This is a genomic window from Stenotrophomonas sp. TWI1409, assembly GCF_039673015.1.
GTDB classification, from domain to species: Bacteria; Pseudomonadota; Gammaproteobacteria; order Xanthomonadales; family Xanthomonadaceae; genus Stenotrophomonas; species Stenotrophomonas maltophilia_A.
This window is the reverse complement of record NZ_JBDJKU010000017.1, coordinates 1-57,671: the sequence shown is the minus strand read 5'-3', so window position 1 is coordinate 57,671 and position 57,671 is coordinate 1. Positions and strand designations below refer to the sequence as shown.

Below are 57,671 nucleotides of genomic sequence, written 5' to 3'. Positions count from 1 at the left end.
CAGTGCACGCAGCCAGCTGGCGCAGCGCATTGACCAACTGCTGGACGCCCCGTCGTACGCCCCTCGGCGCCGCAGTCTGTTGATGCTGTGCCTGCTGCTTCTGCTGGCCTGCGTCGGCACCGCGGTGGCTGTCTCACCACGACTGGCCTCACCAGCGGCCAGCACCTCCGATACGCGCGTCAACACTCTGCTCCAGGCCGCCAGCACGCATGACGTCGCGCAGGTCCACGCGTTGGCGGTGGCGGGCGTCGATCTCGATGCGCGCGTGCTCGGCGATGGCACGGCGCTGATCCAGGCCATCCGCGCACGCGATCCGGTGATGGTCGACGCCCTGCTGCAGCTGGGAGCCGACCCTGATCGCGCTGCGCTGGGCGAAGGCAATCCGTTGATCGTCGCCTCCGCGCTGGGCCTGCAACCCATCGTCGAGCAGCTGGTGCAGGCCGGTGCAGACGTCAACCGGGTCGTGACCTATGACGAGACGCCGCTGATCAATGCCTCGCGCGAAGGGCACCTGGTCACCGTGCAGTACCTGCTCGCGCACGGCGCCGATATCAACCTGGGGGTGGAAGCCGACGGCTGGCTGGGCCGCTGGCGGACACCGTTGAACCAGGCCGGCACCGCGGCCGTACGCGATTACCTGCTGACGCAGGGCGCCCGCCGCGAACGACGCTGACTCCGCCGCCGCATCGCCTTCTGCGCTGCGGCGGCAACCTGTTCCACCCGCAACGATCGGACGCGGCAGGCGTGCGTGGCAACGCCTGCGCCGATCCCAACCCTCTTCCACTCCCGCAAGGATGTCGATGATGAACCGCCTGTTGCTGTGTTCGCTGCTGGTCTGCCTGACCCCGTTCCACGTGATGGCCACTGACGCCAGCGCTGAAGACGCTGCGCGCTTTGCCCAGGCAATGGCCCATGGCCTGCGCCCCAGCACCGCGCAGCTGGGCGCGGCGCTGCCGCAGTGGTCGATCGAGGAACGCCTTGCCCATTACAAGGTGCCGGGTGCCGCCGTTGCGGTGATCCGCGATGGCAAGGTGGTGTACGCCGCCGGATACGGCCTGCGCCAGGCGGGCACGCACGACGCGGTGGATGCCGATACCGTGTTCTCGGTGGGCTCGGTCAGCAAGATGGGCGCTGCGGCGACCACCCTGAAGCTGGTTGCTGCCGGCAAGGTCTCGCTGGAGGAGAACATCGATCCACGCCTGCGCCGCTGGCATGTGCCTGCCGATGCGCAGGGACTGCACCCGCCGATCAACCTGCGCATGCTGCTGTCGCACACCGCCGGCTTCAATGTGCATGGCTTCCAGGACTACCAGCCCGCCGAACGCTTGCCGACCTTGCTGCAGACACTGGATGGACTGGCGCCTGCAAAGAATGAACCGATACGCCTGATCCACGCGCCCGGCCAGCAGGTCGACTATTCCGGTGGCGGCTACACGGTGGTGCAGCTGGCGATCGAAGACCTGACGGGCAGAGCATTCGCCGACGTCGCACGTCGCGAGGTGTTCGCGCCACTGGGCATGTCCCGCAGCACGTACCAGAGCCCCTTGCCTGCCGGCTACGGCAACGTTGCCCATGCGCACGACAACAAAGGCCTGCCGGAGGCCCTGCCGCGCGGCTGGCAGAGCTTTCCGGAACAGGCGGCGTCCGGGCTGTGGACCAGCGCCAACGACATGGGCCTGTTCGTCGCGGCCCTGCTGCGCAGCATCCGCACCAAGGATGGATGGCTGCCGCAGTCATTGGCCCTGCAGATGGTCAGCGAAGTGGCGCCGGCCGGTCGTGGCCTGGGACCGGAGCTCGCCGGCAACGGCGCCAGTCGCCGCTTCTTCCACAATGGCAGCAATGACAGCTATCACGCCGGCATCGAAGGCTACCCGGAGAGCGGCGATGGATTCGTCATCCTGACCAATGGCGACAACGGCCCCGCACTGCGCGGGGAAATCCGCAATGCCCTTTCCGACGCATTCGGCCACAATGCCAAACCAGTCATCCGCACGCTTGACCCGGCGCTTCTGCGCGACAGCTACCCAGGTTTCAGCGGCCACTTCGTACTCGATGGCGCGCTGCCGATGGACGTCCGCGGCGGTCTCGCTGACTGGTTCGAAGCCACGACGTTGGACGTACAGGCAGGCCAAGCGGGACTGGAACTGCGCCTTCCAGGACGGGGCAAGGCCGTCATGCTCCAGGCACTGACCCCTGTTCGCTTCCTCGCCGGCAGCGTAGGTGCGGAGCTGCTGTTCCACCGTGGTGGCGACGGCACGGTCCAAGCCCTCAGCGTGATTGCCGAAGGCGCGCGTGCCTACTATCGGCGCGCGGATATCGCGCCAGCAGCGGGCCATTGATCCATCGCTGGCGGCGCCGGGCTACTGCCCGGCCCGCTCAGAGCGCCGAACGCGGCGGCAGCGACCAGTCGATCGGGGCCTGGCCGCGGCGCTGCAGGTACTCGTTGGCCATCGAGAAATGCTGGCAGCCCAGGAAGCCGCGGTGGGCCGACAGCGGCGACGGGTGCGGCGACTTCAGCACACGGTGGCGGCGGGTGTCGATGACCTTGCCCTTCTTCTGCGCGTACGCCCCCCAGAGCATGAACACCAGGCCGTCGCGTTCGCGGTTGAGCACATCCACCACGTGGTCGGTGAAACCTTCCCAGCCACGCCCCTGGTGGGCACCGGCCTGGCCCTCTTCCACCGTCAGCACGGCATTGAGCAGCAGCACACCGCGCTGCGCCCACGGGATCAGGCAGCCATGGTCCGGACGCGGGATACCGAGATCGCTCTCGATCTCCTTGTAGATGTTCAGCAGCGACGGCGGCACCGGCACTCCGGGCGCCACCGAGAAGCTCAGCCCATGCGCCTGACCGCGGCCGTGGTACGGGTCCTGGCCGAGGATCACCACCTTCACCTGCTCGAACGGCGTGGCATCGAACGCAGCGAAGATCTGCGGGCCGGGCGGGAACACCGCCGCACCGCTGGCCTTGCGCTGGCGCAGGAAGCTGGACAGCTCGCGCATCTGCGGCTGCATCAGGTAATCGCCGACATGCTGCTTCCAGCTCGGCTCGAGCTGGATCGTCGGGGTGCCGGCTACTTCATCAATCATCACGCCACTTCATCGAATCAGGGGTCCATCGTTCAACCGGGCCAGCCGCAGCTGGAACAGCACCTTGGTGACCAGCAGGCGCTCTTCGATCGGCTTGAGCACCAGGTCGTTGGCACCGGACTGCAGCAGCCCGGTCTGGTTGTGCGGGTTGCCATCGCCGGTCATCACCAGCACCGGCAGGCGACGCTTGCCGTAGCCGAAGTCCACGCGCACGCGCTGCACCACGTCGCGACCGCTCAGTTCGCCCTTCAGGGTGACGTCGGTCAGCACCAGGTCGATGCGGTGGCGACTGCGGCCCAGCGACTCGGCAGTGAGCAGGGTGAACGCCTCTTCGGCGCTGACCACGTGCAGCACGTTCAACTGCTGGCGTTCCAGCATGCGCTTGGTAGCCTCGGCGACCACGCGGCTGTCCTCGATATAGAGGATGGTGGCGCCGGGAATGGTCTGCGGCTGCACGTAGCCGCGGATGAAGGTCGCCAGTGCCTCGTGGCCCAGCGCCTTGTCGAAATAGTCGGTGACGTACTCGGTGAAGCGGCGCTGCTCCAGATGCTGCTGGGCATCGCCGGAGACCACGATCACCGGCACATAGGCCTGGCCTGCGGCTTCGCGGACCATCCGCGCCAGTGCCAGGCCGTCGCCATCACGCAGGGTCAGCGAGGTGGTCACCAGATCCACCGGGCCCTGCGCCAGCGCCAGCTGCGCATCCTCGATGCTGTCGCAGCCGATCACTTCCACGCCCGGCAGGTCGCGCTGCAGGACGTCGGCGATCAGTTTGCGGACCAGCTTTGACCCATCGACCACCATCACCCGCGTCGCGGGCCCTTCAAGGTGCTTCAGCGCTTGCGGTTGCATGCCGGTCTCAGGTGTCGGTCGGGCGGGTCTGGCGAAGGAAATGGCCGGTCACCAGCCACGCGCCCAGCCAGCCCAGCAGCAGTGTGCCGAGCAGGACCAGGCTGCCATGCAGCAGGTCCAGGCCGTGCAGCACGAACGGGCTGCCGTAGCTGCGCGAGAGTTCGGCCAGCGGCACGCGCAAGGCGGCGCCGGCCGCAGCAATCAGGGCCAGCGCCACCGCGCCGGCACCCAGGCCATACCACGCGCCCAGGTACAGGAACGGGCGGCGGATGAAGCCATCACTGGCGCCGAGCAGCTGCAGCACGCCGATCTCTTCGCGGCGGGCCTGGATGTCCAGGCGCACGGTGTTGCCGACCACCAGCGCGGCGCCCACGCCGAGCAGCACCGACAGCACCTGCACCAGCCGCGCACCGAACGCCAGCCAGGCATCCAGGCGCTGCCGCCACAGCGCATCGTGCTGCACCAGGTCGGCCTCGGGCAGGCTTTCCAGCGCGCGCGCCAGGCGTGCGTCGTCCTTGCCCTGGCCCGGGGTGATCACCAGCAGCGAGGGCAGCGGGTTGTCGTTGAGTGCATCGATCGCCTCGCCGAGGCCGGCATCGCGCAGTTCCTGCAGGCCCTGCTCCGGCGTGCGCACGTTCACTTCGGCCACGTCATCGCGATCGCGCAGCTGGCCGGCCAGGCGAAGCGCGCCGGGACCATCGACGTTGCCCTTCAGGAACACGTTGATGTCGCGCGACTGCTGCACGCTGCCGGCGAACTGCTTGAGGTTGTCCAGCGCGATCGACAGGCCCAGCGGCAGGGCCAGCGCCAGCGCCATGACCATCACCGTCAGCAGGGTCGCCCACGGCTTGCGGCAGGCGCGGCCGAGGCTGAACACCACGCTGTGCACGTGGTGCTGGAACCAGACGCCCACACGCGACGGGGCGGCGGCTTCGCTGTTTTCGTTCTTCGCCATCGATTACTCCGCCAGGTCCTGCGGCGAGATGTCATCCACCAGCCGGCCGTGGTCAAGGATCAGCACGCGCTTGCGCATGCGGCGCAGCAGCGGCAGGTCGTGACTGACCACCAGCACGCTGGTGCCGCGCGCGGGCAGCTCGGCGAACAGGGCCATGATCTCCGCCGCCAGGGTCGGGTCGAGGTTGCCGGTCGGCTCATCGGCCACCAGCAGCTTGGGCTCACCGACAATGGCGCGGGCGATGCCGACGCGCTGCTGCTCACCGGCCGACAGCTGCGAGGGCAGCGCCTTCTCGCGATGGCCCAGGCCCATCCGCTCGAGCACCGAGCGCACGCGCTTGTTGATGTCGCTACGGCGGGTGCCGCGCAGGATCAGCGGCAGCGCCACGTTCTCGGCAATAGAGCGGTCCATCAGCAGGCGGTGGTCCTGGTAGACCGCGCCGACCGCGCGTCGATGGCGGGGCACGTCGCCACCGCGCACCTTCAGCAGGTTGCGCTCGTCGAACACCACCGCGCCGCGGCTGGGCCGCTCGTCCAGGTGGATCAACTTGAGCAGGGTGCTCTTGCCCGCACCGGAATGGCCGGTGACGAACAGCATCTCGCCCGGCGCGACCTCGAAGCTGACATCGGTCAGCGCCTCGTGGCCACCGGCGTACTGTTTGCTGACATTGTCGAAGCGCAGGACACTCATGCCCCGATTATGCAGGACCGGCGCGACGTCGTGGAGACGGTCGCGCCATCGGTAGTGCCGGCCGCTGGCCGGCAGCTTCGTGGGTTGCCGGCCAGGGTGGGTGCCGACCGTTGGTCGGCACACCGGTCAAGGTCCCCCGACCCCCGGTCGGGTGCTATCCGCTGATCGGCAGCGCCGATCAGCTGCCCGACAGCATCCGGCGGATCTTGCGGCCGATGCGGGTCAGGAACGAATCGCCGGTATCAGCAGCCGTGCGCACCGGCTTGGCCACCACCTGCACCGGGGTGACCGGGCTGGCGCCATTGCCGGCGGCGTTCTGCACACCCTCGGCACCTTCGACCGGACGGCCGTGGCGACGACGACGGCGCTTGCGCGGCTTGTGCTCACCGTCCACCGCACCTTCCGGTGCGCCTTCAGCACGCGGCGGGCGCGGCGGACGCAGGGCCTGCGCGGCAGCGCCTTCGGCACCGGCGGCCGGGGCGGCAGCGCCCTGCTCGCCTTCCACGCGCGGCTTGCGCGGGCCACGCGAACGGCGCTCGCCGCTGCGCTCACCGTCGCGGCCACCGCGGCCACCACCACTGCCGGAACGGCCGCCACTGCGGCCACCGCCACGGCGCTCTTCCTCGGCAGCGCGGGCTTCGCGCGCTTCGCGGAAGATCTGGCCGACGCTTTCGTTGTCCTCGCCTTCCTCGCCCGCAGCCGGGGCCGGGCGTTCCGGGCGCGGCAGCGGGGTCAGCAGTTCCTTGGTGACCGGCTCGGACGGAATCTTCTGCTCGATGTAGGCCTCGATGTCCGGCAGGCCCATCGCGTAGCGTTCGCAGGCGAAGCTGATCGCATCGCCCTCTTCGCCCAGGCGCGCGGTACGGCCGATGCGGTGCACGTAGTCTTCGGCGTCGAACGGCAGGTCGTAGTTGTAGACGTACTTGATGCCATCGATGTGCAGGCCACGCGCGGCCACGTCGGTGGCCACCAGGATTTCCAGCTGGCCCTTCTGGAAGCGGTTGAGCAGGCTCTCACGCTTCTTCTGCGGGACGTCGCCGGACAGCACGCCGACGCGGTAGCCGGCCTTTTCCAGCGAACGGGCGACGCGTTCGACGAACACCTTGGTGTTGACGAAGACCATGGTGCGCGCGCCTTCGCTGCGCGACAGCAGGCCCAGCAGCAGCGGGATCTTCTCGTCGTCCGCCGGGAAGTAGATGCGCTGGCGCACGCGCGCGGCGGTGATGGTCTCGGCTTCAACCACCAGCTTCTGCGGTTCGTTCATGTGCTCGTAGGCCAGCTCCAGCACGCGGTGGCTGAGGGTGGCACTGAACAGCAGGGTCTGGCGGGTGGTGCGCTCGGGCATGCGGCGCAGCAGGAAGCGGATGTCCTTGATGAAGCCCAGGTCGAACATGCGGTCGGCTTCGTCCAGCACGCAGATCTCGCAGGCGTGCAGCGAGACCACCTTGTGCTGCTTCACGTAGTCGATCAGGCGGCCCGGGGTGGCGATGATCACGTCCACGCCCTGCTGCAGCAGTTCGCGCTGCTTGTCGTAATCCACGCCGCCGTAGACCAGGGCGAAACGCAGGCCCAGGTCGGAACCGAACTTCACTGCATCCTTGTGGATCTGGATGGCCAGTTCGCGGGTCGGGGCGAGGATCAGCGCGCGCGGATCCTCCGGCTTGCGGTCGGCCAGGGCCGGACGCGTCAGCAGGCGGTTCACGACAGCGACCAGGAAGGCCAGGGTCTTGCCGGTGCCGGTCTGGGCCTGGCCGGCAACATCACCACCGGGCAGCGCGACCGGCAGGGTCAGCGCCTGGATCGGGGTGCAGCGGGTGAATCCGGCTCCTTCAAGGCCGGCCTGCAGGGCCGGATGCAGCTCGAAGGAGGAGAAGGTCAAATCGGTCAGCGGTTTGTCGCTCATGAGTCCGTCTTGGTATGGCCGCCGGCCCGTGGGGCGGCTGGCACTTCATCGTCTAGGGGCACCGTCGCAAACTGCGGCCCCTGCGGCGGGTTGGCAGGCTGGGACCACCCGGTCCGCGCGCCGCACAATGCCCCAGTTTAACGCACTCGGGCCGGCAAACCGGAATGAGCTGTCTCATAAAGTCAAGAGACGGCACCCTTCACCCAGCCACACCGGACTTGAACGGCCCTGCCAGGGCCGCTGGTATCGCCCGCTGCCAGCCCCATGTACAGGAAGACAGTGAAATCCGACACATACCAGGCATCGAAGCGATCACGATACGCTGGGTTCCAGCCGGCGCCTGTCCCCGCCCTGCGATAGGGGTACACTGCCGGCCGTGAGCGTCCAGGCATCCCGCCGAACGCACCGCGGCAGTGCGCCGCGAGGCAACGACGAGGGTCGCGCCACCGGGCATGGCCCAGTTCACCCACCTCCGGCATGGCCGGGTGCAATCCAAGACGAGAAACCAAGATGAGCGACAAGGTTGTACATGTCGGCGACGCCGACTTTGATAGCGCAGTGCTGAATTCCAAGGAACCGGTGCTGGTCGATTTCTGGGCCGAGTGGTGTGGCCCGTGCAAGATGATCGCCCCGGCGCTGGACGAACTGGCCGATGCCTACCAGGGCCGCGCCAAGATCGCCAAGGTCAACGTCGACCACAACCGTGCGCTGGCCGCCAAGTACCACGTGCGTTCGATTCCGTACCTGGTCGTGTTCAAGGACGGCGAGAAGGTCGGCGAGCAGATCGGTGCGGTGGGCAAGGCCCAGCTGGCCGGCCTGCTGGACAAGGCCCTGGCCTGATCCTGCTGTTCTCCGGCAGCCGCCGACCGCGGCTGCCGGCGGGCGCCCCGCGCCCATGATGAATGCTGTTCCCGGCGACCCTTGCGTGGCGCCGCAGGCCGATGATAGTGTCGGCATATCCGGCCGCGTTCGCGTGCCGCACCCTCTGGACGCAGTTTCTTCCAGACCCATTCCCAACGTTCGCCGCCCCAGCCGGGCGCTCGCACCTTCAAGCGAGGAATAACGCTCTTGTCCGATAACACTTCCGAAACCGGCAGCGCCGATGCGCCCGCCGAAAAGCGCGTGCGCAAGCCCCGCGTGAGCAAGGCCGCCGCTCCGGCAGCCGCCGAAACCAGCGCCGCGCCGGCGCAGCCGACCCTGCCGCTGGCCGCCGCGCCCGAGGCACCGGCTGCTGCCCCTGCACCGAGCGCGCCCGCCGCCGAGGCCCCTGCCAGCGGTGGCGAAGGCGGTGAGGGTCGCGAATCCGGCCAGCCGCGCCAGCAGAACCACCAGGGGGGCGGCCAGAACCAGGGCCAGAACCCGTACAACCAGAACGGCCAGCAGGGCCAGGGGCAAGGTCAGGGCAACCGCCGTGACCGCTTCCGCAACCGCCGCGACCGTGACCGCAACAACCGCTTCCGCGACGATGGCCTGCCCAACGACGGCGGCGAGCAGCAGCCGTTCGTGCCGCGCCCGCACGCCAACGTACCCGAAGGCTTCCCGGTCTACTCGCTGAGCGACCTCAAGCGCATGCCGGCACAGAAGCTGCTGGAAATCGCCGAGCAGCTGCAGATCTCCGAAGGCGTGGCCCGTGCCCGCAAGCAGGACGTGATCTTCGCCCTGCTGAAGGTGCTGACCCGCCACGGTGACGGCGTTGCCGCCGATGGCGTGCTGGAAATCCTGCCGGACGGCTTCGGCTTCCTGCGCGCGGCTGAAGCCAGCTACCTGGCCGGCCCGGACGACACCTACATCTCGCCCAGCCAGATCCGCCGCTTCAACCTGCGCACCGGCGACCACATCTCCGGCCGCATCCGCTTCCCGAAGGACGGCGAGCGCTACTTCGCGCTGAACATCGTCGACACCATCAACGGCGAGCCGATCGAAGCGTCGAAGAACAAGGTGCTGTTCGAGAACCTGACCGCACTGTTCCCGCGCCGCCGCTTCACCCTGGAGCGCGGCAACGGTTCGTCGGAAGACATCACCGGCCGCATCCTCGACCTGATGGCCCCGCAGGGCAAGGGCCAGCGCTCGCTCATCGTGTCGCAGCCGAAGGCCGGCAAGACCATGATGATGCAGCAGGTCGCCACCGCCATCACCACCAACCATCCGGACGTGCACCTGATCGTGCTGCTGATCGACGAGCGCCCGGAAGAAGTGACCGAAATGCAGCGCACCGTGCGCGGCGAGGTCATCAGCTCGACCTTCGACGAGCCGGCCGCGCGCCACGTGCAGGTGGCCGAAATGGTCATCGAGCGCGCCAAGCGCCTGGTCGAGCACAAGAAGGACGTGGTGATCCTGCTCGACTCGATCACCCGCCTGGCCCGCGCCTACAACAACGTGGTGCCGAGCTCGGGCAAGGTGCTGACCGGTGGTGTCGACGCCAACGCCCTGCACCGCCCGAAGCGCTTCTTCGGTGCCGCGCGCAACGTGGAAGAAGGCGGCAGCCTGACCATCATCGCCACCGCGCTTGTCGACACCGGCTCGAAGATGGACGAGGTGATCTACGAAGAGTTCAAGGGCACCGGCAACAGCGAAGTGCACCTGAGCCGCCGTATCGCTGAAAAGCGCGTGTTCCCGGCCATCGACATCAACCGTTCCGGCACCCGCCGCGAAGACCTGCTGATCGAACCGGAGCTGCTGCAGAAGATCTGGATCCTGCGCAAGCTGCTGCATCCGATGGATGAAATGGCCGCGATGGAGTTCCTGCTGGACAAGATGAAGAACACCAAGTCCAACGACGAGTTCTTCGGTTCGATGAAGCGCTGATCCCTGGCGCTGCATCAGAAGAAACCTGCCGCTCGCTGCGGCAGGTTTTTTTTTGCCTGCAGGGCGACGCACTTCACTTCGCTGGCGCCCGCTTTTGGCGATAATCCGCGCGATACCCTGCCCGGCCCCGTGGGCCCGGCCACCGATTCCCGCTGTCGCCCCTTCCGGAGAACCGGTCGGGTCCAGCCTCCTGCCGGATCCGTCGACGCATGCGAACGCTGTCTCCCCGCCTCAACCTGGGCAAGCTGATCCTCGCCCTGGCCCTGCTCAGCGCCATCATCGCGCTGGCCAACACCCTGCTGGCCAGCTACCGGGTGCAGCGCGACCAGCTGGTCGGCAATACCCTGGAAGCCAACCGCGTCTACGCCACCAAGCTGGCCGAGACCACCCAGAACTTCCTGCTGGCCGCGCAGCAGCAGCTGGCCTATGCCGCGACCCGCCTGGGCGAGGACGACCTTGATCCGAAGCAGGCCCAGGATGAAGCCAGCCGCCTGCAGCTGCAGTCCAGCAGCTTCAACTCCTCGCTGGTGGTGGATGCCGACGGCCTGGTGATCGCCACCTCGCCGCAGACCCTGCAGCTGCAGGGTGAGGTGCTGCACAGTGTCGGCAACAACGCGGCACTGGCGGCGCGCCAGCCGATGATCAGCGATCCCTATCAATCGGCCACCGGCAAGCTGCTGGTGTCGCTGTCGCACCCGATCTTCGACCGCGAGGGCCGCTATCGCGGCTATGTCAGCGGCACCCTGTACCTGCGCCAGCGCAGTGCACTGCACACGCTGCTGGGCAAGCACTACTACCGCGACGGTTCCTACCTGTACGTGGTGGACCGCAATGGCCGCCTGCTGTACCACGCCGATAGCAAGCGGGTGGGTGACTACGTGGTCGGCAACCCGGCGGTGAAGGCCGTGGTGCGCGGAGAACGGGGCGCACAGCAGGTACGCAACAACCGCGGCGTGTCGATGCTGGCCGGCTATGCACCGGTGGCGGCCACCGGCTGGGGCATCATCGCGCAGCGCCCGACCGAGGCCACCCTGCAGCCGCTGTCGCGGTTGATGACCGCAGTGATCTGGAATGCAATTCCACTCGGCCTGCTGTCGCTGCTGGTCACCTGGTGGTTCGCGCGCCGCATTTCGATGCCGCTGTGGCAACTGGCGCGCAACGTGCAGGGCGGCGAGGACACCGGCAACGCGATCAACCACGTCAGCGGCATCCGCGCCTGGTACTTCGAGGTCGCCCAGCTCAAACAGGCGGTGCTGCACAGCTTCAATGCGCTGCAGGATCGTATCGGCACGCTCAACCGTGCCAGCCGCACCGACCCGCTGACCGGCCTGCTCAACCGCCGCGGGCTGCAACAGGCGCTGGATGCGCTGCAGGTGCAGGGCATTCCGTTCGCGATCCTGGCGCTGGACATCGATCGCTTCAAGTCGATCAACGACAGTTACGGGCATGACGTCGGCGACAACGCCATCGTCCACATCGCCGACCAGATGCGCCGCTACTCGCGCGACAGCGACATCCTCTGCCGCGCCGGCGGCGAGGAGTTCCTGCTGCTGCTGCCGGGCATCAGTACTGAATCGGCCCGCCAGGCCGGTGAACGCCTGCGCCAGCACATCGCCGACCATCCGTTCGAACCGGTCGGCACCATCACCGTATCGCTGGGCGTGGCCCACTTCCCCAGCTTCCACGTCGACGCCGAGCAGGCATTGCGGCTGGCCGACAAGGCCCTGTACATGGCCAAGGAACAGGGCCGCAACCGGGTGGTGGTCTACCCGTACGCGGACTGACGCGGAGCCGGGCTGCCCGGCTCCGCAGCGGGTCTCAGCCCTGCGCCAGCGGGGTCAGCAGGCGCAGGCCGCGCTTGGCGCCGTCCACCATGTAGACGCCGCCTTCCGGCAGCAGATCGCTGCCGACCTGCTCGACCGGGTCCGCCTCGCGCCACGGGACGGTCTGCCGCGGCCCCGGAATGAAGGCGCGCCAGCGGCCATAGCGTTCCGCCACTGCATTGGGATCATTGTTCAGGGCGAAGTTCACCGGGATGCGAACCGTCCAGCTGTCCCGGGTGCTGTCCTCGCCGGTGGTCGGCGGCTTGAAGGTCCACGTGCGGGCGGTGCTGACACTGGCTCTGGCCAGGATGTCGCGCATCTTCGCCAGGGTCCGCTCAGGTGCGACCACGGCCATGTTCACCTGCTCGGCGGCCACATCGGCCACCGTTCCGTCACGGGCCACCTTGACCAACAGCAGCACCTCACCCTGGCCACCGTTACGGTAGGCCGCTTCCGGGTAGCGCGGCGGCGTCATGTGCAGCTGGGTCACCGAATCGGTGGCCTTCGGATCGTACTCGCTGAAGTCGACACTGGTCATGCTGATTTCATAACCGCCATCGGCCGCAGCCTTGCCGCGCAGGCGAACGCGCAAAGGGGCCCGCGTGGCCACTGCCTGGCCATCGCGCAGCGTGGGCTCGAAGCGCCAGCCACCGATGGTGCCTTCCACGAAGGAGGCGATGCTCGGGGCCACCATGGCTTTCTGGTCCAGCACCAGCGAGCGGACCGCGCCCTCCGGCGTGACCTCGATATGACCGGACAGCACCATGCTCATTTCCGCAGTCGCACGTACAGCACGTGCGGTCTGCGCAGTGGCATCGCCTGCAAGCAGGGGGGCGCCGGCACCTACGGCCAACGCGAGGGCGAGAAACAGTGGGGAACGCATCATTGCCGGATCCTTGGTGATGAACGGCGAGCCTATCCCAGTCCCAGCCGCCATGACAGCCGGTTCACGCCAGCCGGTGTGCGCCCGCGTAGGGTGGCGTGTCCGGATAATCACCCCGGGCGAAGCGTTCCTGCAGGCCCTGCCACCAGCCCGGGTCGAACAGGTGCCGGTAGTGCTCGCGCACGGCTGCCAGCTCCGGAGCAGGCAGGCCCATGAACGGACCGAAGCGCTCGGGAAACACGTCGCGCGGGCCGACATGGAACCACGGCTCGTCGGCCATCGCTTCCTCTGGCGTGCGTGGCTGCGGCCAGGCGCGGAACACGCAGTCGCTGACCAGGCACAGCTCGTCATAGTCATAGAACACGGCCCGGCCGTGCCGTGACACACCGAAGTTCTTCGGCAGCATGTCGCCGGGGAAGATGTTGTTGCGCGCCATGTCGGTGATGGCCTGCGCGTAGTCGAGCACCGCCGCGCGCACCGCCTCGCCGGACTGCTCGCGCAGGTACAGGTTCAAAGGACGGAAACGACGTTGCACATAGCACAGTGCGACTTCGACCTCGTCGCCATCGACACGTACGCTCTGCGCGCACTGCTGCAGCAGCTCTTCCAGCAGGGCCGGCGCGAAGCGCTCGCGCGGGAAACGCAGGTGGCGATAAGGCTGCGCATCAAGCAGGCGGCCGACACGATCGAGATTGAACACCAGCGCGTACTTCTCTTCCACCTGCTGCCGCGACATTGCCTTGGGCCAGGCGAAACGGTCACGGATCAGCTTGAACACCAATGGATAACTGGGCAGGGTGAACACCGCCATGACCATGCCCGGCGTGCCTTCGGCATGCACCAGCCGTTCCTGCGGATGCTCGTTGAAGTGTCGGAAGAAGGTTCGGTAGCGCTCGGTCTTGCCCTGCTTGGCACGTCCCAGCACCGTGTAGATCTCGTCGATCGGCTTGCCCGGCAGCAGGCTGCGCAGGAACACCACCGCGTCGCCCACGGTGCCCAGGTCAGCCTGGAAGTAGCTGCGCGACACGCCAAACAGATGGGCGACATCACGGCGCCGGGTCAGCACCGCATCGGCACGCAGGCCGCGCGCATCGTTGACCAGGGCAATCACGCATGGCGAAAAGCGATGCTCGCCGAACACGCGGCCAACCAGGTAAGCGCGGCGCTCGCGGTAGAACACCGTGTCGAGCAGTTCGATGCTGCGTACCGGCGTGTCCCCCCAATGGGCGAGGTCGTCCTGCAGGCGCACGGCGATGGCCGCCGCACAGCGCAGCTGGTGCGCATAGGGGATGTCGAAACGGTAGTCGGCCAGTACGCGTTGCAGGGCCTCCACCGGCCGCGTCGGCGAGACCGCGTAGGTATGCCGCGCGACCGGATGGGTGATTGCATCGGAGGGCTCGACGTCGAAAGCAATGAATTCCAGCGCCGGGTCCACGCCGCGGGTAGCGAACAGGCGCCGCGACAGCGTGTTGTAGAAGGTCTTGTACAGCTCGGCGTCGATCAGGCCCTGCAGCAGCCCGCTGTACTGCGCGTGCACCTGCAGCCACAGCGCACGCTCGCCGATCGCGTCACCGGCGAGGCGGCGCAACGCATCCATCTGCTCGGCGATGCACAGGTCGTACAGGGCGATGCGCTCGACCGCATCCTGTCGCGCACCCGCCCAATCGCGCTGCTCGAAGCGCTGCCGCGCCCGCGCGGTGATCGCCGCGAAGCGGGCATGGTACTGCTCGAAACCATCGCGGATGGCACCGGCGATACGCGGCGCCAGCTCGGCAACGATGTCAGGCGTGGACATGCAGGGCTCATCCGGGAGGACCGGCTTCACCATACGCTGGCGTGGGGTGGCTTGTGTAGAGTCGAGCCATGCTCGACTGCTTTTGGCCGAAGTCGAGCACGGCTCGACTCTACAGAAGGCAGGGGCAGAAGCAGTCGAGCAAGCTCGACTCTACAACGCGCCGGTGGATCAGATCGCCAGTTCGGCCTCTACGTCCTGCACCTTGCGCCGCGCCAGCGCCAGGTTGGATTTGGTCCGGTCCAGCACGATGTAGAAAAACAGGCCCTTCTTCTTCGCCACCGGGCGCATGATGTGGTACGCCTTGCCCAGCGAGATCAGGATGTCCTCGATGCTGTCGTTGAGGTTCAGCGACGCGGCGGTCTTCATCTTGGCGCGGATCACTTCAGTGTTGCCGGCGGCGGCCACTTCCATGTCCATGCCGGCACCGGCTTCGCCCAGCAGCATGCCGCTTTCGTAGTCGACCAGCGCCACTGCCTGCGCGCCGTCGATGCCCATCAGTGCGTTCAACGATTCATTCAATCCAGCCACGTCGCACCCCTTGTCGATGTTGGTTCGAGCCCCTCGTTCCCCTGCGGCCGGGCTCACGATCCGCCGAGTTCGGCCAGGATCGCCTGGCCACATTCCCTGCTCTGCCACAGCACCTGGCCGATCACGCTGCGCTGGTCGCAGGCCGCCATCAGCAGCAGCGGTGCGCGCCCTTCGGCCTGGATCGCCAGCATCAGCACCTTGCCGCCCGCGGCTTCCAGCATCAGCGTCTGCAGATCGCCCAGCAGCAGTTCGCGGCCAACTGCCGCGGCCAGCGCCAGCATCGCGCTGGTCATCGCCGCCAGCCGTTCGCCGCGCCCTTCGGCCCCGGCACTGACCAGGGCGAAGCCATCGACACTGGCCAGCACCACCGTGCGCACGCCTTCCACGCGCTGCTGCAGGTCCTGCAGCAGCGGCTGCAGGCGCTCACGCTGACCGGCATCGGGCAGTACCGCCATCTGCCCGTCAGCCATGCGCCGCCACCAGTGCGTACGCTTCCATTTCGCTCATCAACACATCCATCAGCAACAGTCCCTGTTCGCGGTCGCGGGCATCCACCGCCAGCAGCGGCAGTGGTTGGTCGTCAAGGCTGGCACGGGCGGCCCAGTCATCCAGTGCGGCCTGCGGTGCCTGGTCCAGGTGGGTGACCGCCACCACCAGTGCCAAGGATGATGCGAACGGCTGCAGCACCTGCAGGTAGTCCTCCAGCTCGGTGGCCATGCCGGCACGACGCGCATCCAGCAGCAGCACCGCGCCACGCGCGCCCTGCAGCAGGATCGGCCACAGGAAATCGAAACGCTGCTGGCCGGGTGTTCCGTACAACCGCAGGCGTTCGCCATTGGGCAGATCGATGTCTGCGTAGTCCAGCGCCACGGTGGTGGACGCCTTGTCGGCGCCAAGGCGATCACTGTTGGCCACATCCGTGTCGACCACCGCGCCAACCGCGATGCTGCGTACCAGGGTCGACTTGCCGCTGCCCATGCCGCCCAGCACCACCACCTTGTGCTCACGCATTGCGTTCGCTCCCGCGCAGGTGCCGCCACAGGCGGGCAAGCAGGCCGTTGTCGGTGCGGGTGCCACCTGTCGCCATCAGCGGCGTCGCCGATGCAGTCTGCAGCTGCGCGTAGCCGCACAGGTAGGCGGCATGGATGAAATCGCGCACCGCCGCAGCCGGCAACTCGAGCAGCATCACGCACTCGTCAACCGTGCACGCGCGCTTGAGCAGCAGCGAACACAGGCGGAAGCCATCATGGTCGTGGCCCAGTACGCGGAAGTCCGGCCAGCGCAGCAGCTTCACTGAAGCGCCACGAAGGCGTTCGTCCAATGCCTGCCAATGGCGGCTGCGCTGTGCCCACTGCCACAGCAGCGGTCGCAGTGGCTGGCGTGGCCGCTCACCGGCCAGCGCCTGCAGGCGTGCGGGTGTCAGCGCATCCAGTTGCAGGTGTTCGAAGGCATCGGCCAGACGCTCCACCAGCGCCGCAGCCGGTTCCTGCAGCAGCACGGTCTGGTCGTGCTCCAGATCCATCAGCAGCAGAGGCCCGCTCGCATCACTCAACAGTGCCTGCCCCTGTCGCAGCGGCAGCCGCTCGCGCAGCAGGCGGGTGATGGCGTGTGCACCATCGGCAAGACGGATCGGTGCGGGTGCGTGCATGGCCATGGGCTCCGGTGCCAACTGCATGCGGCGCAGCGCGCGGCCGATGGCACCATCGTCAAGCACGTCCTGGTGCCCGTCGCCGTCACGCAGCTGGCCGCCGATATCCTCGATCCAGCACTGCAATCGCGGGCGTTGCTGGCGCATGCGCTGGGCCGCGTTGCGCAGTGTAGGGGTATCGCGGATGACCAGCAGGTCGCAATCGTCCAGATCCTGGCTGCGGCGGATCTGGCCATCCGGCAGTGCCGACGCCAGGCGCAGCCGTTGCAGCAGGGCCTGCTCGCCCTGGATGTCGGTTCCCACTACCAGCACGCGTGCCATCCGTGTTCCCCGAGCGACCACCTCCCCGGTGGTCTCGCGTCGCCAAGGCTAGGGCATTGCCAGCGAAGACCGTCGTGATCGACTGCTCAGATTGAAGGCGGTTGCAGACTGCCTCCTATCGTTTCTGCGACGGCCATCGCGGGCAAGTTTCATGCCCCTTTGACGGCATTCCGACAGCCGACGGATGTCACGGTTTCATCGCCTGGCCAAAAAAGAAACCCGCGCCGAGGCGCGGGTTCCGGTGTCACGGCCGAACGGCGATGGATCAGCCGCGCAGCTGCTCCAGCGCGGCGTTGAAGGTCGCGCTCGGGCGCATCGCCTTGCTGGCCTTGGCCACGTCCGGGCGATAGTAGCCGCCGATGTCCACGGCCTTGCCCTGCACTGCGATCAGCTCTTCGACGATCTTCTGCTCGTTGTCGGTCAGCGCCTTGGCCAGCGGGGCGAAGCGCGCCTTCAGTGCGGCGTCCTCGTCCTGCGCGGCCAGGGCCTGGGCCCAGTACAGCGCGATGTAGAAGTGGCTGCCACGGTTGTCGATGCCACCCAGCTTGCGCGACGGCGACTTGTCGTTGTCCAGGAACTGGCCGTTGGCTTCGTCCAGCGCCTTGGCCAGCACACGGGCCGCGGCGTTGTCGTAGCGGTTGCCCAGGTGTTCCAGCGACGCGGCCAGGGCCAGGAACTCACCCAGCGAATCCCAGCGCAGGTAGTCCTCTTCAACAAACTGCTGCACGTGCTTCGGGGCCGAACCACCGGCACCGGTCTCGAACAGGCCACCACCAGCCATCAGCGGCACGATCGACAGCATCTTGGCGCTGGTGCCCAGCTCCATGATCGGGAACAGATCGGTCAGGTAGTCGCGCAGCACGTTGCCGGTCACCGAGATGGTGTCCTCGCCCTTGCGGATGCGGTCCAGCGAGAACGCGGTGGCTTCCACCGGCGGCAGGATGCGGATGTCCAGGCCGGCGGTGTCGTGGTTCTTCAGGTACTGCTCGACCTTGGCGATGACCTGCGCGTCGTGGGCGCGGGCGGCGTCCAGCCAGAACACGGCCGGGGTGCTGCTCAGGCGGGCGCGCTCGACGGCCAGCTTGACCCAGTCCTGGATCGGCGCGTCCTTGGTCTGGCACATGCGCCAGATGTCACCGGCTTCCACGGCGTGCTCGAACACCACGGTGCCGGCATCGTCGGTGACCTTGACCACGCCGTCGGCGGCGATCTGGAAGGTCTTGTCGTGCGAGCCGTACTCTTCGGCCTTCTGTGCCATCAGGCCGACGTTCGGCACCGAACCCATGGTGGCCGGGTCGAAGGCGCCGTGCGCCTTGCAGTCGTCGATGACGGCCTGGTACACACCGGCGTAGCAGCGGTCCGGGATGACGGCCTTGGTGTCCTGCAGCTTGCCTTCGGCGTTCCACATCTTGCCGGAGTCACGGATCATCGCCGGCATCGAGGCGTCGACGATCACGTCGCTCGGCACGTGCAGGTTGGTGATGCCCTTGTCCGAGTTGACCATGGCCACGCCCGGGCGCTGTGCGTACTCGGCCGCCAGGTCGGCTTCGATCGCCGCACGGGTGGCTTCAGGCAACGACGGCAGGCGCGCAGCCAGGTCACCGATGCCGTTGTTTGCATCGAAACCGGCCTGCTTGAGCACGTCGGCGTGCTTGGCCAGCACGTCCTTGTAGAACTCGTTGACCGCCACGCCGAACATGATCGGGTCGGAGACCTTCATCATGGTCGCCTTCAGGTGCAGCGAGAACAGCACGCCCTGGGCCTTGGCATCGGCAATCTGCTCACCGATGAAGGCAGCCAATGCCTTGCGGCTCATGACGGCGGCGTCGACGATCTCGCCGGCCTTCACCGCGGTCTTTTCCTTCAGCACGACGGTGCTGCCGTCCTTGCCGTGGAAGGTGATCTTCAGCGCACCGGCGTTGGCCAGGGTGGCCGACTTTTCGCTGCCGTAGAAATCACCGGCAGCCATGTGCGCGACGTGCGACTTCGAATCCGAGGCCCAGGCGCCCATGCGGTGCGGGTGCTTGCGCGCATAGTTCTTCACCGACAGCGGTGCGCGGCGGTCGGAGTTGCCTTCGCGCAGCACCGGGTTCACCGCGCTGCCCTTGACCTTGTCGTAGCGCGCCTTGTAGTCGCGCTGCTGGTCGTCGGCCGGGGTTTCCGGGTAATCCGGCAGCGGATAGCCCTGGTCCTGCAGTTCCTTGATGGCCGCCTTCAGCTGCGGCACCGAAGCGGAGATGTTCGGCAGCTTGATGATGTTGGCGTCCGGCGTGGTCGCCAGCTGGCCCAGCTCGGCCAGATCGTCGCTGACCTTCTGCGCGTCGCTGAGCAGTTCCGGGAACAGCGACAGGATGCGGCCGGACAGCGAGATGTCACGGGTTTCCACCACGATGCCGGCAGTGGCGGTGTAGGCACCAACGATCGGCAGCAGCGACTGGGTGGCCAGGAACGGTGCTTCGTCGGTCAGCGTGTAGAGGATCTTGGACATGGGGGACTTGGACTCTGTAGCAATGCTCAGGGGAAGGCCGGCGCCAGCGCCGGGCCACGTGCAACCGTGTCACTTCCCCCGCCGCCGTCAGGGTGGGCGCGCGGCGGGGAAACCCCTGCATTGTCGCGTTTTCAGTCGCGCGGGGCAAAGCCGCGCCATACGCGGCGGTACTGCACCACTGTGTTGCGCCGCTGGCTCGCTTCCGGTCTGGAAGCTGAGGCTTGATGGCTAGTTCGACTTCCCGCTCGTGGAGGAACGCATGACCCATTCCGACAATCGCGGCCCCCACTCGGCACGCCTTGGACAGGTCAATGTCTGTGAGCGCTTGCTTTGCTGGAAGTTGCAGATGCGCAATCCCCCAACGACGGCGGCCAGGCTGGCGAGTTCATCAGCCGTCGCTGCAGAGCCTCGGATGTGCAGCGAACCGGCGCCAGACGATCCGGGTCGAACGTAGACGTCGTACCGGGTGGAACCTCCTTCCGCCCTTGCATACCCCGACACGACATATCCGCCGTCCGTGAAGCGCAGATCCGGCGTGCTTCCTGACGCAGGCTTTTCGGGGGCATCGCCCTCGTAGATCAAGGCGACTTCCCTACCTTCATGCCTGATGCGGTGCAGACCAAAGTCAACAGGTGCCTCGTAGGTCACGGACATGCCTGTTGGCACGCGCAGACAGGCGCCGTATAGGAAGTGGTCGCAGCTGTAGCTCCAGAGATTCGCGGGTCCCATTGCGAGTGTGAGCGCAATCCAGCTGAGCATGCTGTCCCCCGACCTGTCCGTGTTCCGTTCAGCGTACCCCGCTAGCCTCCCTAAAGCGGGCATCGCCCAACAAAAAAGGACGCAGCCTCGCGGCTGCGTCCATCGTGAGCCCTGCCGGGAGAGAGTCGGCAGGACTTACTTGACCTCGAACTCCTGCGGCGTTCCGGCCGCCTTGCCATCGACGGTGACTTCGGCGCGGTACTTGCCGGCCGGCCAGCCCTTTGCATTCTTGAACGTGACGTTGGTGGTTTCCGCACCGCTGGTGTTCAGGGTGGCGTTCTGTTCGCCGGCCACCTGGCCGTCCTGGTAGGTCAGCTTCGCGCCAACGGTGACGTTGTTGGCAGCACCGTCGGTCTTGACCGAGACGATGACGTCATCCTTCGGTGCGAACAATGCCGTCGTCGCAACCGACTTGTCGGCGGCTGCGGTCTTGCCGACGGTGACCGAGGAGACGCTGACCGCAGCGGCTTCGGCCATCGGCGGCGGTGCGCCGGTCATCGGCGCGGGAGCTGCAGGTTCGGCCGGGGTGGTCGCTGCCGGAGCGGCGTTGCTGTCGGTCGACTCTTCCTTCTTCTTGCAACCGACCAGGGCAACGCTGCCCAGCAGGGCGGCGATCAGGGCGGTCTGGAGCGGGGTGGTCTTGATCATTCGGGGTTCCTCCCAGGGATTGTCGGACGGCGTTCGATGGCCGGCTTACTTCGGCGGCAGTTTCAGGGTCTGGCCCGGGAAGATCTTGTCCGGGTCATCAAGCACATCGCGGTTGGCTTCGAAGATCTTTTTCCAGGCATTGGCGTCGCCCAGATGCTGCTTGGCGATCTTCGACAGCGAGTCACCCTTCTGCACGGTATAGGTGCCGCCGCTGACAACGTCTGCGGTGCTGTCCACCGAAGCGCTGACGCCGGAGAAGTCCGCCTTCGGCACCTGCTCGGCGGTACTGTCGACACTGCCACTGACGCCGGAGAAATCGGCTTTCTTCTCGGTACTCATCCACAACTCCCGTCTGCATGACTACGTGATTCGCACGGTGCCATGGAGGTTGTTAAATGGGGATGGTGCAGATGTGAAGCCGCCCCCCGGGGCGGCTGAACAATCGGGGGAATAGACGCCCGGTAGTGCCGGCCGCTGGCCGGCTGTGCCAAGGGGGATCCGGCCTTGGCCGATTGCCGGCCAGCGGCCGGCACAACGGGCAACCGCCTGCGGCGGTTACTGCCGCAGCTCGCGGTAGGTCGCAGCCGGGGCGGCAATGCCGGGGCTGGCCCGCCAGGGATTGATGTCCAGGCCACCACGGCGGGTATAGCGGGCCTCCACTTCCAGCCACTGCGGCTGGCAGCGGGCGGACACTTCGCTGAAGATCCGCTCAACGCACTGCTCGTGGAACTCGGCGTGCTCGCGGTAGCTGACCAGGTAGCGCAGCAGGCCCGCGCGGTCGATCTTCGGCCCACGGTAACGCAGGCTGACCGTTGCCCAGTCCGGCTGGCCGGTCACTGGGCAGTTCGACTTCAGCAGCGACGAGACCAGGGTCTCCTCCACCACCTCGCCCGCGTCGGCAGTCAGAAAGTCCGCCTGCGGCGGGCCGTAGCAGTCGATCTCCACGTCCAGTCCGTCGATGGATTCACCGAGCGGCGTCTCACGCAGGCCCGGCAGGCCGAACTCGATCTGGACCGGCGCACCGGCGCAGGCAGACAGGTCGTCGACGATGCGCGCGCGCAGTGCCTCGGCGCTGTCGATACGGGTGCTGTTGAGGGAATTCAGGTACAGCTTGAACGACTTAGATTCGATCAGCCGCGGCGAGGTGCACGGCACCTGCACGGTGGCGACGGCGACCTGCGGCTTGCCACGCGTGTCGAGCCAGCTCAGCTCGAAGGCATGCCAGCGGTCATGGCCGACGAACGGCAGCGCGGCGTCGTCGAGGCCGATCTCGGCGCGGGCACCGCTGCGGGGGATGGGAAACAGCAGGCCGGGATCGTACTGCGACGGGTAACTGACCTCGCGACCGAGGCTGGAATCCTGTGGGGTGTTCATGGGGGCATTGTATCGCGCGGACGGCGGGCCTTCGGCCGGGCCGGCCAACGGCGGAGCCACTCCGTGGTGGTTGTGTTGGATGGTCGCGAAAGGCGGTCTATCGGCCTGGCCGGGTGGGCAGGCGGGTCGGGGGACGCCGTTAACCCGTCCTTGGGGGCTTGGCCGCGGCTTGCTCGTGTGCGCTGTCCTGCGCACACGGCAAAACCGGGGTTGGGCGTCCTGCCCAGCCCGCCCGAGGCATGCCTCGGGCCCATGCCGCGGACACCCCCGCCCCGCCTACCCACCCGGCCCCTGACAGTTCCCTGCACGCGGCCACCACCACGGGGAAGATCAGAAAAATCAAAATCAAAAGCCAATCCTTCAGACATTCCGGATGTCTGCCCGTGTCGACCAAGGTCGACACCCACCAACAGCCGCGTGAACCTGTCGGGGGCGGGGCGGTGTGGGCCTGCAGGACCGTTGGCGCCATGGGCCCGAGGCATGCCTCGGGCGGGTTGGGCAGGACGCCCAACCCAGGCCTTGCGGTGTGCGCAGGACAGCGCAAACGAGCAAGGCGCCATCGAGCCCCCATGGGTGAGGGCGCTTTGCTTGCGAAGCATTGCTTCGCAAGCGCCCGAACGCACAGCCGCCAGCGGCTGGGCCGGTCTGGGGGTTTACGGCGTGTCCTGCAGGCCCACACCGCCCCGCCCAACCAACAGAAATCCAGCACCGCTTTTGCCGTTGACGTTGCCGTTGCTTCGGCGGGTGCAGGGCGCAGCCCTGCCTGAAACCCTCACCCCGCAGGAGTGCCGGCACCGTTCAAGTAATCCAGGCTCACCTGCAGCAGCGCGCGCAGTCCCACATCCAGCGCCTTCTCATCCAGCAGGAACTTCGGCGAATGATTCGCCGGTGCCGTCGCCGGGTCGATGCCCACGCTGGTCGAACCGACGAAGAAGAACATCCCCGGCACTTCCTTCGCGTACAGCGAGAAATCCTCCGCACCCATCTGCAGCGGTGGCTCGTACACGTTGTCCTTGCCCACCACTGCCTGCAGGCTCGGCAGCATCTTCGCGGTCAGCGCCGGGTCGTTCACCGTGGCCGGATTGCCCTCCGACTCGTAGATGTCCGTCACCGCCTTGGCACCGTGCGCGGCGGCGGTGTGCTCGGCCACATTGCGCAGGTCGGCGAAGATCTGCTGCCGCATGCCTTCGTCGAAGGTACGGATGGTGCCGACCATTTCCACTTCATCGGGAATGATGTTGTAGCGGATGCCCCCGTTGATCGCGCCGAAGGTCAGCACCGCCGGCTGCTTGGACAGGTTCGCGCGGCGGCTGACGATGGTCTGCGCGGTGCCGACCAGGTCAGCGGTGGCCACGATCGGATCAACACCGTTCCACGGCGCCGAGCCATGCGTCTGGCGACCGATCACCTTGATCCCGAAACGATCCGAGGCGGCCATCAGCGGGCCACCGCGCACCGCGATCTGCCCAGCCTGCACGCTGGAGAACACATGCAGGCCAAACACGGCTTCCGGCTTGAAGTCGGCGAACAGGCCTTCCTTCAGCATCAGGGCAGCACCACCCTCTTCCGGCGGCGGTGCACCCTCTTCGGCCGGCTGGAAGATCAGCATCACCTGGCCCGGCAGATCCTTCTTCATCGACACCAGTGCCTCGGCCACGCCGAGCAGGGTGGCGGTGTGCGCGTCATGGCCGCAGGCATGCATCACGCCCACGGTCTGCCCGCGGTACTGGTCGGTGGCTTTCGAGGCGAACGGCAGGCCGGTCTGTTCGGTCACCGGCAGCGCGTCCATGTCCGCGCGCAGGGCGATCTTCGGCCCGGGCTTGCCGCCTTCGATGATCGCCACCACGCCGTGGTGGGCGATGCCGGTCTTCGGCTTCAGGCCCATCGCACGCAGGCGCTTGGCGACCTCGGCCGAGGTGCGCACCTCACGGTTGGACAGTTCCGGGTGCTGGTGGAAATCGCGCCGCCATTCCACCACCTTGGCCTGCAGCCGCTGGGCGGCAGCGGTCACCTCCGGGCGCTGCCCGTCCTGGGCGTGGGCAAGAGCCGGCAAGGCCAGCAGCAGGGCGGACAGCAGCAACGAACGGCGCATCACGATCTCCACGGCAGGGGGTTCCAGCTGAATGTAGGGCAACACCGCCGCTACGGGAACCTCCGCGGCCGGATCCGGTCTTAGCGCCCGTCCCATCCGTCATGCAGGAAACGTGATGTGGCGCAGGTATGCTTTGCGCATTGCCAACCGGGGCCGTGCCCCGTCCAGCCCTCTTGGAGTCCTTGAATGTCACGTGTTTGGAAGATCGTGCTGCTGGTCGTGGCGGTACTGGTGCTGGCCGTGGTCGGCCTGCGCGTACTCGGCGGGGGCAAGGACAAGGCCGGTAGCCCGGCGGCAGCTGCGCGCCAGGGCGGTGAAGACCCGGATGCCGGCCCGGTGCCGGTGACCGTGGTGGATGCGGCACGCCAGGACGTGCCGGTCTATGCCAGCGCGCTGGGTACGGTGACCGCAATGAACACCGTCACCGTCAGCCCGCAGGTTGGCGGCCAGCTGATGAGCCTGAATTTCCGCGAAGGCCAGGAAGTGAAGAAGGGCGATGTGCTGGCGGTGATCGACCCGCGCACCGCCCAGGCCAGCTATGACCAGGCCGTGGCCTCCAAGCGCCAGAACGAGGCGCTGCTGGCCACCGCGCGTTCCAACTACCAGCGCTCGAACGCGCCGGAGTATCGCCAGTTCGTCGCCAAGACCGATCTGGATACACAGCGAAACCAAGTGGCACAGTACGAAAGCGCAGTCGCGGCGAACGAGGCCAGCATGCGCTCGGCGCAGGTGCAGCTGCAGTACACCAAGGTCACCGCGCCGATCACCGGCATCGCAGGCATCCGCGCGGTCGACGCCGGCAACGTGGTCAACGCCGGCACCGCGCTGGTCACGCTGACCCAGATCCATCCGATCCACGTGCTGTTCAACCTGCCCGAGCGCCAGCTCGGCGATGTGCGCCAGGCGCAGGCCGCCGGTGCGGTACCCGTCGCGGCACTGGACCGCGCCGATTCGCACGTGCTGTCCGGCGACGGCAAGCTTGACGTGGTCGACAACCTGATCAGTGCCGACAGCGGCACGTTCAAGGCGCGCGCGATCTTCGACAACACCGACAACGGCCTGTGGCCGGGCCAGTTCGTCAACGTGCGCATGCAGCTGCGCACGATTGCCGGTGGCGTGGTCATTCCGACCCAGGCCGTACTGCGTGGCCCGGACGGCGAGTACGTCTATGTGGTGCAGGGCGACAACACGGTGAAGATGCAGACCGTGCGCAGCGGCGTGGAAGTGGGTGACAGCCAGGTGCAGATCGCCGAGGGCCTGAAGGGCGGCGAGCGGGTGGTCAGTGAAGGCCAGTTCCGCTTGAAGCCGGGCAGCAAGGTCACCTCGCTGAAGCCGGGCGAAACCCCGGCGGTGCCGACCGAAGCCGAGCTGAAGGCCGCCGAGCAGAAGAACGGCGGCGGTGGCCGTCGTGGCGGCGGCCCGCGCTGAGCGCAGGCTACCGACCTCCCTCGCGCCGGCAAGCCTGCCGGCGCCGACATTGAAGTGCCAGCAAGGATCAGTCCGTGGGCTTTTCGACGATCTTCATCCGCCGCCCCATCGCCACCTCGCTGCTGATGGCGGGCCTGTTGCTGCTGGGCATCCTCGGTTACCGCAAGCTGCCGGTGTCGGCGCTGCCGGAAATCGATGCGCCCAGCCTGGTGGTCACCACCCAGTACCCCGGCGCCAACGCCACCACCATGGCCTCGCTGGTCACCACGCCGCTGGAGCGCCAGTTCGGGCAGATCTCCGGGCTGGAGCTGATGACCTCCGACTCGTCGGCCGGGTTGTCCACGATCATCCTGCAGTTCTCGATGGACCGGAACATCGACATTGCCGCGCAGGACGTGCAGGCGGCGATCCGCCAGGCCACCCTGCCCTCGTCGCTGCCCTACCAGCCGGTCTACAACCGGGTGAATCCGGCCGACGCGGCCATCGTCACCCTGAAACTGACCTCTGACACGCGCCCGCTGCGCGACGTCAACAACTACGCCGACTCGATCCTGGCCCAGCGACTGTCGCAGGTGCAGGGCGTGGGCCTGGTCTCGATCGCCGGCAACGTGCGCCCGGCCGTGCGCATCCAGGTCAATCCGGCGCAGCTGTCGAACATGGGCCTGACCCTGGAACAGCTGCGCAGCGCGCTGACCCAGGCCAACGTCAACGCGCCGAAGGGTTCGCTGAACGGCAAGACCCAGTCCTACAGCATTGGTACCAACGACCAGCTCACCAGTGCCGCCGAGTACCGCGACACCATCATCAGCTACAAGAACGGACGTCCCGTGCGTTTGTCCGACGTGGCCGAAGTGGTTGATGGCGTGGAGAACGACCAGCTGGCCGCCTGGGCCGATGGCAAGCCGGCGGTGCTGCTGGAAGTGCGCCGCCAGCCCGGCGCCAACATCGTGCAGACCGTCGAGCGCATCCGCGCGATCCTGCCGCAGCTGCAGGGCGTGCTGCCAGCCGACGTGCACCTGGAGATCTTCAACGACCGTACCGAGACCATCCGCGCCTCGGTGCATGAGGTGCAGTTCACCCTGATCCTGACCATCGGCCTGGTGGTGGCGGTGATCTTCGTGTTCCTGCGCCGCCTGTGGGCCACGATCATTCCCTCGGTGGCGGTGCCGTTGTCGCTGGCCGGCACCTTCGCGGTGATGGCCTTTGCCGGCATGTCGCTGGACAACCTCTCGCTGATGGCGCTGGTGGTGGCCACCGGCTTCGTGGTCGACGATGCGATCGTGATGATCGAGAACATCGTGCGTTACATCGAGCAGGGCAAGAGTGGCAAGGAAGCGGCCGAAATCGGTGCGCGCCAGATCGGCTTCACCGTGCTGTCGCTGACCGTTTCGCTGGTGGCGGTGTTCCTGCCGCTGCTGCTGATGCCCGGCGTCACCGGCCGCCTGTTCCACGAGTTCGCGTGGGTGCTGAGCATCGCCGTCGTGCTGTCGATGCTGATCTCGCTGACGCTGACCCCGATGATGTGTGCCTACCTGCTCAAGCCCGACGCCCTGCCCGAAGGCGAGGACGCGCATGAGCGCGCGGCGGCGGCCGGCAAGCAGAACCTGTGGACGCGCACCGTCGGCCTGTACGAGCGCAGCCTGGACTGGGTGCTGGACCACCAGCGCCTGACCCTGGCCGTGGCCGGCGGCGCACTGGTGCTGACCGTGCTGCTGTACGTGCTGATTCCCAAGGGCCTGCTGCCCGAACAGGACACCGGCCTGATCACCGGCGTGGTCCAGGCTGACCAGAACATCGCCTTCCCGCAGATGGAGCAGCGCACCAAGCAGGTGGCCGAAGCGCTGCGCCAGGACCCGGACGTGACCGGCGTGTCAGCCTTCATCGGCGCGGGCAGCATGAATCCCACGCTCAACCAGGGCCAGCTGTCGATCGTGCTGAAGGAACGCGGCGAGCGCGACGGCCTGGACAAGATCCTGCCGCGCCTGCAGAAGGCCGTCGCCGGTATTCCGGGCGTGGCCCTGTACCTGAAGCCGGTCCAGGACGTGACGCTGGATACCCGCGTGGCCGCCACCGAGTACCAGTACTCGCTGTCGGACGTCGATCCGGCGACCGTGGCCACCCAGGCCACACGCCTGACCGAAGCGCTGCGCAAGCGCCCGGAACTGGCCGACGTCGACAACAACCTGTCCAACCAGGGCCGCGCGCTTGAACTGAACATCGACCGCGACAAGGCCAGCGTGCTGGGCGTGCCGATGCAGACCATCGACGACACCCTCTACGATGCGTTCGGCCAGCGCCAGATCTCGACCATCTTCACCGAACTCAACCAGTATCGGGTTGTGCTGGAAGTGGCGCCGGAGTTCCGCACCAGCACCGCGCTCATGGAACAGCTGGCCGTTGCCTCCAATGGTGCCGGTGCACTGACCGGCACCAATGCCACCAGTTTCGGCCAGGTCACCTCGTCGAACTCATCGACGGCTACCGGCATCGGCGCGCAGAACACCGGTATCACCGTCGGCGCGGGCAGCATCATTCCGCTGTCGGCACTGGCCGAAGGCAAGGTCAGCAGTGCGCCGCTGGTGGTCAGCCACCAGCAGCAACTGCCGGCAGTGACGGTCTCGTTCAACGTGGCGCCGGGCTATTCGCTGTCCGACGCCGTGCGTGCAATCCAGGAGACCAAGGACAGCCTGGACATGCCCACCCACCTGCATGCCGAATTCATCGGCAAGGCCGCCGAATTCACCGGCAGCCAGACCGATGTGGTGTGGCTGCTGCTGGCCTCGCTGGTGGTGATCTACATCGTGCTGGGCGTGCTCTACGAGAGCTACATTCACCCGATCACGATCATCTCCACGCTGCCGCCGGCCGGTGTCGGCGCGCTGCTGGCACTGATGCTGTGCGGGCTGAGCCTGTCCGTGGACGGCATCGTCGGCATCGTGCTGCTGATCGGCATCGTCAAGAAGAACGGCATCATGATGGTGGACTTCGCGATCGAGGCGCGCCGCGCCGGCGCCAACGCGCATGAAGCGATCCGCCGCGCCTGCCTGCTGCGCTTCCGCCCGATCATGATGACCACCGCCGCGGCCATGCTCGGCGCGCTGCCGTTGGCACTGGGCACCGGCATCGGTTCGGAACTGCGCCGCCCGCTGGGCATCGCCATCGTCGGCGGCCTGCTGCTGTCGCAGCTGGTGACCCTGTACACCACGCCGGTGATCTACCTGTATATGGAGCGCTTCTCCGAATGGCTGGCCCGCCGCCGCGAGCAGCGCGCACTGCGCGACGGTTCGCTGCAGGAGCCGCAGGCATGATCCACGCCCCGCTGCTGCGGGGGGCCGCACGATGAACCTGTCCGGCCCCTTCATCCGCCGCCCGATCGGCACCGCGCTGCTGGCCATCGGCCTGTTCATGGTCGGCCTGATCTGCTACCTGCGGCTGGGCGTGTCGGCGCTGCCGAACATCGAGATCCCGGTGATCTTCGTGCACGCCAGCCAGTCCGGTGCCGATGCGGCAACCATGGCCTCCACGGTCACCGCGCCGCTGGAACGTCATCTCGGCCAGCTGCCAGGCATCGACCGCATGCGCTCGTCGAGCTCGGAAGGCAGCTCGCTGGTGTTCATGATCTTCCAGAGCGGCCACAACATCGATTCGGCCGCGCTGGACGTACAGACCGCGATCAATTCGGCGCAGGCCGACCTGCCCTCGGGCATGGGCTCGCCGATGTACCAGAAGGCGAACCCGAACGACGACCCGGTGATCGCCATCGCGCTGACTTCGCAGACGCAGTCGGCCGACGAGCTGTACAACGTCGCCGATTCGCTGCTGGCGCAGCGCATCCGCCAGATCAGCGGTGTTGCTTCGGTCGACATCGCCGGTGCCTCGACGCCGGCGGTACGCGTGGACGTCAACCTGCGCCTGATGAACGCACTCGGCCTGACCGCCGACGACCTGCGCAACGCGGTGCGCGCGGCCAACGTGACCTCGCCCACCGGCTTCCTCAGCGATGGCAACACCACCACCGCGATCATCGCCAACGATTCGGTGGCACGCGCCGCCGACTTCGCCGACCTGGTGGTCAAGACCCAGGGCGATGACCGGGTGATCCGGCTGAAGGACATCGCCAACGTCTACGACGGCCAGCAGGATGCCTACCAGGCCGCGTGGTTCGACCACAAGCCGGCGGTGGTGATGTACGTGTTCACCCGCGCCGGCGCCAACATCGTGGAGACCGTGGACCGGGTCAAGGCACAGATCCCCGCGCTGCGCGACTACCTGCAGCCGGGCACCACGATGACGCCGTACTTCGACCGTACGCCGACCATCCGCTCGTCGCTGCATGAAGTGCAGATCACTCTGCTGATCAGCCTGGCGATGGTGGTGCTGACCATGGCGCTGTTCCTGCGCCGGCTGGCACCCACGCTGATCGCCGCAGTGACCGTGCCGCTGTCGCTGGCCGGTGCCGCGCTGGTGATGTACGTGATGGGTTTCACCCTGAACAACCTGAGCCTGCTGGCGCTGGTGATCGCGATCGGCTTCGTGGTCGACGATGCGATCGTGGTGATCGAGAACATCATGCGCCACCTCGACGAAGGCATGCCGCGGATGCAGGCAGCGCTGACCGGCGCGCGCGAGATCGGCTTCACCATCGTCTCGATCACCGCCTCGCTGGTGGCGGTGTTCATCCCGCTGCTGTTCGCCAGCGGCATGATGGGCGCGTTCTTCCGCGAGTTCACCGTCACCCTGGTGGCGGCCATCGTGGTCTCGATGATCGTCTCGCTGACCCTGACCCCGGCGCTGTGCAGCCGCTTCCTCAGCGCCCACGACCACACGGCGCCGCCGTCGCGCTTCGGCCGCTGGCTGGATGCCGGCCACGAGCGCATGCTGCGCATCTACACCGTGTTCCTGGATTTCTCTCTGCGCCATGCGCTGCTGCTGTCGCTGACGCCGCTGCTGCTGATCGGTGCCACCGTCTTCCTGTTCGGCGCGGTGAAGAAGGGCGCGTTCCCGCCGCAGGACACCGGCCTGATCTGGGGCCGCGCCAACTCCAGCGCCACCGTATCCTTCGAGGACATGGTCGCCCGCCAGCGCCGCATCACCGACATGCTGATGGCCGACCCGGCGGTGAAGACCGTGGGTGTGCGCCTGGGCAGCGGTCGCCAGGGCTCCAGCGCACAGTTCAACGTCGAGCTGAAATCACGCAAGGAAGGCCGCCGCGAAACCACCGCACATGCCCTGGCGCGACTGAGCGCCAAGGCCGACCGCTACCCCGACCTGCAGCTGCGCCTGCGCGCGATCCAGGACCTGCCCAGCAACGATGGCGGTGGCTCCAGCCAGGGCGCGCAGTACCGCATCTCGCTGCAGGGCAATGACCTGGCGTCACTGCAGGAATGGCTGCCCAAGCTGCAGGCGGAGCTGAAGAAGAACCCGAAGCTGCGCGACGTCGGCACCGATGTGGACAATGCCGGGCTGCGCCAGAACATCGAGATCGACCGTGCCAAGGCCGCCCGCCTGGGTGTTTCGGTCGGCGCCATCGACGGCGCCCTGTACGGTGCGTTCGGCCAGCGCCAGATCTCGACCATCTATTCGGACATCAACCAGTACAGCGTGGTGGTCAACGCCCTGCCCTCGCAGACCGCTACTCCGGCGGCGCTGGACGAGGTGCATGTGCGTGCGCGCAACGGCGACATGGTGCCGCTCACGGCGGTGGCCAAGCAGGTGCCGGGGCTGGCGCCTTCGCAGATCACCCATGAGAACCAGTACACGACGATGGACCTCAGCTACAACCTGGCGCCGAACGTGAGCATGGGCGAGGCCAAGGCGATCATCGACGCGACCGTGGCCGGCATGCGCATGCCCGGCGACATCCGCCTGGCTGATGACGCCGGCTTCGGCTTCAACTCCGACCCCAGCGACATGCTGATCCTGGTGTTTGCCGCGATCCTGACCGTGTACCTGGTGCTGGGCATGCTGTACGAGAGCCTGATCCACCCGGTCACCATCCTGTCCACGCTGCCGGCGGCGGGCGTGGGTGCGCTGCTGGCGTTGTTCGGCACCAGTACCGAACTGTCGGTGATCTCGATGATCGCGCTGGTGCTGCTGATCGGCATCGTCAAGAAGAACGCGATCATGATGATCGACTTCGCGCTGGTGGCGCAGCGGGAACATGGGCTGGCACCGCGCGAAGCGGCACGCGAGGCCAGCATCGTGCGCTTCCGCCCGATCATGATGACCACGATGGTGGCGATCCTGGCTGCTGTGCCGCTGGCGATCGGCCTCGGCGAAGGGTCCGAGCTGCGTCGTCCGCTGGGTATCGCGATGATCGGCGGCCTGCTGTTCTCGCAGAGCCTGACCCTGCTCAGCACGCCGGCGCTGTACGTGATCTTCTCCTGCCTGGCCGAGCGCTGGCGCGCACGTCGCGCACGCAGGCGCGAAGCGAAGCTGCTCAAGCGCGCGCAACGGGCGTAGAAGGGCCCATCCACGCAGGGCGTGGATCTACTGGTAGCGCCGGCCGCTGGCCGGCGTTCTCCGTACAGCCAATCTGCCGGCCAGCGGCCGGCACTACCGTGGGAGCGGATGGTGGGTACGAACCGTGGGCACGGATGGTGGGTGCGGACCGTTGGTCCGCATACCTCCGGGTTTGACGCACGGTAACGAAAAGAGAACAATTCTCATCCAGCCATGGTCCTGCGCCCCTTCGCGGCGCCCCGCTGCCATCTCCGGCCAGCCTGCGTGATCCCAGCCACTGCCCCTTCCCCCACCCGTGGGCGGATGGCCTGTGGCCGTCCGTCGAGGACCACCATCGATGCTGCCTTCCCGTTCTCCCCGCCTGGCCCTGCTGGCCATCGCCCTGTCAGCCGCCTGCGCTGCCCATGCCGAAGCGCCGGCCGTCAGCCGTAACGCCACCGATCTGGATGCGGTGAAGGTCACCGCCGAACGCACCCATACCGACGCCGGCGCACTGGGCGACCGCGCCCTGCGCGACACTCCGTTCGCGATCACCGCTGTTGGCCGCGAGCAGATCGAGCAGCGCCAGGTGGTCTCGCTGGGCGAAGCCTTCCTGCTCGACCCTTCGGTCAGCACCCAGGTCAGCGCCTATGCCAGTGGCTGGAGCTCGCCCATCCGCAACCGCGGTCTGGAGCTGAACTACGACAGCTACCGGGTCAATGGCCTGCAGGTCTCTTCCTGGGGCACCGAATGGCCGCTGGAAGTGATGGAACAGGTCGATCTGCTGAAAGGCCCGGGCGGATTCCTGTATGGCTTCGGCACCCCCGGCGGCATCGTCAACTACATCACCAAGAAGCCGACGGACACGCCCACCTTCTCCGCCCAGCTGGGCTGGCGCGAACAAGGCATCGTCAGCGGCGGCATCGACGTTGGCGGCCGCTTCGGCAACGAGCAGATGTTCGGCTACCGCTTCAACGCCTTCCAGGAAAAAGGCGAGACCTTCAATGGCGGACACGTCGATCGCAAGGTGGGCGCACTGTCGCTGGACGCGCGCCTGAGCGATGCGCTCACCTGGACCTTCGACGGTGTGTTCCAGTCGCGCGACCTGCGCGAGGAATCGCCGCAGTACTACTTCCGTGGCCTGACCTCGTTGCCGCGGCCGATCGCCGGAGATACCGACAACAGCGTGCCCGGCACCTACTACGACACACGCTCCAGCCTGCTGTCGACCGGCTTGAACTGGCAGATCAACAGCGACTGGAAAGCCAGCCTGAGTTACGGCGTCACCACCTCGTGGAATGACGTCAACAAGATCTTCGCCTACATCGACGATCTCAACGGCGACTACGACGTCAACGTCTACGAACTGGGTGGCAAGAGCGAGTGGAAGCTGGCCCAGGCGATGCTGCAGGGCAGCTTCCGCACCGGCCCCCTTCAGCATCAGGTGGTGGCGGGCATCAGCCACCAGACCGGACTGGGGTGGGACCGCCCCTACGAGTGGAACCTGATTGGCCGCGCCAACCTGTACCAGCGCCATGCCATCCGCCACGACACCGTTGGTTCGCGGGTGATGACCCGCGGCGACGAGACGGTGCAGCAGGCGGTGTTCGCAAGCGATACGGTGAACCTCGGCAGCGGCTGGTCGGTGCTGGCGGGCTGGCGCTACAACGACTTCGAAACCAAGGGGCGGTACCACACCTACCCGGTCACCCCGACCTACGCCGTGATGTTCAAGCCCAGCGAGGCGGTCACCCTCTACGCCAGCTACATCGAGTCGCTCGAAGCGGGCAGCCGCGTAGGCAACAGCTACATCAACGCCGGTGACGTGCTTGATCCCACCATCAGCAAGCAGTACGAGATCGGGGCCAAGGTCGAAGCGGCGCGTTGGAATGCGAACGTGGCCGCGTTCCGGCTGGAACGTGGTGCCAACATCGATGAGCTCACGCCGGCCGGCAAGCGCCTGGTGCAGGACGGCATCACGCTGTACGAAGGCATTGAAGCCAGTGCCGACCTGCACCTCAACGATGCACTGACCGTCGGCGGCGGCGTGACCTGGCTGGATCCGACCTACGACAAGCTGTCCCCGGGCAGTGCCGCACAGGAAGGCAACCGCACCGCCGGTGCTGCGCGCTGGAGCGGCGTACTGCACGCCACCTACCAGCTGCCGTGGGTAGACGGCTTGGAAACCTATGCCGCCGTGCGCTACTACGGCGATGTCTGGTATGACGCCGACAACACCCTGAAGCTGCCTGACTACACGCTGGTGAATGCAGGCATCGGCTATCGCCTGCTGGCGTCCGGCCATCCGGTGACCCTGCGTGCCAGCGTCGAGAACCTGGCCAACCGGAAGTACTGGTCCAACGCCGGCGCCGGCCTGCCGCGCACGTTCGCGGTGAGCGTGCGCTGGGAGATGTAAGGTGCCGGTCCCCGCCGTCCATGCGGACGACGGGCCCGCACATGGACGGTGGGTGCGGACCGTTGGTCCGCACTCCATATTTCACCCCGTACCCGCAATAATGGTGGGAGACCCTTCCACCGAGCCTGCATGCCCGCCCGCGAATCCCGCCTCAGCCGCCTGTGGGCCCACGAAAAGGCCAGTTATGGCCTTCGGGTGTTCATCGCCCTGACCGCAGCGCTTGCCGTGTGCTGGCAGCTGGACGCGCTCACTGCCCTGCCCGGCGTGTTCCTCGGCATCATCGCCAGCGCCATCGCCGAGACCGACGACAACTGGTGGGGCCGTACCAAGGCGGTACTGCTGTCGCTGCTGTGCTTCTGCCTCGCCGCCGCCTCGGTGATCTGGCTGTTCCCCTGGCCGTGGATCTTCATCGGCGCGCTGGCGCTGTCCACCTTCGGGTTGACCCTGCTGGGTGCGCTCGGCGAGCGCTACGCGTCCATCGCCCAGGCCACGGTAACGCTTGCGATCTACACCATGATCGGGCTGGAGCAGCATGGCGCCAGCGACCTGCACAGCGCGCTGGACGCGGTCAGCCACCTGCTGGCCGGTGCGGTCTGGTACGGCCTGCTGTCGATCCTGTGGACCGCACTGTTCGCCAACCGTCCGGTACGCGAACGCGTGGCGCGACTGTACGTTGAACTGGGCCGCTACCTGCAGTTGAAGGCAACACTGTTCGAGCCGGTGCGCGAGGCCGACCTGCAGCGTCGCCAGCTCGACCTGGCCGAACAGAACCGGCGCGTAGTCGGTGCATTGAATGAAGCCAAGACCGCGATCCTGGCCCGCTTCGGCCGTTCCGGGCGGCCCGGCGTGAACTCCGGCCTGTACCTGCGCCTCTATTACATGGCACAGGATTTCCACGAGCGCGCCAGCTCCTCGCACTACCCCTACGGTGCGCTGGTCGATGCCTTCTTCCACAGCGATGTGCTGTACCGCTGCCAGCGCCTGCTCGACCTGCAGGGGCAGGCCTGCGCACGGCTGGGCGAGGCGATCCGCCTGCGCCGTCCGTTCGTGTATGGCGAAAGCAACCAGCAGGCCGGGCGCGACCTGGCCGATGCGCTGGCCTATCTGCGCGACCAGCAGCGGCCGCAGTGGCAGCGACTGCTTGGCTCGCTGGATCTGCTGGTGCACAACCTGCGCAGCATCGAGCGCCGCCTGCTGGATGCCGAGCGCTCCGAGGCCAGCCTGGACAACGTCGATACCCGCCTGCGCGACAGCAACCCGCACACCCTGCGCGAGATGGGCGTGCGCGTGCGCCAGCAGCTCACGCCCGGCTCGGTCCTGTTCCGCCACGGCCTGCGCATGGCATTGGCCCTGATCGCCGGCTTCGCGGCAATCCGCTTGTTCAATGCACAGAACGGCTCGTGGGTGCTGCTGACCATCGTGTTCGTGTGCCGCCCCAACTTCGGCGCGACCCGCCAGCGACTTGCACAACGCATCGTCGGCACCGTGGCCGGCCTGGTGCTGACCTGGGCACTGCTGCAGCTGTTCCCACAGCTGCACGTACAGCTGCTGATCGCGCTGCTGTCGGCGCTGCTGTTCTTCTTCACCCGCACCGACCGCTATCTGGTGGCCTCGGCGGCGATTACGGTGATGGCACTGACCTGCTTCAACCTGATCGGCGACGGCTTCGTGCTGATCGTGCCGCGCATGGTCGATACGCTGCTGGGTTGTGCAATCGCGGCGGCGGCCGCGTTCCTGATCCTGCCCGACTGGCAGGGCCGCCAGCTGCACCTTGTGCTGGCGCGCGTGCTGGACACCGCCGCGCGCTACCTGGATTCGGTACTGGGCCAGTACCGCAGCGGCATGCGTGACGATCTGGCCTACCGCATCGCCCGCCGCGACATGCACAACGCCGACGCCGCGCTATCCACCGCGTTGTCGAACATGCTGCGTGAGCCCGGCCATGTGCGCCGCAATCTGGATGCCGGCTTCCACTTCCTGGCGCTGTCCAACACACTGCTCGGGCACCTGTCGGCCCTGGGTGCGCACCGCGACCAGGTGGACAGCTACGCCGGCGATCCGCTGGCGCTGGCTGCCGGTGAGCGCGTGCGCAAGGCGCTGCAGCAGCTGGCGACGGCCCTGAGCGCTCGGCAGCCGGTCAGCGAGGACGACAACGACGCTGATCGCGCGGTGGCGGCCGAACTGGAACAGATCGACGAGGCGATGCCGCCGAAGTTGCAGCTGATCCGCACGCAGATGGCGCTGGTGCTGCGGATGCTGCCGAAGGTGCGGGCGGCGGCGAATAAAGCGGTGCGCAGCCTGACCTGATCCCTCATCGCTGGTCGGACATTCCATCCACGCATGGCGTGGATCCACTGCATCGCGTGCAACCGTGCGTTGCGTATGGCGATGCACCCCGATCACGTTCCCGCGCGGATACTGGGTGATCCCCTGCCCCGGATTCCTCCATGAAGATCGAACTCACCGGCCGTACCGCGCTGGTCACCGCCTCCACCGCCGGCATCGGCCTGGCGATTGCCCAGGGCCTGGCCAACGCGGGCGCGCGGATCATTCTCAACGGCCGCAGCACCGACAGCGTCGAACGCGCCCGCCAGCGCCTGCTCGCCGCCGTTCCGGGTGCCGACGTGCTCGGCGTGGCCGCCGACCTCTCCGATGCGGCCGGCGTCGACACGCTGCTGGCAGGCCTGCCCAAGGTCGACATCCTGGTCAACAACGCCGGCATTTTCGGCCCCGAGGACTTCTTCGAGACCGAAGACGCGACCTGGGAACGTTACTGGCAGACCAACGTGATGTCCGGCGTGCGCCTGTCGCGGGCACTGTTGCCGGCCATGGTCGATGCCGGCTGGGGTCGCGTCCTGTTCATCTCGTCCGAATCGGCACGCAACATTCCGGCCGACATGATCCACTACGGCGTCAGCAAGACCGCGCAGCTGTCGCTGTCGCGCGGCCTGGCCAAGCGCGTGGCCGGCAGCGGCGTCACCGTCAACGCGGTGCTGCCCGGCCCGACCCTGTCTGACGGTTTCGCGGCGATGTTCGAAGATGAACGCCAGCGCAGCGGCAAGCCACTGGAGCAGATCGGCCGCGAGTTCGTGATGACACACCGGCCGTCTTCGGTGATCCAGCGCACCGCCACGGTCGAGGAAGTGGCCAACATGGTGGTGTACCTGGCCTCGCCGCAGGCCTCGGCGACCTCGGGTGCGGCGCTGCGCGTGGATGGCGGCGTGGTCGACGATATCGTCTGAGACCTATCAAGGTGTGCGGACCAACGGTCCGCACCCACAGTTGTGGGGCTTCAGTAGATCCACGCCATGCGTGGATGCATCCCGCCATGGTCCCGGCGGATAGGCAGGAATGCTAGGCTGCGCCGGTCAAGGAGGCTCCATGTCCGGTCACAACCAGTTCGCCCTGCTGCGCCAGCGCCGTTTCCTGCCGTTCTTCGTCGTCCAGGCGCTCGGAGCGTTCAACGACAACGTGTACCGGCAGGCGATCATCGGCCTGTTGTTCTATCTGGGCGTTTCGGAGGAGCAGCGTTCGCTTTACACCACGCTGGCGCCAGCCATCTTCATCCTGCCGTACTTCCTGTTCTCGGCGCTGGCCGGGCAGATCGCCGACAAACTGGAAAAATCGCGGCTGATCGTGATCACCACCACCATGGAGATCGTGATCATGTCGATGGCGGCTGTCGGTTTCATCACCGAGAACCTGCCGTTCCTGCTGGTCGCTCTGTTCTGTACCGGCATGCAGTCGACCCTGTTCGGCCCGGTAAAGTACTCGGTACTGCCCTCGGTGCTGAAACCCGAGGAACTGACCGGCGGCAACGGCCTGGTCGAGATGGGTACTTCGATCTCGATCCTGTCCGGCATGATCATCGGCGGCTCTGTATTCCTGCTTGCGGGCAGCTACGGTCCGATCGTGGCAGCCACAGCGGTGATCGCTCTGGCCATCTGCGGCAACATCGCGGCGCGCCTGATTCCCAAGGTCGACGCCGGCGATCCGAACCTGAAGATCAACTGGAACCCCTTGCCGGAGTCGCGGGTCGTGCTGCGCATGGCACGGCAGCAGAAGGCGGTGCGCAACGCCATCCTCGGGGTATCCTGGTTCTGGTTCGTCGGTACCGTGCTGACCTCGCAGCTGCCCAATTACGCGTTGGCCAACCTCGGCGGCGAACCCAAGCTGTATCTGTTCGCCCTCGCCCTGTTCTCGGTCGGCACCGGCGTTGGCTCGTTGCTGTGCGAGAAGCTGTCGGCACGCACGGTGGAAATCGGCCTGGTGCCGCTGGGTGCGTTCGGCATGACCGCGTTCCTGCTCGACCTGTATTTCGCCCGCAGCGGCGAAGCGACCGTGCACGGACTGACCATCGGGACGTTCCTGCAGCAGCCGGGCAGCATCCGCATCGTCATCGACCTGATCGGCATCGGCCTGTTCACCGGCATCTTCGTGGTGCCGCTGTTCGCGCTGATCCAGAGCCGCACGCCGAAGGCGCAGATGTCGCGCGTGTTTGCGGCGCTGAACATCCAGAACTCCGGCTTCATCGTCGGCGCAGCCCTGCTGTCGCTGGCCGCGCACAAGCTGCTGCACTGGACCATCCCGCAGCAGTTCCTGGCGCTGGCCATCGCCAACGCACTGGTGGCGATCTACATCTTCACCATCGTCCCCGAATTCCTGATGCGCTTCCTCAGCTGGCTGATGGTGCGCACCCTGTACCGCCTGCGCCCGCACGGCATCGAGGCCAACGTGCCCGACGAGGGCGCCGCGCTGCTGGTCTGCAACCATGTCAGCTACATGGACGCACTGATCCTGTCGGCGACGATCCCGCGCCCGGTGCGCTTCGTCATGTACTACAAGATCTTCAACATTCCGGTGATGCGCTGGATCTTCCGGACCGCCAAGGCGATCCCGATCGCCGGTGCGCGCGAAGACCCGGCGCTGATGCAGCGCGCGTTCGATGACATCGACGCTGCGCTGGCCGAAGGCGAGCTGGTCTGCATCTTCCCGGAAGGCGCGCTGACCAAGGATGGTGCGATGGCACCGTTCAAGTCCGGCGTCGAGAAGATCCTCGAACGGCGGCCGGTGCCGGTGGTGCCGATGGCGCTGCGCGGCATGTGGTCGAGCATGTGGAGCCGGCGCGACAGCCGCCTGGGCCGCATGCGCGTGCCGCGCCGTTTCCGCGCCACCGTCGAGGTGGTGGCGGCAGCGGCCGTGGATGGCCACAGCACCAGCGCACCGGTGCTGGAGGCCCAGGTGCGGGCCCTGCGCGGCGATCACGCCTGACGAGATGGGCCCGCCGAGCGGGCCCAGCGGACTCCCCCACATACGTCACCGTCCAGTGGTGTACGCGACATGTCGTGACTGTAAACGCATACATGCAACGCAGGTTGCGGTAGATTACGCACCCACAGGGGGGAGGTCCGGCCGATTCATCATGGCCGGCCACCAAGGAATGGAGTCTCGCTTTGAATCAACCACCACCGCTCAGCCGTCCGGTCTACATCCCCAACCATCTGGTCTGGGCGATCCTGACGACGCTGTTCTGCTGCCTGCCGTTGGGCGTGGTGTCGATCGTGTACGCCTCCCAGGTCGATGGCCGCCGCGCGGCCGGCGACCTGCCGGGGGCCTACAGTGCGTCGCGCAAGGCGGGCTGGTGGGCGGTGGCTTCGGCCGTGGCCCTGCCGGTCCTGTTGCTGTTGTGGTTCGGGCTGTTCGGCGGCTTGGCCGTACTGGGCGCTCTTTCCGACCAATGATTCACCACCACCACCCATCAAGGAGCTTGAACCCATGAATACTGCTACTCCGCAGGTCCCGAACAACCTGGTCTGGGCGATCCTGACCACCCTGTTCTGCTGCCTGCCGGCCGGCATCGTGTCGATCGTCTACGCCGCCCAGGTCAACGGCAAGCTGGCGGCCGGCGACATCGCCGGCGCCCAGGACTCCGCCGCCAAGGCCAAGAAGTGGGCCATGTGGTCGGCCATCGCCTGGGTCGTGCTGGTCGTGCTGTACGTGCTGTTCTTCGTTGTGCTCGGCGGCATGGGCGCGATGAGCAACGGCAACTACTGATACGCCTGGACGGATCCGGCGCCTGCGCCGGATCCGTTGTTGCATGTCCGCGCTTCCCGCTCGTTCCCGACTCGCCCGCTGGGCACCGCTGCTGGTTTCCGCCGGCCTGGCCGTGGGTGCCACGGTGGTGCTGCGCAACGTCAATCCGTATGTCGCCGGCAATCCCCTGCCGAGCTGCCCGCTGTACGCGCTGACCGGCCTGTACTGCCCGGGCTGTGGCAGCACGCGCTGCCTGTATTCCCTGGTCCACTTCGACCTGCCCGGCGCGATGGCGATGAACCCGCTGCTGGTCATCAGCCTGCCGTTCCTGTTGTTGATGCTGCTGAACATCGCCGGCATCCGCCCGCGTGTGCTCGACCCGCTGATGCGGGTGCTGGCCAATCCCGTGTTCTGGCTCTGGGTGCTGCCCGGGTATGCGCTGCTGCGCAACCTGCCGTGGGCACCGTTCACTGCACTGGCACCGATCTAGGTTTCCAGCCAACGGCGCAGCCCCTCGTGGTGGGCGGCGTTTGTCGATCATGGGGTTGGCCGGGCGGGATGGGTTTGCGGGGGACGCCGTGAATCCGTCCGTGGAGGCTTGGCCGCGGCATCCATGCCGCGGACACCCCCGCAAACCCATCCCGCCCGGCCACGGACAGTTTCCGTGTGCGTCCACCACGGAAAAGAAAGAGAAGATCAAAAGCGAAAGCGGAAGCGGATCGCTTCGCTCTGCATCCACGCATGGCGTGGATCTACCGTGTCGACCAAGGTCGACACCTACCAACAGCCGCGGGAATCTGTCGGGGGTGGGGCGGTGTGGGGCTGCAGGACCGTTGGCGCCATGGATGGCGCCATCGAGCCCCCAAGGACGGGTTTACGGCGTGTCCTGCAGCCCCACACCGCCCCGCCCAACCATCACCAATCCAGAGCTGCTGTTGCTGTTGCTGTTGCCTCTGCAGGTGCAGGGCTGCAAGCCCTGCAAAGCAACTACGTCACCCAGCCTGCAATCACCAGCAGGGCGAGGATCGCCAGCCACAGCAGCAGCATCCGCCACACCAGGCTCATCGCATCCCGCAGGTCCGGCAACCGCTGCCACACCGGCAACAGCCCCGCCTCGGTGTAATCGTGCGCATCCTCGCGTAGCTCGGCATTGACGCTGGCCCGCGCCACCGCGCCCAGGAAGCCGATGTTGCCGGCCAGGCGCTCGCCGTGGGCCTGGCGCCAGGCCTTCCACGCCGTATCGAAGTTGCCCACCAGCGCCATCGAAAATGCCATCAGCTGCGCCACCGGCCACTCGATCCAGCCCAGCAGGCGCTGCGCCAGCGCCAGCGGCTCCACCGGCACGCGGGCACGCATCGGGCTTTCCGCCATCAGCGCCAGCAGCCGGTAACCGAGAGCACCGGCCGGGCCCAGCAGCAGGAACCAGAACAGCACCGCGAACCAGCGCCGCAAGGCGTTGAGCACGGTTGCCTCGACCAGTGACGGAATGTCCTCGCGCAGGCTGCCACCGGCCGCCTGCAGGTTACGTACCGCGGCCTGGCGCGTCGCCGCGTCATCGGCATCGATGATCGCTTCGATATCGCGGTCCAGATCGCGCGGGCCCCAGCACCACGCCAGCACCGCCACGCCCAGCAGCAGCGACGGCAGGCCGAACAGCACCCCACGCAGCAACCACGCCAGCAGCGCCATCAGCAGCAGCGGCGGCAGCAGTGCCAGGGCAACGCCGGCCGGTCCCTGCCAGGCCTTGCCACCCCGCGCGTCCAGCCAGCCCAGCCAACGCCGGAAGCCGTCGAAACGGCGCAGCGAGGCGGCAGCGGCCGGGGCAACATGGCCCAGGGCCAGTGCCACCAGCACGGCGGCCAGAGTGGTGAACATGGCAGGTCTCCCTACGAAACAGAACGCTCGGCGTCGCTACCTTACCTGTCGCAGCGGCGCCCTCAGCGGTGAACCGGACTGTAACCCGGGCCGTGTTCAGGTGGCGGCAATACAGGCGCCACCGTCAGCCCCGCTCAGCCCTTCTGCTGCCGGTACCAGTGTTCGATCAGGCCGCGCGAAATCGAGATCGGCGGCGACAGGCGGATGCCCTGGCCATCGTCCTCCACATCGCGTGCCAGTGCCGCGCCGACCTCGTCGGCACTGAACCAGCGCGCATCTTCCAGCTCGCCATCCACGGTCGGCAGGTCATCCTGCGCCTGTGCACGGAAACCGATCATCAGCGCGCCCGGGAACGGCCACGGCTGCGAACCGAGGTACTGGCAGGCGGTCACCCGTACCTTGCTCTCCTCGTGCACTTCACGCACCACGGTCTGCTCGAAGGTCTCGCCGGGTTCGACGAAGCCGGCCAGCACCGAGTAACGCCGCGGTGCCCAGTTCGACTGCCGGCCCAGCAGCAGCCGGCCCTGGTTTTCCACGGCGACGATCACGGCGGGATCGACACGCGGGTAGTGCTCGGTGGCGCACTGCCCGCAGCGGCCGACGAAGCCACCACGGGCAAACGCCACGGCGCCGCCGCACACGCCGCAGAAGCGGGTGCGCGAGTGCCAGTAGGACATGCCGCGGGCATAACTGAAGGCGGTCGCATCGGCCATCGGCCACAGCAGTGCGGCCTGGCGCAGGTCGAGGCGGCGCGGGGCCGTGACGGTAACGTTGGCGGCTTCGACCGAGAACCAGGCCTGCTCGCCACGCAGGCCAAGGAAGATCGCGGCACCGGGGCCGCCGCCGATGTCGGCGCCGGTCAGCGCCAGCGGCTGGTCGTCATCGCCGGTGAAGACGCTGCCGTCCTGATCGAGCACGAGAATGCGCGCGCCCGGCCACAGGCGCGCCAGTGCATCGGCATCGTCGCGCAGGGCATCGGCGCGCTCCAGCGGTTCGCCAACGAAGGCGAAACCGGAAAGCGGCGAAGGAGTATTGGGCATCCGGCAAGCGTGCCGCCAATCGATGCAGGTGGCAAGTTCGGCGCTGTGCGCAATCTGCCGGTGTGGGCGTGCAGGCACAGCATCCACGCATGGCGTGGATCTACTGAGGTGCCAACCTTGGTTGGCACCTTCCGGCCACAGGCCTCTTACATGCTGAAGCTGCTGCCGCAGCCGCAGGTGGTCTTGGCGTTCGGGTTGCGGATCACGAACTGGGCACCGGTCAGGCTCTCGGTGTAGTCCACCTCGGCGCCCATCAGGTACTGCAGGCTCAGCGGGTCGACCAGCAGGGTCACCCCGCTGGTCTGTACCGCCAGGTCATCCTCGGCACGGTTCTCGTCGAACTCGAACCCGTACTGGAAGCCCGAACAGCCACCGCCTTCGATGTACACGCGCAGGGCCAGGTCGGGGTTGCCCTCTTCCTGGATCAGGGATTTGACCTTGGCGGCCGCCGACTCGGTGAAGTTCAGCGGGCGCTCCAGCGACTGGTAATCGGGCGCGGCAACCGGGGTGGCGCCGGGCAGGGAGACTAGCGTGCTCATGGTGTCAGCATGGGGGTGCCGACGATGGCTTTCAAGCCATCGCCTCGGCCAGCTTGCGGCGTGCGGCGGTGTCACCCTTGCCGCCATTGGCCTCATCACCTTCCGGGGCCGGCAGGGCCGCCATCGGGGCGCTGGCATGGATCAGGCGGCCGTTCAGCTGGGCACCCGCATTCATCTCCACCACCTGGTAATGGACGTTGCCATTGACCCGCGCGCTCGGGGTCAGTTCGACCTTCTCGGTGGCATGCACGTCGCCGTCCAGGCGTCCACTGATGACCACCACCTGGGCACGGATCTCACCTTCGATCACGCCATGCTCGGCGACCGTCAAGGTCGCGCCGCTGGCGCCTTCGGCGGCGATCACCTTGCCGTGGATGCGGCCTTCCACATACAGGCCACCACTGAATTCCACATCACCGCGGATCACCACCTGGTTGCCGATCAGGGCATCCACCACCAGCTGGCCTTCACGGTTGGATTTGCTGCTTCCGAACATCTGCCTACTCCCCTTTGGCGGCCGGCGCACCGGCCTGTTTCCAGTCGAATACCTGGGTGGTACCCCCCGTACCACTCCCCAATGTCACCCGCACGCGTTGCGGGGTGAAGTCAGCCGGCAGCATCACGCTGCCGGTGAGCTGCTGGAAGTACCGGAACGAGTAATCCTGTCCCGGTACCTTGCTGCGCTGGTGCAGATCATCCCAGCTGATCGTGGCCAGCTTGCCGTTCTTGACGCCTTCCACGGTGAAACGCATCTGCCCCTGGCTGATGGCGCCGCGGTTGAGGTTCTGTGTCAGCACGGCGGTGTACTGCCAGGTGCCGGCCGCTTCCGGGCTGAACTCGATCGAATGGGTGTTCAGGCCCTTGCGCTGGCTGGTCGAACCCACCAGGCGCTCATAGAAGGCAACGTCGGCACGCAGGCCGGCGATTTCCTCATCGCGTTCGGCCAGCGAGGACTGCACCTCGGTGTTGGCGGCGCGGCTGATGCGGTCGGAGGCTTCCAGCGTGGCCTGCTTCTGGCGCAGTTCGGTCAGCTGCGCCTGCAACGTCTCGGCGCGCTTCTCGGCGGCCTGCAGGCGCTGGCCCTGTGCATCGCGCGGCGTGGCCATCCAGCAGCCACCCAGCACGGCCAGCACCAGGCTGAGCAGCCAGATGCCGCCGATCACCAGCAGGCGGCGACGGTCGGCCGGCGGTTGCGGCGCGCCGGGCAGGCGAACCTGCACGCGCATGGGAGGACGGTTGGTCATGGGTGGATTCCGGGGCATCGCGAGGGCGACACCGGTACGGCCCCTGTGGCAAACGACGGGCTAGTGTATGACAGGACGGGTGGGTTTCCTGCGCAGTGGCGAGCCACCGTCTGTGGCGTTCAGGCATGCCATCGTCGATAGTGTGGTCCCCTGCACAGTTCCGTCGCCGGAGCATCGCCATGACCGAAGCCCACCTGTTCGTGATCGGCATCCTGCTGGCCTGGCTGGCCGGCATCCGCGTCTACCTCACCGTGTTCGGTGTCGGCCTGGCCGGCCTGCTCGGCTGGGTCGACCTGCCGCCGGCCCTGCAGGCCACCGAATCGTGGTGGGTGCTGGGCACCTCGGCAGCGCTGGCGGTAACCGAATTCTTCGCCGACAAGATTCCCGGCGTCGACTCGGCGTGGGATCTGGTGCAGACCCTGGCACGCGTACCCGCAGGTGCCTTCCTTGCCGCAGCCACGCTGTCGCCGGATGGGCAGCTGGGCACCGGCGCACTTGCTGCCGGTGCCGGTGTCGCGCTGGCCAGCCATGGCCTGAAGGCCGGCACCCGCGCCCTGCTCAATACCTCGCCCGAGCCTGCCAGCAACTGGGTGGCCTCCGCAGCCGAGGACACCGTGGTGGTCGGTGGCCTGGCCCTGGCCCTGGCACACCCGTGGATCGCGCTGATCGTGGTGCTGGCCTGCAGCCTGGCCGGCGCGCTGCTGGTGTGGCTGGTCTGGCGCACCTTGTGGAAGGGCGTGCGCTGGCTGGCACGCAGTGCGTCGCCCGACAGTCCACGCCAGCCCGGTACCGGTTGATCGCCGGGCTTGTCGCATAATGGACGCGAACACCAGGAGCACCGATGGCCGCAAACGAATCCCCCGCGGGCGCCCGCCCGGGACGCGCTGAAACCCCTCCGGCCGATCATTGGCAACGCTGGACCGCTGAACCGGCGAGCGCGGTCGCCGCAGCGCCGGCCGCGGTTCCGCCGCTGGCCGCCTCCGACGCACCCGCATCGATCGGCAGCGCACCGCCGCCGTTGCCGGCCCCGGCCGTGCTTGCCGAGGCTGGCAACAACGACCAGGCGCCGCCGCCCTCCGATTCGCCCTACCGCGTGCTGATCGTCGAGGACGACCGCGCGCAGGCCCTGTTCGCACAGAGCGTGCTGCATGGCGCCGGCATGCAGGCGATCGTGCACAGCGATGCCGACGGCGCGCTGCAGGCGATCAAGGAGCATCGCCCCGACCTGATCCTGATGGACCTGCACCTGCCCGGCCTGGACGGCATGCGCCTGACCGCGCTGATCCGCCAGCAGCCTGGCCTGCAGTTGCTGCCGATCGTGTTCCTGAGCGGCGATCCGGACCCGGAGCGCCAGTTCGAGGTGCTCGACAGTGGCGCCGACGATTACCTGAGCAAGCCGATCCGCCCCCGCCACCTGATCGCGGCGGTGGCCAACCGCATCCGCCGCGCACGTGCGCAGGCAGCAACCCTGCCTGGTGCTACCGGCGCACCGGCCACCAGCAATCCGGAAACCGGCCTGCCGACACGTCACCACGTGCTGCAGCAACTCAACGCCACCCTCACCCACCGCGACCGGGGCGGCGTGTTCTTCATTGAAGTGGCCAGCGCGCTGGGCCTGCGCGAACGCTATGGCTACGCCGCCTTCGAGCGCCTGATGGTGCAGGCCGGGCAGCGCCTGGCCGAGGCCGGCCATCCGCACCTGCTGGCACGCCTGAACGACAACAGCTTCCTGCTGCTGGCCCGCAATACCGATGAAGACAGCCTGGAAAGCATCGCCGCGACCCTGCGTGAGCAGCTCTCGGCGCGCGCCTTCGTGATCCGCGATGATGAATCGGTGCATCTGCGCGGCGTGGTGGGTTACGCGCCGCTGTCGCCGGGCTTCGACGATGCCAACGCCGCACTGGAAGCGGTCGAGCGCACCACCCTGCAGGCACGCCTGCTCAGCGCCGGCGTGGCAGGCCACGTGCATCGCCAGGCCGTCACCGAACAGGAACACCTGGCACTGCTGGAAGGCCAGCTGGAGCTGGCCTATCAGCCGATCGTCGCTGTCGCCGGTGGCAACACCGCGCAGTACCAGCTGCTGCTGCGCCTGCGCCAGGCCGACGGCACGGTGCTGACGGCCGGCCAGGTGATTCCCGCCGCCGAAGCGGCAGGCCGCATCGCCGACCTCGACCAGCAGGTGATGGACCATGCGCTGGGCCTGCTGGACCTGTACCGGCACGCAACGCAACCGCTGAACCTGTTCGTTTCGCAGTCGCTGCGCACCCTGCAGCGCGATGCCTTTGGCGACTGGCTGCTGGAATCGCTGCAGCAGCGTGACCTGCCCGGCAGTGCGCTGGTGATCGACGTGCGCCTGCCCGACGCGCTGATCCATACCGTGCCGCTACAGCAGTTCTGCCAGCGCATGGCCGGCGCCGGCGTGCGCTTCTGCCTGAGCCAGTTCGAACCCGGGGGCGAAGCCGATGCGCTGCTGACCCAGCTGCCGTTGTCGTTCGTGCGCATGGCCGCGCGCTTCTCCAGCAGTCATTCCAATCCGGCCGCGCGCGAAGAGCTGCGCAAGGCGATCGAACAGGCGCATGCCGCCGGGCTGCAGATCATCGGCCAGCAGATCGAGGACCCGCAGGCCGCGGCAGCGATGTGGGTCGGCGGCGTCGATTACATCCAGGGCAACATGGTGCAGTCGGCCGGCAGTGACCTGAACTTCGACTTCCACAACGCGGTGCTCTGAGGTGCCGCTGTGGGGCGTGCTGCTGGTTGCCCTTGCTGCGGCCGTCGCACTGCTGCTGTTGGGCATGCGCCTGCGCGCGCGCAGCCGGGCACTGGCCCAGCTGCAGCGCGAGCACAGCGCGCTGGCCGCCGAGCGCGACCAGCTGCGCCATACCACCGAACGCCAGGGCCAGCTGGAACAGCAGCTGCTGCAGGCCAAGCAGGCCGCCGAAGCGGCCGTGCTGGCCAAGGGCGAGTTCCTGGCCACGATGAGCCACGAGATCCGCACGCCGCTCAACGGCATCCTGCCGATGCTGGAGCTGATCGCGCGCGGGCCGCTGGGTGAGGACCAGCGGCAGATGCTGGCCACCGCTTCGGCCAGTTCACAGCAGCTGCTGCGCATCGTCGACGACATCCTCGACTACTCCCGGCTGGAAGCGCAGGCGCTGGAACTGGAGATCACCAGCTTCAACCTGCGCGAACTGCTCGATGGCGTGGTGCAGCTGATGCAGCGCGCCGCCGATGCCAAGGGCCTGTCCCTGGCCCTGCAGCTTGACCCATCGGTGCGCCTGCCGGTGCGCGGCGACCCGGTACGCCTGCGCCAGGTGCTGAGCAACCTGCTGGCCAATGCCATCAAGTTCACCGCCCGCGGCCAGGTGCAGCTGCGCGTGCAGCGCCTGGGCGAAGGTGCGGCCCAGCACCAGCTGCGCTTCGAGATCATCGACACCGGCATCGGCATCGATGAGGCACTGCAGGCACGCCTGTTCCAGTCCTTCAGCCAGGCCGATGCCTCGACCACGCGCATCTACGGTGGCACCGGCCTGGGCCTGGCCATCTGCAAGCGCATCATCGACCTGATGCACGGGCAGATCGGCGTGCAGTCCACGCCCGGCCAGGGCGCAACGTTCTGGTTCGAGATCCCGCTGCTGAAAGTACCCGGCGACCTGCCTGCGATGACGCGCGCCCCCGCAGCGCTACTGTTGTTCAGCGCCGATGCAACGCTGCAGGCACGCATCGAGCGCATCGCCGCCCACCATGGGCTGCAGGTGCAGGTGCTGGCACAGCTGGATGCCGTGGTCGAGCGCCTGCGCGCTCCCGCGCGGCCCGGACAACCAGCACCGGCATGGCTGATTGTCGATTCCCGCACCCGCCGCAACGGCGAGGTCACGCTGCAGCAGGCGCTGGCCGAGCGCGGCGACGATGATGCACTGCAGGTACTGTGGCTGCAGGAAGACACGCCTGCACAACGCCCGCGCCAACGCCAGCTGCTCCCGCATTTCGATGGTGCAGCCCTGCATGCACTGCTGGCGGCGCCTGCCACGCCTGCCCGCCCTGCCGCCCTGCTGGCCAATGCCGAAGACGGCTTGCCCGCACCGACGCTGCCGCCACTGCACCTGCGCGTGCTGCTGGTGGAAGACAACACGGTCAACCGGATGGTGGCCGAGCATCTGCTGCGCGTGTTCCAGTGCGAGGTGCGCAACGCCGCCGACGGCAAGCAGGCACTGGCCGCCCTTCGCGAAGGCGGCGTGGACGTGGTGCTGATGGATTGCCAGATGCCGGTGCTGGACGGCTACGCCGCCACGCGCCGCTGGCGTGCGGAAGAAACGGAAACCGGGTGCTCGCGGTTGCCGATCATCGCGATGACGGCCAACGCCATGGCCGGTGACCGCGAACGCTGCCTGCAGGCCGGCATGGACGATTACCTGTCCAAGCCGATCGCGCGCGCCACCTTGCATGCGCTTTTGAAGCGCTGGGGGGACGGTAGAGCTGCATCACCTGCACGGCCTTCTGTAGAGCCGAGCCATGCTCGGCTGACGGCCAATAGCAGTCGCGCTCCATCAGCCGAGCATGGCCCGGCTCTACAAGAGACGAAAAGCCAAGCGGTGACGCAACCGGTGCTGGACCGTGATGTGCTGGACGAACTGCACGCGGTGATCGGCGATACCGCCCTCCAGATCGTCTCGGTGTTCCTGGAGGATGCGCCGGCGATGGTGCAGCAGCTGCAGCAGGCCGCGCAGAGCAGCGACGAGCCGCGACTGCAGGCAATCGCCCACAGCCTTAAATCATCGAGTGCGAACGTGGGGGCGTTGTCGCTGTCGGCAATCGCGCAGCGGATCGAGCACGAAGCCCGTAGTGGCAGCCTGCAGCGCCCCGCGGTGGCGGTGGCGCTGCTGGTTGCCGAATTCGCCCGGGCGCGCGTGGCGCTGACGGGCTACCTGGCACAGCATCGGTAGCGTCGAGCTTGCTCGACCATCGCCATGCTGATCACAGTCGAGCAAGCTCGACGCTACGTCACTCTTCCAGCTTGCTGAGCAGGTACTTCGGCTCGCCGATACGCTCGATCAGGTCGAGCTGGGTTTCCAGCCAGTCGATGTGCTCTTCTTCCGAGTCGAGGATCTTCACGAACAGCTGACGGCTGACGTAGTCGCCCACCGAATCGGAGTAGGCCACGGCCTCGCGCAGGGTCACTACGCCGTCGCGCTCCAGCGACAGGTCGCACTGCAGGATCTCGGTCGGGTTCTCGCCGATGCGCAGCTTGCCCAGCGCCTGGAAATTCGGCAGGCCTTCGAGGAACAGGATGCGGTCGGCAAGCATGTCGGCATGCTTCATCTCGTCGATCGATTCCTTGTACTCGTGTTCGGCCAGCTCCTTGATGCCCCAGTTCTTCAGCATCTTGGCGTGCAGGAAGTACTGGTTGATCGCGGTCAGCTCGTTGTAGAGGACCTTGTTGAGGAATTCGATGACCTTGGTGTCGCCCTTCATGGGGGTGCTCCTGCACGCTGAAAACGCAGGCACTTTAACGCCTTGCGCGCGGCCGTGAAGGAACGCGAATCGTGCGCATTGGCCTGTGCGGCCGCACGTGAAGGATGCGAAAGCGCGGCGTCAACGCGCCGCGAAAGAGACGATCAGGCGACCTGGGCCAGGCCCAATACCGGCAGCGGCAGATCGTGGGTCGCACGCGCCTTGGCCAGCAGGTCGCCGGCCATGTCCAGGCAGGAACCGCAGGTGGCACCACACCCTGTACGCATGGTCAGTTCGGCCACCGTGCTGACGCCATGGCTGGCGGCTTCGCGGATCTGGTGGTCGGTGACTCCGTTGCAGATGCAGACGTACACAGGCGTGAACCGGGCTGACAGGCCAAGAGTGGCCTGTTGGCTATTCCAATGGAAACGAGAATGGTTGTCAATCAGAGACCTGAACCATTCTCGATACGGTTCAGCCGGTCACGTGGCCGGACCATCGCCGGTGGCCTTCTTCGGCCAGTAGCCGCGGGTCCGTGGGCGCTTGCGTGGGCGGTCATGCCCGGCGGTATGGCCCGGCATCCAGGCCTCCGCAGCGCTCTTGGGCATGGCGGTCACGCCCTGCCCGGCCACCCCGCGCGCCAACGGCGCCAGATGTCGCAAGGCGCGCGCATAGACGCCACGCTTGAACATCACCACGTGCTCCACCGGGTACCAGAAGTCCACCCAGCGCCAGTGGTCAAACTCGGGTGAGTCGGTGTGGTCCAGCTTCACGTGGGACTCGTCGCCGGTCAGGCGCAGCAGGAACCAGACCTGCTTCTGGCCGATGCAGACCTGCCGCTCGTTGCGGCGGATGGCCCGCGCCGGCAGCTTGTAACGCAGCCAGCCGGGCGTTGCCCCGAGCACTTCCACGTGCTCAGGCAGCAGGCCGGTCTCTTCCTGCAGTTCACGATACATGGCCTCGACAGGCGTCTCGTCGGTATTCATGCCACCCTGCGGGAACTGCCAGCCGTCCCGGCGCACACGTCGTGCCCAGAACACCTGGCCGTCCTGCCGCATCAGCACAATACCGACGTTCGGTCGATAGCCGTCCGGATCGATCACGATGCGGACTCCTAAAAAATCTACTGGTCGGGACTATCCCATGCCGCCTGTCGGCCCACAAGCACGATACAAAAGTGTTGACAGGGGCGATACACATCCGCAGAATAGCGGGCTCACCAAGGCTATGTAGCTCAGCCGGTTAGAGCACAGCACTCATAATGCTGGGGTCGGTGGTTCGAGTCCACCCATAGCCACCACACTGAAAATCAAGTTGTTTTTCAGCGTGAAAAGTGAGAAAATAGTTGCACGTTTTGCCCCGTCGCCAAGCGGTAAGGCACCTGACTCTGACTCAGGCATTCGGTGGTTCGAATCCATCCGGGGCAGCCAAACAAAAAAGAAAAAAGCCTGATCGAAAGATCAGGCTTTTTTCTTTTTTGTTTGGTCACGCATCCCGCCTTATCCCCGCGCCTGTCGGCGCACCCCCTTGAACAACAAGGGGGCTCTTCTCCAGAGAGGCGCTGCGGGACCGGACCCTGCCCCGCAGGAAACGGCGCCACCCCTACCCCTTCCGAGATGCGAAACCCCGGGTAGCGCCGGCCGCTGGCCGGCAACCAGGAAATCCACGACCCCAGAACGACAAAAGCCCGGCCGAAGCCGGGCTTTTGCTTGTCCAACCAGCGGGCCCCCGAAGGAGCCCAACCAGGCGCGGTAGATCAGCGCTTGGAGAACTGGGTGGCGCGGCGAGCCTTGTGCAGACCGACCTTCTTACGCTCGACTTCACGGGCGTCACGGGTCATGAAGCCAGCCTTGCGCAGCTCGGACTTCAGGGTTTCGTCGTACTCGACCAGAGCACGGGCGATGCCCAGACGGATCGCACCGGCCTGGCCGGTGGTGCCGCCGCCAGCGGCGGTGACCAGGATGTCGAAGCTTTCGGTGTTCTGGGTCAGCTCGAGCGGCTGGCGCACGATCATGCGCGCGGTCTCACGACCGAAGAACTCGTCCAGCGGACGGCCATTGACGGTGATGTTGCCCGAACCCTTGCGCAGGAACACGCGAGCGGTGGAGGACTTGCGGCGGCCAGTGCCGTAGTTTTGAGTGATAGCCATGATTAGATATCCAGAACCTGCGGCTGCTGTGCGGCGTGCGGATGCTCAGTGCCGGCGTAGACCTTGAGCTTGCGGTACATCTGGCGACCCAGCGGGCCCTTCGGCAGCATGCCCTTCACGGCGATCTCGATCACGCGCTCCGGGTGGCGCTCCAGCGCCTGTGCCAGGGATTCGGTCTTCAGGTTGCCGATGTAACCGGTGAAACGGTGATACATCTTGTCCTGCAGCTTCTTGCCGGTGACGGCAATCTTTTCTGCATTGATGACGACCAGGTAGTCGCCGGTATCAACGTGCGGGGTGTAGACCGGCTTGTGCTTGCCACGCAGACGGCGGGCCAGCTCGGTGGCGAGACGGCCCAGGGTCTTGCCCTCGGCGTCGACGAGGTACCAGTCGCGCTGGACGGTCTCGTTCTTGGCAGTGAAAGTGCTCATGAAGAACTCTAGGTTAGGTCGGGCTCATTGCGGCGAAAGGCTCGCCGGAACTCTGCCACGCGTTGTGAAAAGGTGAAGCGTAAGAGGCGGGATTGTACGCAGGTCAGCCCCCCGTTGCAAGCCGGCCCTTGACCGGGTTGGCAGGGGGACGGGGTCGGGCGAGAATCGCGGGGTCTTCCGCCCCACCGTGTACCGCCATGACCGTGCTCCGCCAGATCACCCCGCTGGACCACCTGCTGACCGAGGCGCAGCGCGCCCTGGACACGGTGTTCGGCAACCCGCCGGCGGCCCGCCCCTATCCGGCTGCGGACACCGACGAGCCGGGCATGGACAGCACCGAACGCCGCCACGCGGCCGGCCTGATGCGGATCAACCACGTCGGCGAGGTCTGCGCACAGGGCCTTTACTTCGGCCAGGCGGCCGTGGCCCGCGACCCGGCCACGCGTGAACACCTGCTGGAAGCGGCCCAAGAAGAAACCGACCACCTGGCCTGGTGCGCCACCCGCCTGGGCGAACTGGACAGCCGTCCGAGCCTGTTCAACCCGCTCTGGTACGCCGGCAGCTACACCATCGGCACCCTGGCCGGGCTGCGCGGCGACGGCTGGAACCTGGGCTTCGTGGTCGAGACCGAGCGCCAGGTGGAAGCCCATCTGGACGAGCACCTGGTCGACCTGCCGGCCGGCGACCTGCGCAGCCGCGCGGTCATCGCCGTGATGAAGGAAGACGAGGCCCGCCATGCGGACCACGCCGAGCAGGCCGGCGCACGCCGCCTGCCGTTCCCGATCCCGGGCGCGATGGCGCTGGCTTCCAAGGTCATGAAGACCATCGCCTACCGCATTTGACCGGGGCGCCCCACCAACGGTGGGGGCCTCCCCAAGGGCACGGTGGGCCCGACGGTGGGGCCCGACCGTTGGTCGGGCCGCCTTAGTTGGGCGAGACCAGCTTCAGGCCGATCACACCGGTCACGATCAGGCCCACGCAGGCCAGGCGGGCCGGCGATGCGCTGTCGTTGAACAGGTAGATGCCCAGCACCGCCACGCCCATGGCGCCGATACCGGTCCAGATCGCGTAGGCGGTACCGACCGGGATGCTCTTCATCGCCTGGCTCATCAGGTACAGGCTGATCAGCGCGGACACGACCGTGGCAGCGGTGGGAAGGGGTTTGCTGAAGCCTTCGGAGTACTTCATTCCGAGGGCGAAACCGATCTCGAACAGGCCGGCCAGCAGCAGGTAGATCCAGGGCATGGGTGGGGGCTCCTTACCTTTTTTGAGAAAAACGAAACGGCCCGGTGTTTTCACACCGGGCCGTGGGTCGGTACATCACCGTGGAACTGTAACGCGTGCGGGGCACTGGTTCCACGGGGCGGGTCGTCCCGCCTGGGCGGCGATGCCTGCGGGCATCGCACATGGGGCTTACTCGGACAGGTTCCGGCCGTGGAACAGCTCTTCGATCTCGCGCTTGAGCAGCGCTTCGATCTTCATGCGCTCCTTGAACGACAGGTTCTTGGCCTTTTCCTCGAACAGGTACTGGTCCAGGTCGAAGTCCTTCAGGTGCATCTTCGTGTGGAAGATGTTTTCCTGGTAGACGTTGACGTCGAACATCTCGTAACGCGACTTGATGTTCTTGGCCAGGAAGTTCTGGATCGAGTTGATCTTGTGATCGATGTAGTGCTTCTTGCCCTTCACATCGCGGGTGAAGCCACGGACGCGGTAGTCCATGATCACGATGTCCGACTCGAGGCTTTCGATCAGGTAGTTCAACGCCTTCAACGGCGAAATGACGCCGCAGGTGGCCACGTCGATGTCGGCGCGGAAGGTGGCGATACCTTCCTGCGGGTGCGTTTCCGGATAGGTGTGCACGGTGATGTGCGACTTGTCCATGTGCGCGACCACGGCATCGGAGATCAGCTCCTTGCCGGCCTGCTTCTTGTCGATCACCGGTTCTTCGGAGATCAGGATGGTCACCGAGGCACCCTGCGGATCGTAGTCCTGGCGGGCCACGTTCAGGATGTTGGCGCCGATGATCTCGGCGACATCGGTCAAGATTTGAGTCAGCCTGTCGGCGTTGTACTCTTCATCGATGTATTCAATGTAACGCTGACGCTCCTCTTCGGTGCGCGCGTAACACACGTCATAGATGTTGAAGCTCAGCGCCTTGGTGAGGTTGTTGAAACCCTGCAGCCTCAGGCGAGGCAACGGCTTGACCACGGCGGTCGATTCCTGTGTAAGAAGGGAAAGGGGGAATTATGGGGCAAACTGTCCCCGGGGGGAACGTGAAGAGCGCTCACATCTGGCACACTGTTTGCCCTTAACAATTGCGCTGGTTAAGCTCCGCTATCGACCCCGTGAATCCGTTCATGCGCAGAGGGAGCGCTCCTATCGTGTCAACCGTGCGCCTAGCTAGCAGTCCACTGGCCCTGGATATCGCCACAATCGATCGTTTCCTGGCGCACAGCCACAGGCGGCGATACCCCACCCGTACCGACGTCTTCCGACCCGGTGACCCGGCGGGAACCCTGTATTACGTCATCAGCGGCTCGGTTTCGATCATGGCCGAGGAAGATGACGATCGCGAGCTGGTGCTGGGCTACTTCGGTGCCGGCGAGTTCGTCGGCGAGATGGGCCTGTTCGTTGAATCGGACCGCCGCGAGGTGATCCTGAGGACCCGTACCGCCTGCGAGCTGGCCGAAATCAGCTACGAGCGCCTGCACCAGCTGTTCCTCGGCCCGCTGTCGGCCGATGCCCCGCGCCTGCTCTACGCGCTGGGCCAGCAGATCTCCAAGCGCCTGCTCGACACCAGCCGCAAGGCCAGCCGCCTGGCATTCCTGGACGTTACCGACCGGATCGTGCGCACCCTGCACGACCTGGCGCAGGAGCCGGAGGCGATGAGCCATCCGCAGGGCAGCCAGCTGCGCGTCTCGCGCCAGGAGCTGGCACGCCTGGTCGGCTGCTCGCGTGAAATGGCCGGCCGTGTGCTGAAGAAGCTGCAGACCGACGGCCTGCTGCATGCCCGCGGCAAGACCGTGGTGCTGTACGGCACCCGTTGACCGTTGAGCACCCGGTGGGTGCGGACCTTGGTCCGCACTCTTTCACGCGCTAGGCTCGGTACATGGAACTGAGCAGCGCATTCTGGTGGTTCATCCTCATCGGCCTGGGCGCCCAGCTGGTGGACGGCGCGCTGGGCATGGCGTTCGGCCTGGTGTCGTCGTCAGTGATGCTGGCCATGGGCATTCCGCCCGCGCAGGCCAGTGCAGCCATCCACACCGCCGAGGTGTTCACTACTGGCGCCTCCGGCGTGTCGCATCTGGTCGCCGGCAATGTCGATAAGCGCCTGTTCCTGCGCCTGGCGCTGCCCGGCGCCGTAGGCGGCGCCGTGGGTGCCTACGGCCTGACCCAGCTGCCCGGCGAGGTGATCCGCCCGCTCATCTACCTGTACCTGCTGGTGCTGGCCATCATCATCTTGGCACGTGCCGCCGGCCGCCTGATGCCCAAGGGCGAGGTCAAGCGGGTGCCCGTGCTGGGCTTCGTGGCCGGCTTCCTGGATGCCAGCGGCGGGGGCGGCTGGGGGCCGGTGGCCACCTCCACCCTGCTGGCCCGCGGCGGCCAGGCACGCACCACCATCGGCACGGTGAACGCGGCCGAGTTTGTGGTCACCCTGACAGTTTCAGCAACGTTCCTGCTGTCGATGGGGCTGCATCACCTGCAGATCGTGGCCGGCCTGCTGATCGGCGGCATGATGGCCGCGCCGGTGGCCGCACTGCTGGTGAAGCGCCTGAAGGAGCGCTGGGTGCTGGTGGCCGTGGGCGTGCTGGTGCTGGGCATCAGCCTGTTCCAGATCGGGCATGCGCTGACCGGGTATCTGGCGCGCTGAGCGCACGCCGGGCATGGCCCGGCGCTAGCTGCACGGGATTCGGTAGTGGGGGGGGGGGGGGCGGGCGCGCCCCCCCCCGACTCTCCCCACAAACCTAGGGAA

General features: G+C 67.0%; 49 protein-coding genes and 2 tRNA genes (1 of these 51 running past the window's edge). 23 read left to right on the top strand and 28 right to left on the bottom strand.

All coding sequences use genetic code 11. The features are described from left to right. Together ABE423_RS07840 and ABE423_RS07835 are read left to right on the top strand one after the other, a co-directional pair. A protein-coding gene (locus tag ABE423_RS07840) for a M56 family metallopeptidase (RefSeq protein ID WP_346485660.1) crosses the window boundary here: on the top strand, positions 1-673 show its final stretch. 854 nt of this gene lie to the left of the window's left edge; only the last 673 of its 1,527 coding nucleotides appear in the window; its start codon lies beyond the left edge, outside the window; the stop codon is at positions 671-673. A 130-nt stretch (positions 674-803) separates the two neighbouring features. Beyond that, a complete protein-coding gene (locus ABE423_RS07835) occupies positions 804-2,339 on the top strand; it encodes a serine hydrolase domain-containing protein (RefSeq protein ID WP_346485659.1) in 1,536 nt (511 codons plus the stop codon). A gap of 37 nt (positions 2,340-2,376) precedes the next feature. Here ABE423_RS07835 and ung read toward each other — a convergent pair whose 3' ends face one another. From ung to rhlB, 5 genes are all read right to left on the bottom strand, one after another. Beyond that, on the bottom strand, positions 2,377-3,090 hold the full coding sequence (ung, locus tag ABE423_RS07830; protein WP_049400766.1) for a uracil-DNA glycosylase: 714 nt from the start codon (positions 3,088-3,090) through the stop codon (positions 2,377-2,379). Between the two features lie 9 nt (positions 3,091-3,099). Continuing rightward, positions 3,100-3,942, bottom strand: a complete 843-nt coding sequence (locus ABE423_RS07825) for a response regulator (protein WP_032129540.1) — start codon at positions 3,940-3,942, stop codon at positions 3,100-3,102. 7 nt (positions 3,943-3,949) lie between these two features. Next, positions 3,950-4,897 carry a permease-like cell division protein FtsX gene (gene ftsX, locus ABE423_RS07820; protein ID WP_010481047.1) on the bottom strand — a complete coding sequence of 316 codons (948 nt, stop codon included), beginning with the start codon at positions 4,895-4,897 and terminating at the stop codon, positions 3,950-3,952. A 3-nt stretch (positions 4,898-4,900) separates the two neighbouring features. Beyond that, the gene (ftsE, locus tag ABE423_RS07815; RefSeq protein ID WP_032129538.1) at positions 4,901-5,587 is read right to left on the bottom strand and encodes a cell division ATP-binding protein FtsE; all 687 of its coding nucleotides are present in this window, start codon (positions 5,585-5,587) and stop codon (positions 4,901-4,903) included. A 178-nt stretch (positions 5,588-5,765) separates the two neighbouring features. Further along, the gene (gene rhlB, locus ABE423_RS07810) at positions 5,766-7,490 is read right to left on the bottom strand and encodes an ATP-dependent RNA helicase RhlB (protein ID WP_346485658.1); all 1,725 of its coding nucleotides are present in this window, start codon (positions 7,488-7,490) and stop codon (positions 5,766-5,768) included. Between the two features lie 510 nt (positions 7,491-8,000). On the opposite strand from rhlB, the gene trxA reads away from it, so the two are divergent. The 3 genes from trxA (at position 8,001) to ABE423_RS07795 (ending at position 12,079) form a co-directional block, all read left to right on the top strand. Further along, complete coding sequence (gene trxA, locus ABE423_RS07805; protein ID WP_005411275.1) at positions 8,001-8,330, top strand: thioredoxin; 330 nt, start codon at positions 8,001-8,003, stop codon at positions 8,328-8,330. A gap of 228 nt (positions 8,331-8,558) precedes the next feature. Beyond that, entirely contained in the window at positions 8,559-10,295 is a 1,737-nt protein-coding gene (rho, locus tag ABE423_RS07800) for a transcription termination factor Rho (RefSeq protein ID WP_346485657.1), read from the top strand. Positions 10,296-10,504: 209 nt separating this feature from the next. Next, on the top strand, positions 10,505-12,079 hold the full coding sequence (locus tag ABE423_RS07795; RefSeq protein WP_125895641.1) for a sensor domain-containing diguanylate cyclase: 1,575 nt from the start codon (positions 10,505-10,507) through the stop codon (positions 12,077-12,079). A 34-nt stretch (positions 12,080-12,113) separates the two neighbouring features. On the opposite strand, the gene ABE423_RS07790 is transcribed toward ABE423_RS07795, so the two are convergent. The 11 genes from ABE423_RS07790 to ABE423_RS07740 all read right to left on the bottom strand — a co-directional run bounded on the left by ABE423_RS07790 (position 12,114) and on the right by ABE423_RS07740 (position 24,654). Further along, on the bottom strand, positions 12,114-13,004 hold the full coding sequence (locus tag ABE423_RS07790) for an energy transducer TonB (RefSeq protein WP_032130286.1): 891 nt from the start codon (positions 13,002-13,004) through the stop codon (positions 12,114-12,116). A 61-nt stretch (positions 13,005-13,065) separates the two neighbouring features. Beyond that, positions 13,066-14,796, bottom strand: coding sequence for a bifunctional isocitrate dehydrogenase kinase/phosphatase (aceK, locus tag ABE423_RS07785; protein ID WP_180838254.1), 1,731 nt, complete (start codon positions 14,794-14,796; stop codon positions 13,066-13,068). A 168-nt stretch (positions 14,797-14,964) separates the two neighbouring features. Beyond that, positions 14,965-15,324: a hypothetical protein gene (locus ABE423_RS07780; protein WP_005419760.1), complete on the bottom strand. Its 360-nt coding sequence runs from the start codon at positions 15,322-15,324 to the stop codon at positions 14,965-14,967. A gap of 53 nt (positions 15,325-15,377) precedes the next feature. After that, the gene (locus ABE423_RS07775) at positions 15,378-15,794 is read right to left on the bottom strand and encodes a roadblock/LC7 domain-containing protein (RefSeq protein ID WP_049401646.1); all 417 of its coding nucleotides are present in this window, start codon (positions 15,792-15,794) and stop codon (positions 15,378-15,380) included. Beyond that, a complete protein-coding gene (locus tag ABE423_RS07770) occupies positions 15,787-16,335 on the bottom strand; it encodes an ATP/GTP-binding protein (RefSeq protein WP_180838253.1) in 549 nt (182 codons plus the stop codon). Before ABE423_RS07770 ends, ABE423_RS07775 begins: the two co-directional genes overlap by 8 nt. After that, positions 16,328-17,293, bottom strand: a complete 966-nt coding sequence (locus tag ABE423_RS07765) for a hypothetical protein (protein WP_346485656.1) — start codon at positions 17,291-17,293, stop codon at positions 16,328-16,330. Before ABE423_RS07765 ends, ABE423_RS07770 begins: the two co-directional genes overlap by 8 nt. Positions 17,294-17,558: 265 nt before the next feature. After that, entirely contained in the window at positions 17,559-19,781 is a 2,223-nt protein-coding gene (locus ABE423_RS07760) for an NADP-dependent isocitrate dehydrogenase (RefSeq protein WP_346485655.1), read from the bottom strand. An 894-nt stretch (positions 19,782-20,675) separates the two neighbouring features. Further along, entirely contained in the window at positions 20,676-21,188 is a 513-nt protein-coding gene (locus tag ABE423_RS07755) for a hypothetical protein (protein ID WP_125895952.1), read from the bottom strand. A gap of 45 nt (positions 21,189-21,233) precedes the next feature. Then, on the bottom strand, positions 21,234-21,527 hold the full coding sequence (locus tag ABE423_RS07750) for a LysM peptidoglycan-binding domain-containing protein (protein WP_005419771.1): 294 nt from the start codon (positions 21,525-21,527) through the stop codon (positions 21,234-21,236). Positions 21,528-21,743: 216 nt separating this feature from the next. Beyond that, a complete protein-coding gene (gene queF, locus ABE423_RS07745) occupies positions 21,744-22,562 on the bottom strand; it encodes an NADPH-dependent 7-cyano-7-deazaguanine reductase QueF (RefSeq protein ID WP_132810899.1) in 819 nt (272 codons plus the stop codon). A 772-nt stretch (positions 22,563-23,334) separates the two neighbouring features. Beyond that, complete coding sequence (locus ABE423_RS07740) at positions 23,335-24,654, bottom strand: M20 family metallopeptidase (RefSeq protein WP_071229371.1); 1,320 nt, start codon at positions 24,652-24,654, stop codon at positions 23,335-23,337. Between the two features lie 186 nt (positions 24,655-24,840). On the opposite strand from ABE423_RS07740, the gene ABE423_RS07735 reads away from it, so the two are divergent. The 10 genes from ABE423_RS07735 (at position 24,841) to ABE423_RS07690 (ending at position 41,462) form a co-directional block, all read left to right on the top strand. Further along, the gene (locus ABE423_RS07735; RefSeq protein WP_346485654.1) at positions 24,841-26,082 is read left to right on the top strand and encodes an efflux RND transporter periplasmic adaptor subunit; all 1,242 of its coding nucleotides are present in this window, start codon (positions 24,841-24,843) and stop codon (positions 26,080-26,082) included. Between the two features lie 74 nt (positions 26,083-26,156). Next, positions 26,157-29,390 carry an efflux RND transporter permease subunit gene (locus ABE423_RS07730; RefSeq protein ID WP_346485653.1) on the top strand — a complete coding sequence of 1,078 codons (3,234 nt, stop codon included), beginning with the start codon at positions 26,157-26,159 and terminating at the stop codon, positions 29,388-29,390. 31 nt (positions 29,391-29,421) lie between these two features. Further along, positions 29,422-32,544: an efflux RND transporter permease subunit gene (locus ABE423_RS07725; RefSeq protein WP_346485652.1), complete on the top strand. Its 3,123-nt coding sequence runs from the start codon at positions 29,422-29,424 to the stop codon at positions 32,542-32,544. A 337-nt stretch (positions 32,545-32,881) separates the two neighbouring features. Further along, positions 32,882-34,939: a TonB-dependent receptor gene (locus tag ABE423_RS07720; protein WP_293798911.1), complete on the top strand. Its 2,058-nt coding sequence runs from the start codon at positions 32,882-32,884 to the stop codon at positions 34,937-34,939. 129 nt (positions 34,940-35,068) lie between these two features. Next, complete coding sequence (yccS, locus tag ABE423_RS07715) at positions 35,069-37,246, top strand: YccS family putative transporter (protein WP_293798909.1); 2,178 nt, start codon at positions 35,069-35,071, stop codon at positions 37,244-37,246. Positions 37,247-37,386: 140 nt separating this feature from the next. Continuing rightward, complete coding sequence (locus tag ABE423_RS07710) at positions 37,387-38,181, top strand: SDR family oxidoreductase (RefSeq protein WP_049401658.1); 795 nt, start codon at positions 37,387-37,389, stop codon at positions 38,179-38,181. Between the two features lie 139 nt (positions 38,182-38,320). Next, positions 38,321-40,210 (top strand): MFS transporter, encoded by a 1,890-nt coding sequence (locus tag ABE423_RS07705; protein ID WP_121504237.1) that lies wholly within the window; start codon positions 38,321-38,323, stop codon positions 40,208-40,210. Between the two features lie 182 nt (positions 40,211-40,392). Next, positions 40,393-40,680 (top strand): CD225/dispanin family protein, encoded by a 288-nt coding sequence (locus ABE423_RS07700; RefSeq protein ID WP_005419784.1) that lies wholly within the window; start codon positions 40,393-40,395, stop codon positions 40,678-40,680. A 34-nt stretch (positions 40,681-40,714) separates the two neighbouring features. Continuing rightward, on the top strand, positions 40,715-40,993 hold the full coding sequence (locus tag ABE423_RS07695; protein ID WP_032127177.1) for a CD225/dispanin family protein: 279 nt from the start codon (positions 40,715-40,717) through the stop codon (positions 40,991-40,993). A 43-nt stretch (positions 40,994-41,036) separates the two neighbouring features. Next, positions 41,037-41,462 (top strand): DUF2752 domain-containing protein, encoded by a 426-nt coding sequence (locus ABE423_RS07690; RefSeq protein WP_006473646.1) that lies wholly within the window; start codon positions 41,037-41,039, stop codon positions 41,460-41,462. Between the two features lie 497 nt (positions 41,463-41,959). On the opposite strand, the gene ampE is transcribed toward ABE423_RS07690, so the two are convergent. From ampE to ABE423_RS07665, 5 genes are all read right to left on the bottom strand, one after another. Continuing rightward, a complete protein-coding gene (ampE, locus tag ABE423_RS07685) occupies positions 41,960-42,847 on the bottom strand; it encodes a regulatory signaling modulator protein AmpE (protein ID WP_032127176.1) in 888 nt (295 codons plus the stop codon). Positions 42,848-42,981: 134 nt separating this feature from the next. Further along, entirely contained in the window at positions 42,982-43,887 is a 906-nt protein-coding gene (nudC, locus tag ABE423_RS07680) for an NAD(+) diphosphatase (RefSeq protein WP_180838246.1), read from the bottom strand. Positions 43,888-44,033: 146 nt separating this feature from the next. Continuing rightward, positions 44,034-44,426, bottom strand: a complete 393-nt coding sequence (gene erpA, locus ABE423_RS07675) for an iron-sulfur cluster insertion protein ErpA (RefSeq protein WP_005419789.1) — start codon at positions 44,424-44,426, stop codon at positions 44,034-44,036. A 31-nt stretch (positions 44,427-44,457) separates the two neighbouring features. Next, the gene (locus tag ABE423_RS07670; RefSeq protein WP_006398829.1) at positions 44,458-44,922 is read right to left on the bottom strand and encodes a polymer-forming cytoskeletal protein; all 465 of its coding nucleotides are present in this window, start codon (positions 44,920-44,922) and stop codon (positions 44,458-44,460) included. Positions 44,923-44,926: 4 nt separating this feature from the next. Beyond that, positions 44,927-45,670 (bottom strand): DUF6776 family protein, encoded by a 744-nt coding sequence (locus tag ABE423_RS07665; RefSeq protein WP_019336613.1) that lies wholly within the window; start codon positions 45,668-45,670, stop codon positions 44,927-44,929. A 179-nt stretch (positions 45,671-45,849) separates the two neighbouring features. Between ABE423_RS07665 and ABE423_RS07660 the strand changes: the two genes are divergently transcribed. From ABE423_RS07660 to ABE423_RS07650, 3 genes are read left to right on the top strand one after another with little or no spacing between them, the layout of a single operon-like run. Further along, a complete protein-coding gene (locus ABE423_RS07660) occupies positions 45,850-46,467 on the top strand; it encodes a DUF4126 domain-containing protein (RefSeq protein WP_005411305.1) in 618 nt (205 codons plus the stop codon). 44 nt (positions 46,468-46,511) lie between these two features. Next, complete coding sequence (locus ABE423_RS07655; protein WP_346485647.1) at positions 46,512-48,398, top strand: EAL domain-containing protein; 1,887 nt, start codon at positions 46,512-46,514, stop codon at positions 48,396-48,398. A gap of 1 nt (position 48,399) precedes the next feature. Further along, the gene (locus tag ABE423_RS07650) at positions 48,400-50,610 is read left to right on the top strand and encodes an ATP-binding protein (RefSeq protein WP_346485645.1); all 2,211 of its coding nucleotides are present in this window, start codon (positions 48,400-48,402) and stop codon (positions 50,608-50,610) included. Positions 50,611-50,668: 58 nt separating this feature from the next. Here the strand turns inward: ABE423_RS07650 and bfr are convergent, their stop codons facing one another. From bfr to ABE423_RS07635, 3 genes are all read right to left on the bottom strand, one after another. After that, entirely contained in the window at positions 50,669-51,139 is a 471-nt protein-coding gene (gene bfr, locus ABE423_RS07645; protein ID WP_005419804.1) for a bacterioferritin, read from the bottom strand. Positions 51,140-51,282: 143 nt separating this feature from the next. Beyond that, a complete protein-coding gene (locus ABE423_RS07640) occupies positions 51,283-51,492 on the bottom strand; it encodes a bacterioferritin-associated ferredoxin (protein WP_005411309.1) in 210 nt (69 codons plus the stop codon). Positions 51,493-51,600: 108 nt separating this feature from the next. Beyond that, complete coding sequence (locus ABE423_RS07635) at positions 51,601-52,221, bottom strand: RNA pyrophosphohydrolase (RefSeq protein WP_032127170.1); 621 nt, start codon at positions 52,219-52,221, stop codon at positions 51,601-51,603. Between the two features lie 120 nt (positions 52,222-52,341). On the opposite strand from ABE423_RS07635, the gene ABE423_RS07630 reads away from it, so the two are divergent. Further along, positions 52,342-52,418 (top strand) — tRNA-Met (locus tag ABE423_RS07630). 55 nt (positions 52,419-52,473) lie between these two features. Then, a tRNA-Gln gene (locus tag ABE423_RS07625) sits at positions 52,474-52,548 on the top strand. A gap of 326 nt (positions 52,549-52,874) precedes the next feature. Here the strand turns inward: ABE423_RS07625 and rpsI are convergent. Then, positions 52,875-53,267, bottom strand: a complete 393-nt coding sequence (gene rpsI / locus ABE423_RS07620; RefSeq protein ID WP_346485643.1) for a 30S ribosomal protein S9 — start codon at positions 53,265-53,267, stop codon at positions 52,875-52,877. Between the two features lie 2 nt (positions 53,268-53,269). Next, the gene (rplM, locus tag ABE423_RS07615) at positions 53,270-53,698 is read right to left on the bottom strand and encodes a 50S ribosomal protein L13 (protein ID WP_005414692.1); all 429 of its coding nucleotides are present in this window, start codon (positions 53,696-53,698) and stop codon (positions 53,270-53,272) included. A 197-nt stretch (positions 53,699-53,895) separates the two neighbouring features. Here rplM and coq7 point away from each other — a divergent pair, with 197 nt between their 5' ends. Continuing rightward, positions 53,896-54,540: a 2-polyprenyl-3-methyl-6-methoxy-1,4-benzoquinone monooxygenase gene (coq7, locus tag ABE423_RS07610; RefSeq protein ID WP_032127169.1), complete on the top strand. Its 645-nt coding sequence runs from the start codon at positions 53,896-53,898 to the stop codon at positions 54,538-54,540. Between the two features lie 82 nt (positions 54,541-54,622). Here coq7 and sugE read toward each other — a convergent pair whose 3' ends face one another. Together sugE and speD are read right to left on the bottom strand one after the other, a co-directional pair. Then, positions 54,623-54,943: a quaternary ammonium compound efflux SMR transporter SugE gene (gene sugE, locus ABE423_RS07605; protein WP_125895840.1), complete on the bottom strand. Its 321-nt coding sequence runs from the start codon at positions 54,941-54,943 to the stop codon at positions 54,623-54,625. Between the two features lie 168 nt (positions 54,944-55,111). Next, positions 55,112-55,906: an adenosylmethionine decarboxylase gene (gene speD / locus ABE423_RS07600; protein ID WP_006473908.1), complete on the bottom strand. Its 795-nt coding sequence runs from the start codon at positions 55,904-55,906 to the stop codon at positions 55,112-55,114. A gap of 149 nt (positions 55,907-56,055) precedes the next feature. Here speD and crp point away from each other — a divergent pair, with 149 nt between their 5' ends. Together crp and ABE423_RS07590 are read left to right on the top strand one after the other, a co-directional pair. After that, positions 56,056-56,745 (top strand): cAMP-activated global transcriptional regulator CRP, encoded by a 690-nt coding sequence (gene crp / locus ABE423_RS07595; RefSeq protein WP_010482649.1) that lies wholly within the window; start codon positions 56,056-56,058, stop codon positions 56,743-56,745. Positions 56,746-56,807: 62 nt separating this feature from the next. After that, positions 56,808-57,569 (top strand): sulfite exporter TauE/SafE family protein, encoded by a 762-nt coding sequence (locus tag ABE423_RS07590; protein ID WP_014038735.1) that lies wholly within the window; start codon positions 56,808-56,810, stop codon positions 57,567-57,569. Positions 57,570-57,671 lie beyond the last annotated feature (102 nt).

What these genes read in the sequence shown, in the direction of transcription:
- ABE423_RS07735 (WP_346485654.1), top strand. Translation starts at nt 24,841, where the DNA reads ATGTCACGTGTTTGGAAGATCGTGCTGCTGGTCGTGGCGGTACTGGTG.
- sugE (WP_125895840.1), bottom strand. Translation starts at nt 54,943, where the DNA reads ATGCCCTGGATCTACCTGCTGCTGGCCGGCCTGTTCGAGATCGGTTTC.
- ftsE (WP_032129538.1), bottom strand. Translation starts at nt 5,587, where the DNA reads ATGAGTGTCCTGCGCTTCGACAATGTCAGCAAACAGTACGCCGGTGGC.
- queF (WP_132810899.1), bottom strand. Translation starts at nt 22,562, where the DNA reads ATGAACACCCCACAGGATTCCAGCCTCGGTCGCGAGGTCAGTTACCCG.
- ABE423_RS07695 (WP_032127177.1), top strand. Translation starts at nt 40,715, where the DNA reads ATGAATACTGCTACTCCGCAGGTCCCGAACAACCTGGTCTGGGCGATC.
- rpsI (WP_346485643.1), bottom strand. Translation starts at nt 53,267, where the DNA reads ATGGCTATCACTCAAAACTACGGCACTGGCCGCCGCAAGTCCTCCACC.
- trxA (WP_005411275.1), top strand. Translation starts at nt 8,001, where the DNA reads ATGAGCGACAAGGTTGTACATGTCGGCGACGCCGACTTTGATAGCGCA.
- erpA (WP_005419789.1), bottom strand. Translation starts at nt 44,426, where the DNA reads ATGAGCACGCTAGTCTCCCTGCCCGGCGCCACCCCGGTTGCCGCGCCC.
- ABE423_RS07655 (WP_346485647.1), top strand. Translation starts at nt 46,512, where the DNA reads ATGGCCGCAAACGAATCCCCCGCGGGCGCCCGCCCGGGACGCGCTGAA.
- rhlB (WP_346485658.1), bottom strand. Translation starts at nt 7,490, where the DNA reads ATGAGCGACAAACCGCTGACCGATTTGACCTTCTCCTCCTTCGAGCTG.
- ABE423_RS07725 (WP_346485652.1), top strand. Translation starts at nt 29,422, where the DNA reads ATGAACCTGTCCGGCCCCTTCATCCGCCGCCCGATCGGCACCGCGCTG.
- ftsX (WP_010481047.1), bottom strand. Translation starts at nt 4,897, where the DNA reads ATGGCGAAGAACGAAAACAGCGAAGCCGCCGCCCCGTCGCGTGTGGGC.
- ABE423_RS07710 (WP_049401658.1), top strand. Translation starts at nt 37,387, where the DNA reads ATGAAGATCGAACTCACCGGCCGTACCGCGCTGGTCACCGCCTCCACC.
- ABE423_RS07665 (WP_019336613.1), bottom strand. Translation starts at nt 45,670, where the DNA reads ATGACCAACCGTCCTCCCATGCGCGTGCAGGTTCGCCTGCCCGGCGCG.
- ABE423_RS07825 (WP_032129540.1), bottom strand. Translation starts at nt 3,942, where the DNA reads ATGCAACCGCAAGCGCTGAAGCACCTTGAAGGGCCCGCGACGCGGGTG.
- ABE423_RS07740 (WP_071229371.1), bottom strand. Translation starts at nt 24,654, where the DNA reads ATGCGCCGTTCGTTGCTGCTGTCCGCCCTGCTGCTGGCCTTGCCGGCT.
- ABE423_RS07670 (WP_006398829.1), bottom strand. Translation starts at nt 44,922, where the DNA reads ATGTTCGGAAGCAGCAAATCCAACCGTGAAGGCCAGCTGGTGGTGGAT.
- ABE423_RS07705 (WP_121504237.1), top strand. Translation starts at nt 38,321, where the DNA reads ATGTCCGGTCACAACCAGTTCGCCCTGCTGCGCCAGCGCCGTTTCCTG.
- crp (WP_010482649.1), top strand. Translation starts at nt 56,056, where the DNA reads ATGCGCAGAGGGAGCGCTCCTATCGTGTCAACCGTGCGCCTAGCTAGC.
- ABE423_RS07790 (WP_032130286.1), bottom strand. Translation starts at nt 13,004, where the DNA reads ATGATGCGTTCCCCACTGTTTCTCGCCCTCGCGTTGGCCGTAGGTGCC.
- ABE423_RS07775 (WP_049401646.1), bottom strand. Translation starts at nt 15,794, where the DNA reads ATGGCTGACGGGCAGATGGCGGTACTGCCCGATGCCGGTCAGCGTGAG.
- ABE423_RS07760 (WP_346485655.1), bottom strand. Translation starts at nt 19,781, where the DNA reads ATGTCCAAGATCCTCTACACGCTGACCGACGAAGCACCGTTCCTGGCC.
- ABE423_RS07795 (WP_125895641.1), top strand. Translation starts at nt 10,505, where the DNA reads ATGCGAACGCTGTCTCCCCGCCTCAACCTGGGCAAGCTGATCCTCGCC.
- ABE423_RS07720 (WP_293798911.1), top strand. Translation starts at nt 32,882, where the DNA reads ATGCTGCCTTCCCGTTCTCCCCGCCTGGCCCTGCTGGCCATCGCCCTG.
- ABE423_RS07755 (WP_125895952.1), bottom strand. Translation starts at nt 21,188, where the DNA reads ATGATCAAGACCACCCCGCTCCAGACCGCCCTGATCGCCGCCCTGCTG.
- nudC (WP_180838246.1), bottom strand. Translation starts at nt 43,887, where the DNA reads ATGCCCAATACTCCTTCGCCGCTTTCCGGTTTCGCCTTCGTTGGCGAA.
- ABE423_RS07770 (WP_180838253.1), bottom strand. Translation starts at nt 16,335, where the DNA reads ATGCGTGAGCACAAGGTGGTGGTGCTGGGCGGCATGGGCAGCGGCAAG.
- ABE423_RS07690 (WP_006473646.1), top strand. Translation starts at nt 41,037, where the DNA reads ATGTCCGCGCTTCCCGCTCGTTCCCGACTCGCCCGCTGGGCACCGCTG.
- ABE423_RS07590 (WP_014038735.1), top strand. Translation starts at nt 56,808, where the DNA reads ATGGAACTGAGCAGCGCATTCTGGTGGTTCATCCTCATCGGCCTGGGC.
- rplM (WP_005414692.1), bottom strand. Translation starts at nt 53,698, where the DNA reads ATGAGCACTTTCACTGCCAAGAACGAGACCGTCCAGCGCGACTGGTAC.
- aceK (WP_180838254.1), bottom strand. Translation starts at nt 14,796, where the DNA reads ATGTCCACGCCTGACATCGTTGCCGAGCTGGCGCCGCGTATCGCCGGT.
- coq7 (WP_032127169.1), top strand. Translation starts at nt 53,896, where the DNA reads ATGACCGTGCTCCGCCAGATCACCCCGCTGGACCACCTGCTGACCGAG.
- ABE423_RS07835 (WP_346485659.1), top strand. Translation starts at nt 804, where the DNA reads ATGAACCGCCTGTTGCTGTGTTCGCTGCTGGTCTGCCTGACCCCGTTC.
- ung (WP_049400766.1), bottom strand. Translation starts at nt 3,090, where the DNA reads ATGATTGATGAAGTAGCCGGCACCCCGACGATCCAGCTCGAGCCGAGC.
- ABE423_RS07750 (WP_005419771.1), bottom strand. Translation starts at nt 21,527, where the DNA reads ATGAGTACCGAGAAGAAAGCCGATTTCTCCGGCGTCAGTGGCAGTGTC.
- ABE423_RS07765 (WP_346485656.1), bottom strand. Translation starts at nt 17,293, where the DNA reads ATGGCACGCGTGCTGGTAGTGGGAACCGACATCCAGGGCGAGCAGGCC.
- ABE423_RS07660 (WP_005411305.1), top strand. Translation starts at nt 45,850, where the DNA reads ATGACCGAAGCCCACCTGTTCGTGATCGGCATCCTGCTGGCCTGGCTG.
- ampE (WP_032127176.1), bottom strand. Translation starts at nt 42,847, where the DNA reads ATGTTCACCACTCTGGCCGCCGTGCTGGTGGCACTGGCCCTGGGCCAT.
- yccS (WP_293798909.1), top strand. Translation starts at nt 35,069, where the DNA reads ATGCCCGCCCGCGAATCCCGCCTCAGCCGCCTGTGGGCCCACGAAAAG.
- bfr (WP_005419804.1), bottom strand. Translation starts at nt 51,139, where the DNA reads ATGAAGGGCGACACCAAGGTCATCGAATTCCTCAACAAGGTCCTCTAC.